This is a genomic window from Candidatus Cardinium sp. TP, from assembly GCF_025215055.1.
In the GTDB taxonomy this organism is placed as follows: Bacteria; Bacteroidota; Bacteroidia; order Cytophagales; family Amoebophilaceae; genus Cardinium.
The window spans coordinates 1-41,494 of the sequence record NZ_JANAVR010000005.1 but is presented as its reverse complement, the minus strand read 5'-3'; the positions used below and the strand labels follow the sequence as shown (position 1 = coordinate 41,494).

Genomic DNA, 41,494 nt, shown 5'->3' with positions numbered 1-41,494 from the left:
AAAAGCTAGTCCTTGAAAAAAATAATCAAATCGCGTACCTTAAAACAATACCTGACAAACTAAACTTAACTGACAACTTTAATACTTAAATTTTTACTGCCTGTCAGATTAAATCTTAACTAATACAACTAAGACAATGCTATAAATAAAAAATTTATTCTTAAATAAGTAATGCATATATTTCTTTGCCTTAAATTACTACATATTTCCACTAAAATAGTATATAATTTAGGACAATTATTTCGCCTTTATCTCTCTTAAAGCAGTCTCTGCTTTTTCCAGAATTTTCTGTGTTCTTGGGCTTAGTAGCTCGTTAATATTGACCATACTCATAATTTCTTGAATAGTTGCCACCGTTTTATTCATTAAATTCCTGGAAGTTCCATGAACTTTTGTTTCTTGTTGAACCAAAAATCTATTCCTTGCTAAGATAATCTCTGTAGCCACAATAATGCTATGGACAACCTTATCTAAAGGCCGTTTTTTATTTAAAATAGCAGAGGTAGAAAAGTTTTCTGGCTTGCACAACGCTGTATAGTTATAGTGCATATGGCAACGCTCGTCAATAAATAGTTGGTGGTGGGGTTAATTCATGTAATGGTAATTCAGCAATATCTGTTTGATCTAGTTCCCCGTGGCCACTTATCCAAATCAGACCTATACCAGAAGAAGATGATCCCCCAAATGAAATATTTTGATCTATTTTTCTGCTTTTTCTTAAAAATATCGTATGGATGATTAAATTAAAAAGTGCTTTTAACTCGGCACTTGATTCTCTTAGATGGAGATAGCCTAGCCTAAGTGCTTCTAGATGTTGTGCGTGTTCATCCGTTGGATAAGCCTCCCCAACCATAGACTGTTGATGTATATCATCTAATACATTATGATCACTTTCAGGATTTAATTTTTGCCATATGCCAATAGTATCGGCAATAAAAGACACAGATAAGGTACCTGGAATAGGTTGGGTTGGTTGATGCTTTTTTTAAAATTTAAGGTAAAATGGTTTTAATTCATCTGTATTAGATATATCCTTGCAATTCATAAATTTTTTGGACAAGATGTAAACATTTTTAATAGTCTCCTCTATCCCGAATATATTGAACATATGAAAGTATATTATTTTTTATAGCAAACAACCTAATACAGACAAACTATTTTACACAATCTTACGCAAAGCTTTTTTTAACATGCATCATATAATAAAGCAATAACATGGAATGCCTTAATATAATATATCTATTCATCCATGTGGCCACGTTACTCTAAAACAAGAAAAAAGATGCTTTATAAAAAGAGAAGGTGCCTTGGAACAAGCTGCTGAAAATAGCTGATTCCATCAGTACTTGATTTTTTACTTCTTTATCAAGAATAAAGTGTAATATAAATGATTTCTTTACCACTGTGTTGAATAGGTAAGACTCAATATTATTGCTTTTAGATAGAATCCTTATCACCTATACCAGTACACACCATGCTGCTTTATTCTGCAAAAGCAAGCATATTGAATTTAGTATCTTGATGTTCAGTTTCCATAATAAGTACTTGCTGCTCCGCTCTGGCAATATCGGATGGCTCTATAGTCCCGATTATATTTTTAATGTTCATAATAGATTCTGTTTTATTAATGGTTAAAACTAAGACTACTATGTTCTAGTATGACTATTAAGTCATAGCTATGAACTTAATAATTACTATATAAAACATTTTTTAGATTTGTGCAATAGTACTCATGTTCCACGAAAGACTAAAAATACCTTATGGCTTAAAGAAATTGATAATGGAATTATCCTGCAGGTGATGCCTGCAATGGCCTAAAAAAATCGGACAAAAATATTTTAATGTATTTTCTGTAGTGTTTGTTTATAACATGAGTTATGGATTTATTTATTTGGTTTACACTGATTTAATATCTATCCGTTGGTTAGTATTTGCGCCTATTTAAGAGGCATTTTTATCAATATTATATATATGTATATATATAATATACTGGTTATCATTATAATATAATTTTAAATTACCTGTTTAAGTGTATCTGTTCACGATACTGGTTAATAATGAACTTTATCCCACTTTTTTCTTGATAAAAAAGTGGACAAAAAATCAAGCCCTCGGTAAAAAGTCGCTGAAAGTGCCATCTTACAGATGGAAAAACAGAATCCACCCCCAAAGGGGGCTTGAAAGGAAACTGTTTTTCCTAATCATCTGTAAAATGCCACTTTCTAAACCGCGACTTTTTACAGGGGCGTTGTTCTTTTAACGCAAAAAACCACTGCGCTGAACACATACAAATGAATTTCCTAGACTAGGGGCAACTATTAAAAACCTATGAGTGTCTACCTTAGGTCTTAAAAAATGGGGGATAGTAAATGGGAAAACAAAGAAAACAAGTTTAAGGAAAATTTGTCTTAACACATCAACCCACTATAGTTGGCGGCATGGTTCGAATAGACACCTAAACCCTTTCAATAGAGGCACCTAAGGCATTGAGGCGTTGGTCAATGCATTCATATCCTCGATCAATTTGACGAATATTTTCAATCGTACTGGTACCTTCTGCCGCTAGTGCAGCAATTAATAAAGCGATGCCTGCTCGAATATCGCTTGAACTCATATGAATGCCATGCAGCTTATGGCTGTTGCCTAGGCCTACTATATGTACCCTATGTGGATCACATAATACCAGTCTTGCACCCATTTCAATCAAATGATCTACAAAAAAAAGCCTGCTTTCAAACATTTTTTGATGGATTAACACATGACCTTGTGCATGTACAGCAGCTACAACTGCAATACTCAGTAAATCGGCAGGTATGCCTGGCCACACTGCATCGTAAATCGTTACAAGATTCCCATCCATTTCCGGTTGAATATGGTAAACAGACTGGGCTGGAATATGTAAGGTGTCTTTCTTTTTTTCTAGAAGAATACCTAGTTTTTCAAAGCAATACCAAACGGGTGCAAAAAGTTTAATAGGCACATCTGTAATGGTTAGTGCAGATTGAGTTGCTGCAGCCAACCCAATAAAACTACCGATTTCCAACATGTCTGGTAAGATGGTGTGGGTAGTACCCTGGAGTGTGTGTACACCCTCTATGGTTAATAGATTAGAGCCAATACCTGTGATGCGTGCGCCCATAGCCACTAGCATATGGCAAAGCTGTTGTACATGTGGCTCACAAGCTGCGGGGTAAATAATGGTTTTGCCCTTGGCCATGCTGGCAGCCATAATCAGATTAGCTGTACCTGTGACAGATGCTTCTGGCATTAGTACATCGGCTCCTTTCAATGCATAGCATTGAGCAATCCAATTGGGTTTAGCAGCATGGAAAGCAATACCTAGCTGCATGAATCCTTCGAAATGCGCATGCAGCCCCCTGCGCCCAATCCGATCTCCCCCAGGTTGCGCTATAACTACTTCCCTGAAACGGATTAAAAGAGGGGCCAGTAACATAATAGAACCCCGTACTTTAGTGTATTCCTCTCGAAAGGCCGCGGTAAGCATGGCGTCTTTGGTAAGGTTCGCAGCACAGAACTGATAGGTGCCATGCCCTAATGGGGTAATTTGAACGCCTAAAAGCGCTAGCAGCTTCATTACACTTTGGACATCTGTAATATTGGGTACATTGTGTAGCGTTACAATGTCATCGGTTAATAAGGTGGCACAGATCACCTGTAGGGCTTCATTTTTTGAACCTTGTGGTTTGATGGTGCCAGACAACCGATGCCCTCCATGGACAATAAATTTATGCATGGTGCAATGGAGCTTGTTGATATAAGTCGGACTACTTTTTAGCTGTATTGGTTTTTAGGTATGGTCTGTTTCTAGGCTTTTGCCCATTTGCACCTTCATCTGGTAGGGTGCGTATAATGCCTACATCCAGCGTTGTACCCTCTGGCAGCATGCGCTTGATGTCTTGCATGATTCTTTCATTGTTGATGTAATCGTTGTTCCATGTATTGCTAAAACGACGCATGAGTTTGCCCACTGCCATCAACATTTGTTCTTGTTCTTTAAGTGTCGGTAGGGTAGTGATTTTTTTAAGGAGTGCCTCTATATGCCGTCCATAATACTTGTATCTAATCAGCTGCATACAGGGCATATGTGTATAATGCTGTTGGCTGCTTACCCTTTTTATAGGTTTAGGCGTAGGACTATCAATATCTAATTTGTAATCCGATAGTATAAAAAGATCATCCCATCGTTTTTGTGGCGATTCTGCATTGGGGTTGACCACTTCCATCAGTTTGACAATACCATGGGCTTGTTGTGTACGAACCGCTTTGTCCTCAATGGTGGCAAATTGCTCCATAAGCTTTTGTATATTTCTACCATATTCTTTAAGCATTAAAGGGGATCGAGTTGTATTATAGTCGTACATTGTGGGTTATTGGGTTATAATAAATAATATTTCATTAGGCCTTCTCTATTATAGGCAGTATGTCTAGCTTTGCATAATTTAACAAGAGGGTCTTTTCTCCAAATTTATGAAAAAGAATCACTGCTTTACGCATGCCTGCAGTTTCGACTACCTTCAAAATTTTTCCTGAACCAAAGTGGAGGTGATGTACCATATGTCCAACTTGTAGGGCCGTTGGCCCAATGCTAGACTGGGCGGGTGCAGCTCTCCCTATTTTGCGCATGGAGCCGCCTAGCTTGGACTTTTTAATGGACTGAGCGGTAGCTGTAGATTGCGCAGGCTTAGTGGCCCTTTGTGCCGTTGTATGCTCCGCTATCTCTTTTAAAAAACGACTGGGTTGCACATGGGTTAATTTACCAAATCGGTATCTGCTTAAAGCGTGCGATAGCGTTAACTTCAGTTGTGCACGGGTAACGGCTACGTAGAAAAGGCGTCTTTCTTCTTCTAAGTCTGCTTGGCTGCCCAACATCATAGCAGAGGGAAAAAGTTCTTCTTCCATGCCTACTAGGTATACGTATTTGAATTCTAGTCCTTTAGAAGCGTGAATAGTCATTAGGGTTACCGCGTCTTCATGGACATGGCTTTGATCTGCACTTGTCAGCAATGCAATTTCTTGTAAAAAACTACCTAGGCTTGGATCATTGTTTTCAGGTTGGTCTACAAACTGTTTGATGCTGTTCAGTAGTTCTTGGATATGCTCATAGCGGGTGCGTCCTTCTACGGTTTTATCTTCATGTAGTTCCTTGAGCAAGCCAGACGCTTTGGCTATATAGGCTGCTATAGTATATGCATTTTCGTTGGTCTGTTTTGCGGTATCAATAAGGGTTACAAAACGGGAGACAGCTGTTGCAGTGGCGCCACGTAAAAAATCATTTAAGTCATGCAGTACCGTCCAGAGCGGGCGTGCGCTTTCTGCTGCAATAGAAAATATTTTATCAATAGTAGTGGGCCCAATGCCTCGTCTAGGGAAATTAATAATCCTTCTAAAGGCTTCTGTATCATTTTGGTTTACTACAAAACGCAAATAGGCTAAAAGGTCTTTGACTTCTTTGCGCTGGTAAAAGGAGAGCCCACCTATGATTTGGTAAGGAATATTTTGTTTACGTAATGCTTCCTCAAAGTTTCTGGACTGATTATTGGTACGATATAAAATAACGAAGTCTCGATAGCGCAGTTGGTTATTTAACGTTTCTGTTAGCAGCTGATTTACTACCAGCTGGCTTTCTTCCATATCTGACCTGGCCCTTAGCACCTGAATGGGTGCTCCCACGGGATTGGCTGTCCAAACCTTTTTCTTTAGCTGTGCTGCATTGTGGCTAATGATGTGGTTTGCTATATCTACGATATGTCTTGTAGAGCGGTAATTTTGCTCCAGTTTGATCATTTTGTGGTTGGGGTAGTCATGGGAAAAATGCAAAATATTATGAATATCCGCCCCCCTAAAGGCATAAATACTTTGTGCATCATCGCCCACTACACAGATGTTTTGGTGATGTGCCGCCAGTGTTTTGGCAATACGATACTGCACCAAATTGGTATCTTGAAACTCATCAATCAATAGATAACGAAATTGTTGTTGATACTTTGTGGCTAATGTAGGGTGATCATGGAACAACTTATGTGTTTGTACCAGTAAATCATCAAAATCCATTGCGCCTGCTTGTAAGCAGTGGCCCGTATACCTTAAAAATATTTCACTGAACTTAGGCATACGCATATAGGCATCTTCCTTTTGATAGGTTGGGTCCGCAGCGTAAACCTCTGGCTGAATCAACCTGTTTTTAGCATGGGAAATGCGGCCCAATATAACGCTTGGCTTATATAGCTTATCATCCAGGTCTAGTGCCTTAGTGATTTGTTTGATGAGCGATTTGCTGTCGTCTGTGTCATAAATACTAAAATGAGCCGGATAGCCTAAGCTATTGGCTTCTCTGCGCAATAATTTCATAAAAACACTATGGAAGGTACCCAGCCATAGTGCTTGGGCGCCATTACCCACTACGTCAGTGATCCTTTGACGCATTTCAGCAGCCGCTTTGTTCGTAAACGTTAACGCAAGGATCTGATGCGGCGCCGCTTTTTTTTCTTTCAGGAGATGGGCTATTCTGGCAGTTAATACTTTGGTTTTCCCTGAGCCAGCCCCTGCTACCACAATCGATGGGCCGTCGGTATGGAGGACGGCTTGCTTTTGCATTTCATTCAGTCCAGAAAGATAGTCTGGTTGTATAGCTGGTTCCATTGTGATGACGCTTTTACTTTTCATATTTAGTGCACGCTACGCAAGCATATGTGTATACCAGCGATTGTACCTTGCGACTGGCTAAATAAAGTGAGTAGGGGAACAATTTAATAAATAGTTGGCTAAAGGGCAAACAAGGATGCGCGGGTAGCCTGCTGATGCGCTACATTTTTATAAAATAGATCAAAAGAACTATATTTGTCAGACTCAAGCAAGACTAAATATTTTTATTCTATCAATTATCTTTACAGGATTTTATCAGCATGCATCATACCATAGGTCTTCGTAGGGACCTGATTGCCATTTGTCGATCTGGTTGGATTTTTTACCTTGTGCTAGGTATAGCTTGTGAAGGTGGCCGCTGTACGAATTACCACCATGAAAGGAAACAACCATCTGCATCAGATCTACAAATGGCATCAATTCCACAAGTGTTATGCAAGCAACCTCATACGCCTCCACAATGCCATAAGCGGAAAAACATAGACATAGAAAACTTAAATGATGTAGATGATCTAGCGTCTCCTATAAAAAAAATTAAACGCATACCTAAAGTAGAAGAGGGGAAGCAAGTGATTGTATGCCTGCATGGTCTGACTAGGGTCTCCTCTGACTTTGATACGATGAAAGCAATTTTGCAACAAAAATTCCCCCATGTGCCTATCCTTGCATTAGAACGTCTGAACAAAGATTTTACGCATTCAGATAAATCCTGTAATCTCACTGTGAAATATTCCATCAAGGCGCAAGCTAGTGTAGCTTATGAAGAGATTAAAACAAAGGTCCCTCGTGGTAGTGAGATTATACTCGTAACCCATAGCCAAGGAGGATTACGGGGTTTTGCCCTGCTTAAAGAATATATGAACCGTTTGGAAAATGAGTGTGGGATCGTTGTCCATCAATTGATCACTATAGCTACACCCTGGAAAGGCGCTCCAGTATTTGGTCATATTAAAGATGTGAAGCACTTTAATCAAACATTTGATCGAATTGTACCAATCTTAGAGCGTATAAGGCAAGGTTATAGTGAGTTTGTAAGGGGATATTTTTTTAAAAAAGCACCGGGAATTGCAAAAAATCACCCTGCGGTATACCAACTACTAGCCCCATGGGCTAGTAAGTTTAAAAATGTAGAAGGTATGACAGATTTAGACCCAGCAAGTGATTTTATGCGTTGTTACGTTCCCTTAGGTCTTAAGGATATGGAGGTGCCTATTACTGCTATTGCTACTGTTTTAATTGATTTCTCGCAGTTGTTTGATTCATTTGAATCCCCTGTTAGGGCGCAAGAATTGGCTGAACTCAATGCTACTTATGCAGCGTTGATTGGAGGGGATCCAAAGTGTGAGCATGATATGTTGTTGCCTGTTGCTACACAGCATGCAGAAGGGTTGGTGACGAAAAATTTTAAACGCATCAAGGTATATGGTGCCTGTCATGGTAATAAAGTAGGTATTACGGTGAAGCGTGGGCTTTCTGCACTCAATAATGCCAAGGTGATACAAAAAGTAGCTGAATCTATAGAAGAAGTTTTTTATGAGCATAAAGAAGAAGCGAATATAGCACAAGCACCGTCTGAGGTGGCTACTCGTTAGCTGTCTACAAATATATTAAAACATAGAATTGTGGAAAGTGTAAAAAGTAAAGACGCTATGGTGCAGTTCGTAGTGCACCATCCCATTTTGCGTCAAATAGGGGAGATGGCAGATGCGTTGCAACTAGAAACGTATGTAGTAGGGGGATTTGTGCGTGATTTGTTTTTAGGACGTGCTTCTAAAGACATTGATATCGTTTGTGTAGGGGATGGTATGGCATTGGCAGAGGCAGTCGCAACCTACAGAGGTGTACCTGTTCGTCTATTTAAAAGTTTTGGTACAGCTATGTTGCAGTGGGATGGGTGGGTCATAGAGTTTGTAGGCGCTAGAAAGGAGTCTTACCTGTTGACTTCCCGGAATCCCAGTGTCTCAACTGGTACACTTGCTGATGACCAAATGCGGCGGGATTTTACCATTAATACCATGGCTATCTCCTTAAACAAAGCAACCTATGGGCGATGCATAGATCCATTTCATGGACAGCAAGACTTGATAGATGGGTGGCTAAGAACGCCTTGTGATCCTGTACAAACCTTTTCAGATGACCCATTGCGCATCATGCGTGCCATACGTTTGGCTGCTCAGTTGAATTTTAGGATCACACCAGAAACGTTGGTGGCTATGACCGCTGTTCGGGATCGCTTGGCTATTGTGGCGCAAGAACGCATTACGGAAGAGCTACATAAAATGATGGCCACGAATAGACCTGCTTATGGGTTTAAGCTTTTATTCGATACCAATCTATTATCGATTGTACTACCCGAATTGCAAAAGCTTTCAGGGAAAGAACAAATTGGATACCATTCCCATAAAGACAACTTTCTCCATACACTGGAGGTATTGGACAATCTGGTGCAGCATTCTGATAAACTATGGCTTCGTTGGGCGGCTGTCTTTCATGATATTGCCAAGCCATTAACTAAACAATTTGATCCGGTGCATGGTTTTTCTTTTCATGGTCATGAAGAACTAGGGGCCAGAATGTTGCCTAAACTATTTAAAAGGCTGCGTTTTCCTACTAGTCAGGAAGCCTTAGGATATGTACAAAAATTGGTTAGGTTGCATTTGCGTCCTATAGCCTTGGCCAAAGAGGTCACAGATACTGCAATACGGCGCCTTGTATATGAGGTAGGAGATGATTTAGAGGATTTATTTTTATTATGTAGAGCGGATATTACCTCTAAAAATGAAGTCAAAGTGCAGCAATATTTGGCTAACCTTGACAGCGTGCAAAAAAGGGTGGCGGAGGTAGAAGCACGTGATCAAATTAGAAACTTTCAACCAGTTATTACGGGTGTGGTTATTATGGAAACCTTTGGACTCAAGCCGTCCGCTCAGGTAGGTCGCATTAAGGAGGCCATTAAAGAGGCTATATTAGAGGGCAAGATTAAAAATGAATACCAAGAGGCGTTTGATTATATGTTGATGATTGGGGAATGTTATATGTGATACTTCAACAGAGGTGAGACATTTTTGTGTGATTCGTATAGGTTGTTAGAATAAAGGTGTAAGATTAAGTTTCGGTTTGTATTCATTTTAAATAATTTAATTATTTAATTCAATTTTTGAAATTTTTTATAAGATCAACAATCGTATCTATTTTTACACTTTGTTCTACGCTGGTTTTATTGTCTTTAGTCCTCATATTGATTGAGATGTGTATTTATGGATAACTTAATCAAGTTATCCATAAATACACATCATCACATATTAAATTATTAATTTAATATGTGATGATTAAGTAATGCAGAGGTAGAAATCCTGTCAAGTATACTGGACTGATTTATTCGGACCTTTTTTCCTTACTTTTATTTCCTATTTTTTCCCATTTCCTAGCCTACCATTTTTAAATGGTTCTCTCCATATCATCTACTATGTCTGCATACACATTATTTCCATCATGCGCTTTCTGTTTTTCTCCACATATTCTCTTCTTTATCCATGCTAAACCCCTTTTTGCTTTAGGTGTTTCTTTCTCAGTAGATTCCTTATGCTGGTTTGTATTTTGATCTTTACCACCCCTATGGCCTGTAGCGCTATCTTGTTGGATAGTAGTTGGCGTTGTTTGAGCATCTTGACTATTATCCGATGCCATAGTAGCATCTGTAGACTGCGTTTGACCTGTAGGTTTAATTTTAGATAGTGTACCATCTTTTATCCCCTGCTTATTTTTAGTCAAATCCTTTTTAACCGCTTCCTTTTTGAGACTAGCCCCTGGAGGAGATGACGACTTAGAAGCAGTTTTTTTGTTATGCTTAGTAATTTGTTGCTTGTGCACCTTTCTTTGGCTTGTTAGGCCACTTACTTCACCGCATTTGTTTGCTGTTAACAAAGGTATAAGTAATAAAAACATTAACTTTTTTGTATATATGTACATAATTACATAAGTTTAGGTCAGTGAAATTAACATAATGCATTATGCATTCAGTAATTCATTTCTTTGTTGCCGTCGGGTAGTATATTGGCACCCTGGCTAGGCTAAAAAAGTAGCCATAGTGGTTCCTATACGCAATCTACCCAGCTTACATAGAAAGAAATGGATGATTCAGCTGCTGGAATAGCCTTAAAGTAGCTAATGGGTCCTGCTTGCCCCATTGTTTTTATTTTGTAAAGTAACATAGGCGCTTTTGTTTTTTGTTTTGTAAATGTTTACTTTCTGCACGTACCATAGGTTGCCTACCTAAATGAACGGCTGGAGATCCCTTTGAGGTTATACATGCGGTTGCTTACACTTTTACTAACCTGGATGGGCATACTCCACGTCTAATGGTAATAAAAAAAAGATATTGTTGCAATGTTTTTGAGTTGTATTATGTCGGTTGGTTGTGGTTGCAAGCTGCATTTATGTGTAATAGGTTGTAGGATAAACCAAGGCTTTGTTTCGTTTAGTAAAGATTAGGCGTAAAATGCCACCTTATCACAATGGTTCGCTCTGTTGTTTTAGTGACTGGTGCAGAAGGTCAGTTAGGCACTGCGTTACGGGCTACCTTTAAGGCCCATGCCTTTCTTGTACCACGTTTTTACAGCAAAGCCATGCTGGATATTACAGATGCAGCTCAAATAGAGTCTTGTATCAAAGCAGATAGGGTCCAATACATTATAAACTGTGCTGCCTATACGCATGTGGCATTAGCAGAGCAAGCAGCCGCAAACTGTTTTAAAGTAAATAGCATAGGTGCGGGCTACCTGGCTGCATTAGCTGCAAAATATCGTATTGTGCTCTTGCATATTTCAACAGATTATGTCTTTGGCGCTACCAAAGGGCGTCCATTAAAGCCAAATGACTCTACGGATCCATGGAATCAATATGGTCGATCCAAACTAGCTGGAGAACAACTAATCGCCACACGTGCTCCCTCTTTTTATATCATTCGAACGGCATGGTTATATGGTGAAAAAGGGGATAACTTTTTTACAAAAATGGTTGCATTGGCTCAAAAAGAAAGTACTATTCACGTGGTTGATGACCAAATAGGCACCCCTACTTATGTCTATGACCTGGCTACTGCCATTTGGGAAATTATTGAAAATATGGCAAACAAGACGCACTATCCATCGGGTATCTATCATTATACCAATGAGGGGGTAGCCAGTTGGTATGATTTTGCCTATGCCATTCTAACTGCTTTGCCCCATCGTTGTTCCGTGGCACCCTGTGCTTCATCTTTAGCGCATCTGACAAGGCCTTACTACAGTGTATTGAGTAAGGCTTCTTTTCGAGAGGTGTTTCAAATGAAGATTCCCCACTGGCGCCATAGTCTTTCTATTTGCTTGAAAAGATGGCAGGATGCCTTGCCCTAGTCATCTCCCAAATGCATCTTTTGAGGGCGTACTTTGATCCATTACATTTTTGCTTTTGGCTATTATTTATTCTAATTTTAAAAAAAAATCTTTCTGGTGCGTACTAGTATGTATAAGCCACCTGTAAGGTGACCATGATGTGGGATGATCTACTAGAGGTACTAGGCTATTTTAGGTGCCATTCAAATTTCTTATTTTAACTTTATGGCAAATGTTGTGGCCCTTGTAGGTAGGTCTAATGTAGGTAAGTCCACCTTTTTTAATCGATTGATTGAATCAAGAAAAGCCATTATGGATGGTTCTGTCCATACAACTCGTGACCGGCATTATGGATATGCGCAGTGGGGCAATAGATCTTTTACGGTTATTGATACCGGAGGATATATGTGTGGTACGGGTCATACCTTTGAGCATGGGATTCGTGAACAGATTCAACTGGCACTTGATGAGGCCAACTTGGTCCTTTTTATGGTGGACTGTCTAGAGGGTCTAACCGATGCAGACAAGGATTTTGCGCATTTATTGCGCAAAATCAATAAACCTATTTTTTTAGTAGCCAATAAATCAGAAAGTGTCATGGCTGCGATGGTGGCACCTAGTTTTTATGCCCTAGGTCTGGGTACACCATTTCCTATAGCCGCTATAAATGGTTCGGGAACAGGTGATTTGCTCGATGCTTTATTGCCTTATCTAAAAGAAACCTCCGCAATTGATGCAGGACCAGATCAATTGCCTAGGTTCACCATTTTAGGCCGTCCCAACGTAGGCAAATCTTCTTTTTTAAATGTGTTATTGGATGAAAAAAGAAGCATGGTCAGTCCCATCTCTGGAACCACTAGGGATGCAATAGATACGGAATACAACCGGTATAATAAAAAGTTCATCCTTACTGATACAGCAGGTATACGAAAAAAGTCAAAAGTAAAGGATGCCATTGAGTTTTATTCTGTATTGCGTGCCGTCAAATCCATGCAAGACGCAGATATCTGTTTGATCATGATAGATGCCCAACATGGTATAGAAGCACAGGATATTTCACTGATTGCACTCGCACATCGGTATAAGAAGGGTATGGCCTTAGTGGTGAATAAATGGGACTTGATGGATAAAGAGGTGACAACCGCTGAGGCCTATAGAAAGCACCTATTGCGTAAGCTAGCCCCTTTAGACTATTTGCCTATTCTATTTGTTTCAACGGTAAAGAAACAAAGGGTTTACCAAACCATTGAAAAAGCCCTTTCAGTATATCAAAATAAGATAAAAAAAATTCCCACTTCTGAGTTAAACAAGGTCCTTTTACCTATTATTGAAAACAATCATCCACCTGCTGTAAAAGGAAAGTATATCCAAATTAAATATTGTACACAGGTGACGGCCCATGCGCCTACATTTGCTTTCTTTTGCAATCATCCAGCCTATATTCAGCCGAATTACAAAAGCTATTTAGTCAATCAACTTAGGGCTCATTTTAACTTTGAGGGGGTGCCTGTTCAAGTCGTATTTAAGAAAAAGTAGGGTGGTAGTATAGCTTTACTGTGGCCATGTGTCATTAAAAAGCATTGGTTAGCTGTAACTCATTTAGTTATTTTGTATAATTGTACATTAGACTTCTTACGAGGCGCACTTATATTTTTGTAGGGGAGGCGCTCTGCAAAGCCGCAATGCATGAGATGTAGGTGAGGAGATAAGCACCGGATCTATATCCACATAACCAGTAGTGTTTTGAAGTCAGTCTATATGTAATATGGTTTTGTATTTTATACCTTTACCTATTACTGAAACATACAAAAGATACCAATATGAAAATCAATAAGAACTATATGATAGGCCTATTAGCCTTCGCTTCCTTAGGTATTTTATATTATGGTTTTTTGTTCTTGAAAGGCCACAATATATTTTCTAAATATAATGATTACCAAATTATTTATCCTGTTAATAAGAACTTGTATGTTTCTGCTCCTGTCAAGCTAAAAGGTCATGTAGTAGGAATGGTTACAAAGGTAGAGATTAAGCCTAAGCAGAATTACAGCACACTGGTGACCATTGAGTTAGATAAACAATTTCCTTTAACTGATACCAGTAAGGTTATGTTGAATAATGCGGGTATGATGGAGGGCAATGCTTTGGAAATTGAGCTACACAAAGGCAACCCCATCGGTAAGCATGATATTATCATTGGCCAGTTGCATCCGGATTTTAATGAAATTGATCTTAAGGCTATGACGGCCCAGGTAGCAACGGTTACACAGAATCTCATCAAAACGACTGAGGGGGTGAATTCCATTTTAGTCAATCTTGAAAAAACAAGTGCTACCTTACATACTGCTATCGATGAGCTTGAACACAACATTACCACGATTGCAAAAAATATGATTGCGATTTCTTCGCCATTGGCAGACTCAAAAAGGGGTATACCTGCTATGTTGCCTATTTTGCATGGCCTGCTTCGAGAAATCCGCTCTATTCCCTTTAAAGATCTCTCTTTTAGGGTTACCAATATGTTGAAAGATGTAGAAACATTGATCCAGCATACCTCTAATGATGTGGGAAGTTTTGGTCTATTGATCCATGATCCAACGCTCTATCATAACCTGAACCATAGTGCAGAAAATTTGAATGCATTGCTTTTTGATCTCAAAAAGCGGCCATCGCGCTATGTACATTTTTCTCTATTTGGGTGTAGAAAAAGATAAGTAAAAAGTATTACGCAGCTGGTTGGTCAATGGCGTCAACATGGATGAATCACACTATTTTTTGTATTGGTAGCATGGGCGTATCTACTAGGTTCATGTGCACTGTTCTTTCAAACTAAGTTGTCTAATAGTTGTTGGGCGTACTATTACAAAAAAAAAATCAGGAACTAAAGGGTGATATCCGCTTAGCAACTGCCCATAATAAGGTAACCACTCAGAACTGGATAGCTGGAGAGTCTTTTCAAACTTTTCAAGAAGCTAGCCACACTTTTGTAGATGGGGTTGCTGTTTTTTTGAATATACTTTTTACGGTCATTGCTTTTACATGTGTATTTAGGCATACAGACCTCCCTAGCAGTTTGTTCTGCGCTGTTCCTTGTGCCCTATCGATGAGACTAGCAAAGCCCTTGATCCATAAACTATCCAATCAAATACAGTCGCAGAAACGTATGTGTTCAGCGCAGTGGTTTTTTGCGTTAAAAGAACAACGCCCCTGAAAAAAGTCTCGGTTTAGAAAGTGGCATTTTACAGATGATTAGGAAAAACAGTTTTCTTTGAAGTCCCCAAAGGGGGCGCTTCCTGTTTTTCCATCTGTAAGATGGCACTTTCAGCGACTTTTTATCGAGGGCTTTATTTTTTGTCCACTTCTTTATCAAGAAAAAAGTGGGATAAAATTCAGTATTAACCAGTATCGTGAACAGATACGCAGAAACTGGATGCTTTACATGCCGTTCATCGCATTTGGGATAATCTATTTTTTGGTAATCAACAATATGCCCAGGAAGCACAGCACATAGCTAAACAGCCGATAGAACTATCGCGCTGAACACATACAGCCATTTCTATCTCTGTGTTAGAATAGATGTCCCTTAAGTTGACGACATTGGCTGATCAGACACTATGTCTATTCAAGCGGATGGCGTCTGCAATTGGGGCAGGACATGTTTGTCTTGAGCCATTGCTTGATACAGTTTACATGAAAATAGTGACCACATGGTAAGCAATAGGCAGCGTTTTCAAGATATATGCTACAAGTATCTTCCTGCAATCCTATTGCGTTGTGTTGCGTTTCTATTTTCCTTGTCTGCATTTCCTCTAGGACCTGCTCTATTTGTGTGGTGCGTGTGGGCATCGATTGCCTTTTATTGAACCTAAACCAGATGACCAACCCTAGCATAGTAAAATAGCATAAGATAACGATGGGCCTGCTTTTAATTTTAAATACCATATATGTATCGTTACGACAATGTTAACGGTTGATGAAATAGGTACGCCGTGGCAATACTATATTAAATATAAAACATTATGCCATCATAGCTTCAGCAAATATAATTCTATCTATGCTACCTTAGGCATAATGGTTTAAGACTTGGTCCCGATGCGCTAAAATAGCATGTAGATAAGCATTGGTTACAAACCCAACTTCTTTCTCGGCAATTGCTACAGAAAAAATTTCTTTTAATGTGGATAGATTCGGCTTTGCTAGCGCTTTTTTTGTTTGCTCAGCGGAATATTTTGCACATGGCCAAGCCGTATAGCGGTCATCTTGCAGCCATTGCATTTTGATAAAGTACATAACGTAGCGATTTCCATTTTTTTATGCGCTCATAAAATGATGTTGAAAAGAGTGCGCCAAATTTTTCCTTTAATACTTTTGAGGGATGATCCTTGATCGCTATGGCTTCATTAAAAGGAAAAGGTTTGTCTCTATCATTGGTATGTAGCTGATGGCTATATGTGCTGCGTATAAAAGGCAGTGCGCCATATTATGCGTGTTGCATATACCTAATGGATTCATTGTCAATGGCTACAAGAGAAGTTTTTCCTTCATGTTTCGTAATCAATACATTACCAGGACAAACATCACAGTGGCCAAAAACGAAATAAAAAATCTGAAGATTGGCCAAGTCTTCAGGGTCAACTTCTTGCATGGCTTGGTTATAAGTTTCCGGGTCCAATGGGTCTATGGTTGTGTCGATAAACAGCTGTAGGGATCCCTTTCTATGTCCGATGGTCCGAATAATGGCAGGAGGGACATAGGGAAAACCTAATTAAAGAGAAGTTTGATAGGCGGCTACCTCTGCACAAGCGCTCCCGATCCAAATAGGTTTAAAAACAGCTTGTAAACCATTATCTAGTGTTACCAAGCACACTGGCGCTAGAAAAATATTTTTTCCCTTGACGGTCCAATACCCTATCCATCGGTTCCTTCTTGATGACTTTACCCGTCTCTAGTTCCAGAACTATTTTTTGATGTTGTTGCTGCGTATGGGTCACTCTTGCTTTATTTTGGGTAGCATAGATAGGAAATGCGACCATGGCGCAAATCATACCATGCAAGAGATGTTGCATATAGGACATAAATGTAAAGTTTAGTTGAGATGAAGCCATGATTAGGGTTACCTTTTTATTGGTAAAAGGTAAGTAAAAAATAAGTCTTAGGCAAAAAGTGGTCTATGGCCTATTCTGGAAGAAATCCATCTGCTTGCATCTGCCAGAGTTTTGCAAAGTGTCCTTTTTGCGCCAATAGGTCTGGTACGGTGCCATCTTCAATAATTTTCCCCTTGTCAAAAACCAAAATCCGATCCATATAATGTAAAGTAGATAAACGGTGTGCAATGACCAAAGTAGTGGAAGGTTGCATGACGCTTGTTAAATTACTTTGAATAAACTTTTCCGTAATAGAGTCTAACGCAGAAGTAGCCTCATCCATAATGAGTAGGGGCGCCTGTTTTAAAATGGCACGTGCAATAGCAATACGTTGCCGTTGTCCTCCAGACAGTTTGACGCCACGTTCCCCTACCATGGTTTGGAATCCCTTGTTGAACTGTTCTATAAAACCCATACAGTGCGCGAGTTGTGCTGCTTCCCGTACTTCTTCCGCTGTGGCATCTAAACGACCATATTGGATATTATCAAAGATCGTACGGTGGAAAAGCAGCGGATCCTGTGGAATCATCGCAATTTTCCTATGTAGAGAGACTTGTGTGACTTTTGAAATATCTTGGCCATCGATTAATATTTTTCCACTATCTAGGTTATACAACCGCAATAGGAGATGGACAAAGGTCGTTTTTCCTGAGCCAGAGTATCCCACTAAACCAACTTTTTCTCCTGCTTGAATCTGAATGGAAAGCTGGTTGAACACATTCGTTTTCGGTTTATAATGAAAGGTAATTTTATCCAAACAAATGGTCCCTTGTGGCACAAGCAACTCGGTTGCATGGGGGTGATCTTTGATCTCATGTGGCGTACTGAGTAGTGAAAGCGCTGCTTTAGAAACCCCCACTTCTTTGGCAATCTGGGTAATATGAAAAGCGCTGTGCCAAATCAATCCCATGAGATTAAAGAAAGTCATGGTGATAAGTGAGCAATCCCCTATGGTAATCCAGTGGGTATTCCATGCATAGACCAATGTGAATAGGGTAACCACAAGAAAGATTAAAGTCAGTAATCCTTTAAAAAAGTTATCTTTTTGAATCGCCCAAGAGGCTTTTTTAGACTTTTGTATCTCATCTGTTTGGTATCTATTCAGGTAACGTAGTTCGTAGGTAGTCCGTGCAAATAAACGTACGGCCAACATACAGCCTAGGCTATCCACTATTTGGCCATCTAATGTAGAAATCGATTCTGCATGGATTTTAGCTGTAGTATTGATATGTCTAATGTTCGCAATAGTTAACGCAACGAAAATGGCTACAAAAACAAGTAAGATGAGACAAAACATCTTGCTTACCTGAAGTACGAGCCCCAATGAAATGCAAAAAGTAAGCATTGTACAGAAAAAATTACCTATTATAATATCTAAGATATGCTCGCAAGCACGCGGTAATTCTGCAATTTTATTGGCGAGTCCACCTGTCAAATGTTCAGAAAAATAGCTATGCGATTGACCTTGTGTATAGGAAAGGATGCTTTCTCGAATAGCTTTACGAAAGTTAGGCCAAACATAAATAGATATAATGCTATTCGCCCGAACGGAAATTTCCATCAGCAACCAAGAGGTTAACAAACCGATGAGGGGAAAAGCCAGTGGTTGAAAAGGTGTAGCCATACCTGGTGTAAGGGCTACAAGCCTATTGATTAATATTTTGACAAAGTAAGGGCATAACGACTCATGTAAGGGCCACAATATGAGGGTAAAAAACATAAATCCGAAACCAACGCGCTGCCGCTTTACAAAATACAGGATAAAGTTGAAAAGGGTTCGGGGTAAAGCGTTTATTTCTTCAGGCATTGCAATAATTTTACGGTTTCCTAATAAACAAATGGGTTAGGGTGTGTGGGTCCCATGGGCTGAACAGCTTGCTGTCTGACCATGAGGATGGTGCATTCTATGATTGCATCGATGCCATACGCTTCATAAATATCGTTAAAAAGCACTATGGAAGCAAGGTGGAGGCGTTAAACCATCAATGATGTCAATTGAAAAGAAATATAGTATTGATTTTTAAGTAAAATACTATTTTTATAGCTGTTGGGCATGCCATGCACTTGCGACCGCTTACATAGGCATATGGCTCCCATTGTAGGTTGACCCTAGATCAGTAACCCTATGCTGCACCCCTTTGTTTTTTATGCATACATGCCTATTTTTTTACGATATATTATACAATTTTTGGGTATATGTATCCAATATGTATACATCTGTGCAAGTCATTAAGACAAAAAATATTTAACATGCGTGCTTTTAAAGAATAGAAAAAATGATTAAATTTAGGCTCTGTTTGCTAAGATGCCTGTTTTTAATACAACCATTCAAAAGTATCTTCCATTATGTCTCTACAAAGGATACTATATGTTGCCAGTGAAATAGCTCCTTTTTTGGAGACTTCTCTTGTATCAGATTGCGTACGTAAGTTACCTGAAGCCATGCAAAGCAGACAGATTGATGTACGGATTGTAGTACCTAAGTTTGGTACGATTAATGACCGTATGAATAGGCTCCATGAAGTGTTGCGTTTGTCAGGTTCTATTGTTTCGATCAATGATGTAGACCATTCTATTTCTGTAAAGGTCAGCACTATACCCAGTACGCGGTTACAGGTTTATTTTGTAGATAACGATGATCTATTTGGGCGTAGGCGATCAGTTTTTGAGGACCATCACAATAACTTTTTTGAGGATAATGACTTGCGTATGATTTTTTTCTGCACAGGTGTGATGGAAACGCTAAAAAAATTAGAGTGGGAAGCCGACATTGTGCATTGTCATGATTGGATAACAGGTCTGATACCTATTTTTTGGAAGAAGCTATATCAAGACCATCCGCTTTTTAGAAAAGCCAAGCTTGTTTTTACCGTTTATAACAATACTTTTTCGCATCATTTTCCTTGTTTAGCAGAAAAAATAGAAAAGGTAGGTATTGCTCAGGAGGATGCAGTATGGTTAACCCCGGGTGGTTTCCGCAATATTATTCAACTGGCGATGCATTATTCTGACCTAGTATTGCGTGGAGAAGCACTTGATGCTGTTGAATTTGAAGATTTGTTTAAAGACAAAGAACTCCCTTGGGTTCAAAATGATGAGCAATATAATGAGGAGTATTTTGAAGTGTACAAGCGTTTATTATCCCATGCATAATGCTATCAAGCAGCAAATTTTACCTATGTAACGGAGGATATAGGCCGATGAAACAATAAAAAGTATCTCTTGATCAAGCAAAAAGTTTGATATGTCGTCCTTCTTTATGCATTTGTTCCACTATTTAGGTTTATGGTTTCTTTTTTCTTTTTGTCCGCTTTTTGCCTATAGTAGTGATCGTCCGCTATCTGTGTGGCCCAATAGTCCATCGGTCAAATGGTTATGCACCATACGTGGGCAAAGTTTTATAGACAATACGGAGTATTTCAATAAAATCATCGAAGGAACAACCATTTTTGGGTTTAATTTTTTGCCGAATTTAACGCTTGTAATGGCTCAGGATATCAGTCTGAACTTGGGGTTCATTTGGGAGAAGCATTTTGGCCATGTGCAACCATGGCATGGCATTAGGCCTACCCTATCTATCTATTATCACCATCCACCAACTACTTGTATAGTAGGTATCTTTAGTCCTCAGACTACTCCCTTACTAGAACCGCTTTACCTACAGCGCAAGCCGTTTATCGAGGGATTGCATTTTAGGTTGGCAAAAAACAAAAATTATCTATCAGGGTGGCTCGATTGGCGTACTTTACTATCCAAAAAAGAGAACAAGCCAGAATCCTTTACCTTGCATTTAGAGGGCGCATGCTGCCAGGGCGATTCGAGTCGGACCGTTACGCTCCCCTTTCACCTGGCTGTTTACCATTTAGGTGGGCAGGGTATACAGGTTAAAGATTATAGTTTATGGTGTGGTGCAACTGGTTTTGCCTTGCGTTTTTCCAATTGTTTGGGTGGATCCATCTATGGGGCTAGTTATCTACTATTTAGTAGGTATATCAAAGCTATAGACCGTCCTTTTAAAGAAGGGTGGGGGCAATGGCATACGATTGATTGGCAGATGCCCTGGCTAGGCATATCGTTGAGTTATTGGTATGGCCATAATTTTTCTTCCGAAAATATGGGTCATCCACTCTATCAATCTATTCGTATAGAGGATCGGAGAGCGGTCTACTATGAGCGCATTAGAAGCCTTTTATTTTTATCCATATATAAACATTGGAGGCACCGTTCAGGTGTAACGATTCAAGCTGTTGTTAGACCCTATTACGATTGGAAGAATCGGTTGTTGGAGTATGGTTTTTCGTCTACATTAACCTATGCGCACGCTATTACCCTGCAAGAGGCAAACAATATAAAATAGCATACCAACCTTTTTATGGCTGAATTATTGATTTATCGTGCTTCTGCAGGTTCTGGTAAAACCCATGTATTGGTAACCCGTTACATTCAATGGGCCTTACGTTGTCCAGATGCTTTTAAGCATATCTTGGCGGTAACCTTTACCAATCGTGCGACCCAAGAAATGAAACAGCGGATTCTAGCCTATTTATATAGTTTATCTATTGGAGAAGAGGCTGTTGTACAAGAGATGTTGTGCCTAACAGGGTGGGGGCGTGCACAACTACAGCGGCGCGGAAAGGAAGTATTAGCTATGATGGTTTACCAATATGGTGATTTTTCAGTTACCACCATCGATAGCTTCTTTCATAAGCTTATTCAATCCTTTGCCCAATCGATGGGGTTGCCGCATCAGTTTGCCATTGAAATGGATGAGTCGTTGGCTTTACAAGAAACCATAGAGGCGTTATTTACCTTAGATGACCCTTTGCTGCAAGAATGGATGGTTGACTTTGCACTTACCAAGCTATTGGCTGGTAAAAGTTGGCATATTAAAAGCCACATTCAGGAGCTAGGTAAGGCACTTTTTAATGAATCATTTAAGCTACATGAACAAGCATTATTAACCGCTTTTGAGCAGAAAGAGAGATGGTTTCACTTTGTAACCACCACACAAGCATGTTGGCATGGTTTTGAAGAAAAGATGCAACAGCTTGGTCAAACTGCCCTCACCATATTGAAGCAAGAGGGACTTACACCAGCAGATTTTGCCTATGGTACTAAAGGGGTAATTGGCTATTTTTTAAAGTTAGCCAGCAAAAAAGAGCTACAGCCAACCAAACGAGCCCTTCTAGGAAGTGATGATCTAACCAGTTGGTATAAAAAAAAACATCCATCTGCTGCTATCGTTAGGGTAGTGGAGACGTTACTCCATCCTCTACTGATAGAGGCGATAACCTTGCATGCACAAGAGGGCTTAGCCTATAGAACCGCTATGGTTCGTGCCCGTTTTACCTATGCCTTTGGTATGATTGGTGCCCTATTGATAGGGTTAGAGCGGTATAGATCCCAAAACCATCTCTTGTTTATATCCGATGTGGCTGCCTTACTCTACCAAGCCATTCAAGGCAGTGATACCCCCTTCTTATATGAGCAGATAGGGAATCAATTCCATCATTTTCTTATAGATGAATTTCAAGATCTTTCTCTTTTTCAGTGGATGAATATCAAGCCATTGTTACGCAATGGGCTCGCACAAGGCCATAGTAGTTTAATAGTAGGAGATGTGAAACAATCTATTTACCGTTGGCGTGGCAGCAATTGGAAACTTTTGAACCATCAAGTAGCAGCAGAATTTAAGGAAAGCACCATCCATGGTTTAACTACCAATAGGCGCAGCAAAGAGGCGATCGTATTATTTAACAATTGTTTTTTTAAAAGGGCTGCTGGCCAATTGGTTGATTATCTCGAAGCCACTTTGCCCCCTATGGAGCCATTGGCGCATGAGTTGGCCCAAATGAGGCGCGCCTATGATGACCTCGCACAACAACCCGATGTGCAACCAGGTGGCTATGTAGAGCTTTTTTTACTTCGTTCTGAGCAAAAAGCAGATGATGCTATGGTTGTGCATACGCAACAAGCCTTTATAGCGTTACTAGAACGCTTGCAAAAAGAGGGCATTCCAGCAAAGGATATAGTGGTATTGGTGCGCAACCATCGTGAAGCCACTTTGCTAACCCAAACCACTGCTACCTATAAGGTCGTATCAGACCATGCCTATGCTTTAGGGAGTCATATCGCCATAAAAGTACTTATACATACATTGTATTATCTTCATAATGAATATGATTTGATTAATATAGCTGCTTGGATAGAGACCTATGCTAGTTGTACCTCATCCAGTATAGGGCACCATGATAGATTGTACAAAGCAAGCGATATAGACAAGCTCATTCCCCACTCTTTTTGGGTCCAAAAAGAGTTTTTAAAAAATACATCCGTTTATAGCTGTGTGCAGCTACTGATTGCCTGTTTGTTTCACCTCCCTCATGATTTTGGCGATGTATTGGCTTTTTTCCAGAGTATCGTTTTAAATGGTTTCCTTACCGGCACTACTTCTATAGAAGCCTTTTTAGTCTGGTGGGAGAAAAGAGGTCGCATGATCAAACTACCCATTAGCCATCAGGACCATGTGATCAAAGCAATGACCATTCACCAAGCCAAGGGGCTAGACTTTAAGGTAGTCATCATCCCTTTTTGTAGTTGGGTTTTGGACCATCCTTCCCAACATGGCCCCATCTTATGGAGCCTACACCATGCGCAACCTTCCTATTTTCCTATATGGCCGATAGGCTATGGTACAGCACTCAAAGAAACCCATTATGCGCAAGACTATTACTTAGAACAAATCCAAATCCATCTAGATAACCTCAATCTCCTCTATGTAGCGTTTACAAGAGCTGCTGCACAACTCTATGTGATTGCCCCACTGCCAGGTAAAATGGAAGGTATGGCTACCATTGCTGATGTAATCTACCAATCCTTGCAGCCAACAGCGCATTTATCTAGCGTAGACCTACCATGGGTAGCTGATGTAGAAGAAACCGTTGCAGGTACTAGGTTTTGTTTTAGCTAATCTTATTGAGCTGTGTGATGTAATCATCAATATATTTTTTTATCCGTCCTATTTACGTATGTGTTCAGCGCGATCGTTTTTGCGTCAAAAAAACGCCCCTGTAAAAAGGCGCGGTGTAGCAAGTTGGCATCATGCAGATGATTAGGAAAAACAGTTTCCTTTGAAGCCCCCTTTGGGGGCGCTTTCTGTTTTTCCATCTATAAGGTGACACTTTCAGCGGCTTTTTACCGAGGGCTTGATTTTTTATCCACTTTTTTATCAAAAAAAAAGTGGATAAAATTCATCATTAACCAGTAATGTGAACAGATACAAAACTGGAATAGAATTCATAAAGCGAAGAGATGCATCTCTAGTGCCCTTAGACATTAACGATCCATAGATGCATGGCAGTGCCTAACGGTACTTTGCTACCTGGTTCAGGGTGTTGTCGTATAACGGTACCAATCGTTGCTTGTTTGTCCTTTACACGGTGCAGCACCCCTATACGCATGCCCTGCTCGAGTAACATGAGCCGTGCTTCTTCTAAGGGCATTTCTAGTACATTAGGTACCTCAATCGTTTGATTGCCTAGTCCAGTACTAACGACTAAGTCGATGATAGATCCTTTATGAATCGGTTTGCCAGCAGGGATAGGATGACGATTGTGCCATTGTTCTAAAACAGTACATTCTGTAATATCAGAGACATACTTGATGTCACCTAGTTTGAGTCCCTTATTTTTTAGCAATAGTTTTGCCTGTTTAACAGAACCATCAATCAGGTTAGGCATAGATACAAGGGGAGGATGTTCTGCATTTAAGGTTAAATAGATTTTTCTATTTTCCTTCACCCAAGCACCTGCTGCAGGAAATTGTTGTAAAACGGTAAAAGGAGGTAGTTGTACGGAGTACCCACTGTTATCTGTGATCACGTAATGCAGATGATCTTTGCTTAACTTATCTTCCAATTCTTTTAAATGCACACCGGTTAGGTCAGGGACCTGAACAATTTTACCTTGATGTGTAAGATAAGGCAATGCTATATAGAAAAAGATATATAGTATAGCTATACTTAAGCAAACCATGTAAACAAGGTGTTTCAATAGCTTGATTAACTTTTCTTTGTTCATCTCTCTAAAGTTGGCGTAGAAGTAGCAAAATTTCTTTTGGTGGCCCCATATTGAATAATAGCATCTATAAAATCAAATGGAGTATAGCCATTTAGGGCACATTGGTGAAAAATACAGGTAGCTGGTGTCATGGCAGGTAGCGCATTGACTTCAATTACCCAAACTTCTACTTTTTGCGTGATTTTTACAAAAGCATCTATTCTGGCGTAGCCTTGTATATCTAAAGCTTGTGCAATGGTGGCCAGCTGATGCTTGACACTTCCTCGGATCATGGCAGCTACTTTGGCATCGCTGTGAAAGCGTGCAGGGGTAATATTATGCCCTTCCCCTGCTAAAAATTTTTCCTCTAATGAGAGTATGGCAGCTGCGGATACAGTTTCTGAGGGCTCAAAGATCTCATATAAGGTATTGCCATTGGGATCAATATGGGTTAGTAAGCCTGTTGTAGTTTCTAAACAACTAAGGCTTTCCTGGTCTTTTTGGATCAATTTTTCTAGTAAAAATCGTTCTTGCCTAGGCACATAGTCTGTCGTTTGTAGTCCTAGTATGTCCATCAGATCAGCCGCAATCAGTGGTTCGCTTCTAAAACTGGCAGCTGCATAAGCGACCAACATGGCGCGATTGGTGATGCGTAGCACCCCTGCACTACAACCATCATCGACTGGTTTGGCAATAATGGGATAGGTAAAGATCCTTTCTATCGCATGGATGGCGCTATCCTCCATCCCATCTTTTTTTGTAATGATCCGTTGTGGGGCAATATGGAATCCATTTTGGGCTAAAAATTGATTGGTGGCATACTTATCGATGGTTAACGCGGTAGTGGCAATACCAGAACCGTTATAAGGTATATCATAGTCCTCTAGTATCCTTTGCAAGGTGCCATCTTCTCCAGGTCTACCATGTAAGGCTATAAAGATAAAATCTATGTTTTTTTTTAAGTCAGAAAAGGTGACTTCTTGCGGTATAAAAATAGCCGCTTTTGCATAATGGCTGGTGAGGGCAGCAGCCTCCTTTCTAATAGGGGTCAGTAGTCTTTCTGATCTATTGAATTTAGTGGGATGTAAAAGTGCATCATGGATATCATCTGCATTATCTTTTAGCAAAAGGGCAGCAGGCAGTATAAAAATACGATAAGCTCCCTTATCGCCAGATAGAAAAAGCGGCAAGGCTTCATATTGGGTAGAGGCGACCAATTTACTATAGACGTTTCGCCCACTTTCTAATGATACATGTCGTTCGGGTGTAAACCCGCCCATTAATACGCCTATTTTTTGGTTCACCACTTACTATTCCTTATACTTCCTCTAGCTCAGGCATCTCTGGTTCATCTTCAGGTTGTGCTTCACTCGGTGCTACTTGAGTGGCAGATGTAGCTTCAGCAGGTATATCCTTCGTTTCTTGGCGTTTCCCTATTAAACGTTCTAAATCTGACTTCAGTATCGTTTCTCTTACCAGTAAAGCCTCCGCTAAAAGGGTTAATTTATCGATCTTTTCTTTGAGCAATGCCTTCACCCGTTCATATGCACCATCTATAATGGCTTTTACCTCTTCATCTATCGTATGGGCTGTTTTTTCTGAGTAAGGCTTTGTAAAGGTATAATCAGCTTGTTTGGAGTTGTGGAAAGAGAGGTGACCTATCTTAGGATTCATGCCATATATGGTAACGATGCTATAGGCCAATTTAGTAGTTCGTTCCAAGTCATTTAGGGCACCAGTAGAAATTTTTCCAAAAATAAGTTCTTCGGCCGCCCTGCCTCCCAGTGCCATAGCCAATTCATCCAACAATTGATTTTCTTGATAGACAAATTGCTCTTTGGGCAAATATTGCGCATAGCCCAATGCAGCTATACCCCGCGGTATAATACTTACCTTGATCAGTGGGTGTGCATGTTCTAAAAACCATCCAGCAATGGCATGACCTGCTTCGTGGTAAGCTACTATTTTTTTTTCTTCTGGAGAAATCAATTTGTTTTTTTTCTCTAATCCGCCAATAATTCGATCTATAGCTGCATGAAAGTCACTCATTGTGACAAACTTCCTGTTTTTTCTCGCCGCTATTAAAGCTGATTCATTACACATATTAGAGAGATCCGCTCCAGAGAATCCTGGTGTTTGTTCCGCCAGTTGTTTAATCCGTATGTGTCGTTCTAGCTTTAACCTTTTGCTGTGGCAACGTATAATGGCTTCTCTATCTACTACATCTGGATGATCTATCGTGACCTGTCTATCAAACCTTCCAGGACGGAGGAGTGCAGGATCCAATACTTCTGCTCTATTGGTAGCCCCTATTACAATCACACCCGAGTTGGTTGAAAATCCATCCATTTCCACCAAGAGCGAGTTCAAGGTATTTTCACGCTCGTCATTCACACCAGGCATATTGGCTTTGCCCCGTGTTCTACCTACTGCATCAATTTCATCGATAAAAATAATACAAGGTGCTTTTTCCTTTGCTTTCTTAAAAAGATCACGAACACGTGCCGCACCTATCCCTACAAACATTTCCACAAAGTCTGATCCAGAGAGGCAAATAACAGGCACACCTGCTTCTCCCGCTACCGCTTTGGCCAGTAATGTTTTCCCTGTTCCCGGCGGGCCTACGAGTAGCACACCCTTAGGAATTTTTCCACCAAGCAGCGTAAATTTTTCAGGTGTTTTCAAAAAGTCTACCACTTCTTTTACTTCTTCCTTAGCCTCTTTCATGCCGGCTACATCTTGGAATGTAACCTTTAGCTGATTGTCTTTATCAAAGATGGTTGCTTTTAAGGTATTCATATTAAAAAGCTGCGTACCAGGTCCGGCCATACCATTGCCTGGTTTGCGAATAAAAAACCAATAAATAAGAAACAGCGTCAGCAAAAAGGACCAATTGATGAAACTAGTAGGCTCTGAACGTTCTTCACACGTGTAGCCTATTCTTACTTCCGGTTCCATTTTAGCTTCTATAGCTGCAAACTTTTTATCAAAAATATCAAAATTGGGTATGCGCAAGGTGTAGACCACCCCACTGGTGCTTTTCCAGACCGCTCTTCTGGTGTGTTCCTTTTGGTACTCCTCTTTGCGCAATGCATCCGCTTTGAGGACTATTTCTACCAGGTGTTGATTGGTGATTAAAGTAACAGATTTCACCTCTTGGTTCAGCATCATTTTTTCAAAACGTTTCTCAGAAATAGCAATGGTACTTTTTTCCTTGCTGTAATAAAAAAGCAAGCCCAATATGACCAATATAGCTAGTATAAAAATGGACTGAGGAGCGTTGTGTTGTGCAAACTTTTTTTCTCTTTGTTTCATAATTTGGTTTAAATTGAACAGCTGTTTATTTTGCTAAATGAAGAGGCAAATTTATAAAAAAATATTGAAGAAGGTGATCAAAAGGTTTGCATAACGGCTTGAGGAATACCTTGCGCAAATTTGTGCCTATACCTTTGGGTGTTATTCGGCTTGGTACTGTACCACTTCCATGTATCTATTTTCTACCCCTTTCCAGTGAATGATGTTCCAAAAAGTATCTATATAGGCTACACGCCTATTTTGGTACAAAAGGTAATAGGCATGTTCCCATAGATCTAATCCTAAGATAGGCACGCCTTGTTCTTGAATGGGCGTGGTGTTCATAAGGGGATTATCTTGATTATTCGTTGTAGAGATAAACAAACTACTATCTTTCTTGGCTACAGATAACCAGGCCCATCCCGAACCAAAGTGTGCAGCAGCAGCTGCAGTAAACAGTTCTTTAAAGCTTTCAAAGCTTCCAAATGATTTTTCTAATGTACGCAATAGGTTTGTTCCAGGTAATTGCGGACCATTAGGTGTAAGGGTTTCCCAGAAAAATAGATGATTAAAGTGGCCACCTGCATGGTTGCGCACAGCAGTGCGGTAGGCACTTATATCTTTGAGCAGGTGGGTTAACACCGATATCTCAGTGCCTTCTGCCGTAGCTATTGCGGTACCCGCAATAGCCTGATTGAGTTTATCCACATAGGCTTGATGGTGTTTGGTATGGTGGATCTCCATAGTTTTGGCATCTATGTGGGGTGTAAGTGCGCTGTAACCATAAGGCAAAGCGGGAAGTGTAAAAATCATAACCATTTAAGTTTTCAATAAACATACAATAAGCTTGCTGCGCTACAATATAGCGTTTCTTAACTTTTTAAAAAAACAAATCAGTAATTGATTGCTTTCTTTTGCTAAAATAGCTGCTTGGACAGCTGTCCGTGGGTGCAGAGCAGTCTTAGCTAGGGCTTGGTACCCTCTTTTGGGGTCACTAGCACCGAAAACCAGTCGTTTGATTTGAGACCAGTAGAGTGCACCGCTACACATGATACAGGGCTCTAGGGTAACATATAGGGTGCAGTTCGGGAGGTATTTGCTATTGAAGTAATCAGCGGCAGCGGTTATGGCCAAGAGTTCTGCATGAGCGGTTGGGTCTTTGAGTCGCTCTACCTGGTTATGGCCGCGTACAATAATCTTATGATCTGCTACAACTACCGCGCCAATAGGCACTTCTCCAGCTTCAGCTGCGCGCGCTGCCTCTTTAAGTGCTGCTTGCATAAAGAAAACATCATCAGCAATAGGTTGTATAGGGTTCATGTAATGCAGTAAGCTTATGCAATAGGAGATAAAATCTTGTAACCGTTGTTAAAACAATAAAGGCAATGGCCAGACAAAAGCTATTGGAATGGGCAATCTATTTTAGTAAGCTTGCAGATCAGCTTCTTGGAAGTATGCTGTATAATTACGACAATAGCAGCTATATAGCACTGGAAAACCCATACACTAAGTGATCTAGTTACCATTTGTACATCCTATGTCCATTGGTATTGTCTCTTAATGCATGGGCCCATGTTAAACTAAACTATAATTGAAAACCAATTACAATAATAAGTATATACAAAAATAAATTAATACGCAAGGGTTTGGGCTTTTCAAAAGTAATCATTCCAGCAGTGGGGGCATTTTGTTAATTATGCAAAGTGGATGCAGTCAAGTATCTAGGCAGCTTGGAGTCCTTAATAAGGAACAGATTAATAAAGGAAATACCCATAAGTCTACAGGCCAATCAGATACTAGATCTTTCTCTGTATGGGGAAATGAAATAACTGTCGAACAGGGAAACGTAATTCTAGTAAACAATTCTAAAAACCATAATGATGAGGGAAACAATACGCCTAAAATAGTGCATAGCCTGGACGGCGATAAGAAGAAATTTAGGGTAAAGCAGACCAAGAATGGATTCTGGATCACGTCAAACAATTCGACGCAATCTAGTTGGAAGCAGAGGTGGCGTACCTTATTCAATTGCTTCAAGTCCGCTAATAAGAAGTAGCCTTTAGATAAGCAGAATGATTGTAGTACGCAATGTACTATAGCAATGCCATCCTATGCTTGTAGAAATGGATGGTTCATATTATTTGATTATCCATATGATATATTTCTTTTGCTTGATTAACGACTGATTTTCGGATCATATTTAAGCGCGTAATGCCCAATCTAAATTTATCTCTTCGGAAAGATTTACTATTTTTATCTGGTAAAGAGAAAGCATAATGCTATATAGATGAAAGCAAAACTGGTAACCAAGCCCCAACTATCGATATTACTGGCCAATGCCCTGATTCATTTTGATACCGCTTTATATGGCTATTTGGTGCCCATTATCGCCCCTCTTTTTTTTCCCAAAAAGGGGTTAGTGGTTCAGTTGATAGGGGGCTATAGCCCATTGATGATTTCCTTTGTAGCCAAACCATTGGGCCTGCTTTTTTTTAGCAAAATGGCGCAGGAGAGGAAAGCAAGCATTGCCTTGCGCTATACGCTTTTGGGTGTAGGCGTTAGTTTAGTAGTGATGAGTTGCTTGCCTATTGATGGAGCACTGTGGGGTATGATTGGGTTGCTAGCGGTCCGAACCTGTGCAGAATCATGTGCAGCGGGAGAACATCATATTGCCAAGATCTATCTACTGCAAGGGCTGGCTATGCAACAGGCTAAAAAGCTTGCCTCATTCTATGAAATTGCTACTATGGCAGGTATCTTATCTGCTGGGGCAGTGGGTACCTGTTTCGTATGGATCAAAAATCCCCTGCTATACTGGCGGTTGCCTTTTTTAATCGCAGCGTTATCTACGCTATTGAATGTGGTGCTTTTTAGGTTAAAGGCGAAAGAAGAGGAAGTAGATGGCCACCCTTACAAAACAACGTTACAACCAATCTACCGACCCATTATACGCATTGCTATAGTGGCTGGATTTGGTTACATAGCTTATACCACTCCTTTTCTTTTCATGAATAGTTTTGTACCCATGGTGACCACCTTTACCTATGTCGCTATGATGCAATACCTACCAATCTTTATGGTATTGGATATCATACTCATTGGTTGGGTCGCTAAAGTGGGGTATAAATATGACCACAACAACCTTATGGCGGTAGCCAGTGGGCTGGTTGCCTTATCTATTATTCCCCTTTTTGCAGGCTTACCAGCTGCTTCTATCTTTTATGTAACTGCAGTACGTTGTTGGTTGATTTTTTTGGGTGTAGTCTTTAGCTGTTTTTTAACCATTTGGGCGAAAGAACAAGTCGCTGTAGCCACATCCTATGTGACCATAGGCTTTGCTACCGTATTGGGTAGTAGTTTGTTTGGAAAATCTGCTACGGCTATTTGTTTCTATCTTTTTCATAGGTACAATAGCCCCATAGCCCCTGCTTGTTATATAGCACTTTTGGCTTTTGCAGCTACACTTGTTATGATGAACTCTGCATCAAAATAATCGCCTTTTTATAAGTCGAGATTTGGTGTGTAGCACTGCCCTATAGGCGGATAGAAAAGTATATAATAAACTTTGATTGCCAATATAATGAACTGTTCATTGATAAAAGTTTCGGGTTAGTCTTTATTTAGATTAATGCTTTGCTTTACAGATAAAGTTTTTGTAAAAGCAGGATAGCTAAAGTTACTAAAAGAATAGATACCCACACTTGTAGCTATTTATGATGATTTAGTCGCAAGTTAAAGCTCTGCTCAAATTTTGCCTATATGATAAATATCTGTTCATCCAATGGCGTCAACTTAAGTATTTTTTTATTGATTTTCAAATAAAAATATCTATTCATACCATTGATTAATAAGGCATTTTTATCCCACTTTTTTCTTGATAAAAAAGTGGACAAAAAACCAGTGACTGGAACGACAGATACCTACCATTTTAATGGGTGTTTGATTCCATTTCGTCCATTTAAAGCGTTCATGTCCGCCGACAAAAAAACTTGGCGGACATGGGCAACGACGTATACGCATTAGTCATTACTATCTCTGTGTTAGAATAGATCTCCCTTAAGTTGACGCCATTGATCATTCCTTATGGGGACACTTTTTTTGAAAATTTTATTTTTTTATCTAACTTTGGGGATCGGGTGCTTATTTTGTTTAGTAACTTTATTTATGGCCCTGTTTTATGGTGAATGTAGCTCAGCTGGTTAGAGCATTGGTTTGTGGTACCAAGGGTCGCGGGTTCGAATCCCGTCTTTCACCCCATTTTTCTATTTCAATTATTTTTTCAATTATTTTTTATTTCAGTTTATGCTCTATATAAGAAGTTTATTTAAAACAGTTGCTTTATTTTATTTATCAACAGTGTTGTCCCCAGGATGTGCGTCTCTTCCTAAACAAGGTGGGGAGCTTAAAGCATCTAGTAAGGAAAAAGCAAAAACTCTTCACAAGAAACCAGTACAAAGTGGTGATAAAAAAGCATCAAAAAATGAGATAAAGCCACCGCAGCAGCCGTTTATACCTTCCCATTCAAGACCATCCCTGCCTGTTGCTTTAACAAAAAATGAGATAAAGCCACCGCAGCAGCCGTTTATACCTTCCCATTCAAGACCATCCCTGCCTGTTGCTTCAACACCATCACAGGATGCTAATCAGGAAAAACGTAAAAAAGTGTTCGAAGGCTCTAGTCAAAAGTGTCGCATGATGTCTGTGAAAGAACTCCTACGTAAAAAATATAAGCTGCTCGATCAAATAATCAAAGATTATGGAAAAGATATTAAAGAATCTGTTCAAGATAACTTTTCTAAGGTAGACAAGAAATTTACTGCTCTGCCTTTTGACGAACAGAAACTTCTAATTGATTACTCCGTAAAGTGTGAACAAGCCAATGATGAGTATTGGAAGCAGTGCTATGAGACGTGCAGACAGGTCCAGAAGAAGTTTGGACAGTTGGCTAATCTTCTTCATAAAGGAGAGCACTACGAGATAGATGTAAGCAGCAATCCATCTGAGCCTATATTTCAGGATATTATTAAAGTGAGTCGAGAGTCAGCTGAGATTATTAAGATGAGTTCTTCTGACTTTATTTACTTTATTTCTACATGCATGAAAATGGAAAAAGCATTTCTAGAGTGTTCATCTCAAGAGCAGGCAACCTATTTGCCTCATTTGGAAGATATTAGATCTTTACTCATGCCTTTAAGTGAAAAACAACAAAAGGTCCCTATTCAAGTGGAAAAGCAGTTTCCTATATATAAACAAATACTAGAAAAGATACGTTCCATAATGGAACAGGACAAAAAAGTAAAAAATACCTACTCATATATTAGAACTATTTCAGCAGCATGCTGCACAATTATCTAAAAAAATAGTAGAAAAGCTAGATTCCATAATGGAACAGCACAAAGAAGTAATCGGATAAACTTCATAACTCAAGAGTCCGTGCTGGAGGCAGATAATGTAAAAAGTAAGAATAGGCTTTCTGATCACATCTTTTTCGAAGGAGCTTTTTTTAGTTTCTTGTAAGCAGTCTTACTATATGGACGCATTTGCTATTTATTAAGCTATTAGCGGTCAATCAGCCCTCTTTCTTTATCGGCGGCTGGTAGCAAGACTACAGTTGAAGTGTAATATATTTTCCTTAAAAACTATCTATCTTGCAATAGACCTCTTTCAAGACTCGATTTCTAATGGCAATCTTGTGGTCTATGCGCTCAAATACAGCTGGGTATCCTGCCGACTGCGCCGCTCCTAAAAATTGCTCATCCCAAATAGGGAGAGGTTTAATGTGCACGACACTGATATATTTGTCATTACGACTAAATTAGAAACAAGCTATGGAAAAAATTACCCCAAAAGTCAACCTAGCCTTCAAAAAAATCTTTAGTGTAGAAAAAAAACAAAGATCTACTGATTTCTTTTAATGATGCATAACTTTTGCCATTTACATTGCCATACAGAATATTCCCTATTGGACGGTGCCGCCAAGGTAGAGCGGCTTATAGCGGCCAATAAACAACTGGGTATGGATGCATTGGCCATTACAGACCATGGCAATATGTTTGGGGTGCCTCATTTTGTATCTGCAGCTGCTAAGGAAGGGGTAAAACCTATTATAGGATGTGAGTTTTATATCGCACCTGACCGGCATAATCATAAAGATAAAACCCGCTACCACCAGTTGTTGTTGGCCAAAAATGCCATAGGCTATCAAAACATTACCAAATTATCTTCCCTCGGTTTTTTAGAAGGCTATTATTATAAACCCCGCATTGATAAGGCTTTGCTCAAGCAGTATAAAGAAGGCTTAATCGCCACTACCTGTTGCTTGGGTGCAGAGATTCCTAAAACCATTATTCGTTATGGTGAAGCGGCTGCAGAAAAGTTGTTTGTAGAATGGTTGGAGTTATTTGGAGCAGATTACTATATAGAGCTACAACGGCATGGTATCCAAGAACAAGAAGTTTGTAATGTCGTATTGCTGCGCTGGGCAGAAAAGTATAATGTACCAGTCATTGCTACCAATGATGTCCATTACACTACGCAACAAGATAGTCTTGCGCAGGATGTATTGCTCTGTTTACAAACTGGAAAAGATTACAACGATCCCAATCGGATGCGTTTTAGCAACGATCAATTCTTTTTAAAGTCACCAGCAGAGATGGCGCTGCTTTTTGCAGATGTACCCGCGGCTATTACCAATACACTTGCTTTGGTAGAAAAAATAGAAACGCCCTCTTTGACGCGTGATGTGCTGCTGCCTATTTTTCAACTCCCTAGCGGCTTTTCAGATGCCAATCGCTATCTAAGCCATTTAGCTTTCTCCGGTGCCCGTGTGAAGTATGGGACCATTTCTACCGAAGTAGAAAGTAGACTGAATTATGAGTTGGCCATTATTGCTCAAACCGGTTTTGCAGGCTACTTTTTAATTGTACAAGACTTTATTGAAGCAGCGGTACAATTAGGGGTCATTGTAGGGCCAGGAAGAGGGTCCGTAGCAGGTTCCCTAGTAGCTTTTTGTATAGGGATTACTAAAATAGATCCCCTGCATTATAATCTACTTTTTGAACGCTTTCTGAATCCAGAACGGGTTTCTATGCCCGATATAGATGTAGACTTTGATGATGAAGGTCGTAGAAAGGTAATCGATTATGTTGTGCAAAAATATGGTCGCAACCAAGTTGCCTCTATTATTACTTTTGGTAGCATGGCCGCTAAATCGGCTATACGTGATGTAGCACGTGTCTTGGGCGTCCCTTTGGCACGCGCCAACTATTTAACCAAGTTGATACCAGATAGATTAGGCATTACTTTATCAGAAGCCTTTGAAGAGGTAGGGGAACTCGCTGAGATTAAACAAGCCATTGCCACGCCAGAAGGTAAAGTGCTGGACTTAGCTCAAACCCTAGAAGGCTTGGTGCGCCATACCGGTATCCATGCTGCAGGTATCATTATTGCACCTAATGATATTATAAATTATATCCCAATAAAAACAGATAAAAACGCTGACTTATTGGTAACTCAATATGATGGGTCGGTATTGGAAAAGGTGGGTATGCTGAAAATGGATTTCTTGGGGCTCAAGACGTTAAGTATTATTAAAGATGCCCTGCTATTGATCCAACAAAATAGAGCCATTACCATAGATATAGATCTGATTCCATTAGATGATCCACTTACTTTTCAATTGTACCAGTCCGGTAGTACCAAAGGTACCTTTCAATTTGAATCAGAAGGCATGCGCCAATGGTTGGTGAAACTGCAACCCACTACGATGGAGGAGCTGATTGCCATGAATGCACTCTATAGGCCCGGTCCTATGCAGTTTATTCCTAATTTTATTGCGCGTAAGCATGGCAAAGAAGCCATTGAATATCCACATCCACTTTTGGAAACCATTTTAAAGCCCACCTATGGCATTATGATTTACCAAGAGCAAATCATTCAAACGGCTCAAGCCATGGCAGGTTATACGCTAGCTGGTGCCGATTTATTGCGTAAGGCTATGGGTAAAAAAAATGCGACAGAAATGGCAAGGCAACGTGATATCTTTGTAACAGGAGCAGCACAAAAACATCAGATTCCTAAAGAAAAAGCATTGGCTATTTTTGAGATTATGGAAAAATTTGCGCAATATGGCTTTAATCGTTCACATGCAGCGGCTTATTCGCTTATTGCCTACCAGACTGCTTATTTAAAGGCCCATTACCCTACCGAATATATGGCTGCGGTATTAACCCATAACCAGGGCGATATCGATAAAATTACTTTCTTTATGGAAGAAAGCCGCCAGCAAGGACTTGCTGTCTTAGGTCCTGATATCAATGCAAGTCAAGTAAATTTTAGTGCTGGTTTTCATAAAGAAATACGGTTTGGACTGGGGGCGATTAAAGGAGCGGGCGAAGCAGCGGTTACCGCTATTATAGCAGCAAGAGCGCAAAAGGGCGCTTTTAAAGATATTTTTGATTTTGTAGAGGCGGTCCAACTCAAAACGGTCAACAAGAAAACCATGGAAGCCCTTGCCTTATCCGGTGCATTTGATACCTTTAAGGGCCTGCATAGAAGGCAGTATGTCTATGAGGCATCCGGTAGCAGTTTTATAGAAAAAGTCATACAATACCGCAACCGCATTCAAAAAGAGCGCACGGAGGCTCTTCAATCACTCTTTGCAGCGAGTGCGTATAGTCAAATTAAAAGGCCAGAACCAGTTGATTGTCCACCTTATGAGCCATTGGAACAATTGCGTATAGAGAAAGAACTGGTTGGTTTTTATATTTCTGGCCATCCATTAGATCCATTTAAAGTGGATATAGCTAGTTTTTGCAATGCCACCACTCAAAATATATTGGCTACTAGTCGCAAAGCAGTAACCATAGCGGGTATGCTTACCGCTTCTACCATTAAGCAAAATGGTAAAGGCAATGCCTATGCTTTACTTACATTAGATGATTATTATGGCTCGCTTAACTTTGCTCTTTTTGGAGAAGACTACTTAAAGTACAAACATCTATTAGCAGTCGGCACCCTACTCTTTTTGACAGGTAGTGTAGCCCCACGTTATGGAAGCCAAGCAATGCAAACCTTTAAGCCACAAGCCATGCACCTATTGGAAGAGATGCGAGAGCGCATGGCCAAAGGGGTCCATTTAACGCTGGAACAACACCATATCAACCCGCTATTGGTGCATGAATTGGAAGCTGGCATCAAACGTTATCCAGGTAAATATTTGATAAAGATATCCATTGTGGATCATGACGCGCAAATCACCATTCCCACCTTTTCTACCCAATACCGTGTGGCACTTACCAATGAACTATTGGATTGGCTCAACCAGTTGTCTATCAATTTTCACTTGTTTATGTAAGTATATACATAATATGTAGGGATCTTACGTTGGTTGCTATTGTATGTTTGATCTATAAAGCTTAAATTAAGTTATCTGTTCAGCGCAGTGGTTTTTTTTGTCAAAAAAAACGCCCCTGTAAAATGTCACTTTCAGCGACTTTTTGCCGAGGGCTTGATTTTTTGTCCACTTTTTTATCAAGAAAAAAGTGGGATAAAATGCATCATTAACCAGTATCGTGAACAGATGCTAAATTAATTCGGAGTAATCTGTTTTTTTCTATTTCATTCGGTTTGCACTGCTATTCAAGTAGGGGATCCAGATAAAGGTATATATATGGGTGCGGGTAATCATAGAACTTTTGTCTTGGCCTTATTAGGCAGCAGATGGTACAAAACGATTTTTTTTCATCTCATGCTCCTTGCAAATCTATGCAATGGGCAGTTAGATACAAATAGTGATATGCATACGAATACCGCTAAAGATTTTTCTTTTACCTTATTAGATGGCACTTTATTTAAGTTTTCTAATCAAGTTGTTTTGGTAGTCAATACGGCTTCACGCTGTGGCTTTGCCCGTCAGTTTGATGTATTACAGGAATTATATGATCGTTATCATGCCCAAGGCTTTACCGTGCTTGGGGTATCCTCTCAAAGCTTTCGTAAGCAAGAATTTGACCAACCTTGTGAGATAGCCGCTGCTATAAAGAATAAATATAATAGGGTGACTTTTCCTATTACGCAGCTAGTAGCTGTTCGGGGAAAATCCATTCATCCATTTTACGCATGGGCGGCTACCCAAGTTTCTTTATTCGGGTGCCCGAAGTGGAACTTTCATAAGTATTTGATAGGCAAAGATGGCAGGTGCATTACATGGTTTTCTTCTGTAACTGATCCTTTAGCCCCAAAGGTCATAGACGCAATAGAAGCGGCACTAGCCAAAGAATAGTGCTACGCTCAATAGCCTCAATTTAAGAACGATATATTATTGATTACTCAATCAACTAGCATTTTTTATCGTATCTGTTCCAGTCACTGTTTTTTTTGCGTTAAAAGAAAAGCGCCCCTGTAAAAAGGCGCGGTGTAGCAAGTGGCATCATACAGGTGATTAGGAAAAACAGTTTCCTTTGCCCCCCGAAGGGGGCGAATTCTGTTTCTCCATCTGTAAGATGTCACTTTCAGCGGCTTTTTGCCGAGGGCTTGATTTTTTTGTCCACTTTTTTATCAAGAAAAAAGTGGAATACCACATTCATTATTAACCAGTAACGTGAACGACAGATACTAAAAAAGTATAAAAATTTGGAATTTTAAATAAAAAGATATACGATTTAAGAACAACATTTATTTTGTTTTGAATCCGTAAAATCAAATATATGACCTATGATGATGCCGCTTCTTATAAAATCTATCTAGGCAATCATAAGCCCACTATTGCTTGCACCGGTTGCATCGCTTCTTTGGTTCAAAAACTGCTCTCTACTATTTTTTTCATTGCACTATGCCGCAGTTGTCTGTTATGCATGGTAGGCTTCAGCTGTAACTGCAACAATAGTGATGCAACCTCTGTGGCTGATAGCGCTCCATCAGGAGATCATGTAACCCAATCCAACTATTTAGGAACTGTAACTATGTTGGGCACAAATGACCCAATAGGCCATATTATGGAAGCGCGTCGCCTGCTTGGTCCAAAAAGTAAATGGAAGCAAGATCAGCTAAAAAGCACCTCCAAGGTATTATTCCATCTGCATGATAAGGAATCCATCGTGCTCCCTGATGGTGCAGTGCCCAATTGGCAAGCGTATGGGATAGCGCCCTTTATGTTTTATTAGATCAAAAATTTAGACGGCAAGCATATTTTTACTTTGGATTTTAAGGGCGCTACATTTCAAAATGGTGAACAATTGGGTTTTATATTCTTGAAAAATAACCGAACGCTAGTTGAAGTGATGCAGCATTTGATAGGGTGGCCTGATCAGTCCTATGCCTGTAGGCAGACCAAAGATGGTTGGATCCTCTCTGGCGTCGTCAGTGGAGATCTATTGCAATTTAGATCTATTTTCAATAGATCTTTAGATTTAAATAGCCATTCGAATGGCTACTGCTATATTAAGAGAGATGGTCACTACTGTTTTATTCTCTTAAAAAAATAGGCTTCCTGAAGTTAAAATAGCACATGCAGTAACCGGTGCATGCTATAACAGCATACCCCCAACAAATATACAGCCATCATTATTAGAAAATAGGATAGATGCGCCGCCTGTACGTCCTTTATTTTTAAAAAATGGTGCGTCATCAGCTGCCTTATCTATGGTTCATAAGGCAACTGTTACAGATAGGTCTATGCAAACGAATGATATAGGATCCGTTTCGCTCAACCTATTAGAAGGTGTAGGTGGCGGTCTGTATAGTGGTAAGGCAGAGCACAATAGTGGTCTATCCAAAGCCCTGTAAGCGGAAAAAATCATCCAGATGCAGCAAAAAGCCTTGAATAAGATAGTAAACAAGGTAGCAACCTATACCATCATCCACAAGGATGTTATAAAAGCCATACAAAAAATAAACCTAGACAGGATGGTATTAAATCATATAGTGGAAACCCACTTCAAACTAAATGTTGGCAGCACATTACAATTGGTGCTCAATCCAGTATTGCAAGCGATAAACCAATTGCAATCTGCATTGAATTTAGAAAAAAGTTGCCAGCTTGGCATAGAATATAATAGGCCCAAGAATCTTAGCGATTAATGCAGTGTCCTAATACAACAATTAAGAAATCTATAAGCAGCTTATATGTGAGGAATATTTCGAAATCTTATCTACAGAAGTCTTACTGAATCAAGTAATAGAATTTTTCGAAAGCATGTATGACCTACTCTTTTACATCAAGCGCTTATACGGCCTCAACCCAACAGATGGCATGCGGCAATGTGTCAAGCAATTGTACATTGAAGATGATAAGCGATGCAAAGCGGCGCAAGCGATCATAGAACAGCTAGAAAAACTAGAAGATGAGCAACTCAGTATGATCCGAGAGGTAAGAAAAACAGCCTCAAAAAAAGCAGACACATTAGTAGCCATATAAGATGACATCACCTCAATACGCAATCCATTGGAAAATGAAATACATACCAAATGAAATACATACCATAGGCACATTAGATTTAAGACTCAAGCTTAGGCTAAACTCAAACATTATAGCAGGGAAGGTGAAAAACCTCAAGCGCATCAAAGGGATTATAGCAGATTTAGACTTAGCCAAGGAGTACATATGCGCCATACAAGTGCGTCTACATCATCCCACTTTAAAGACCCTAAAAGCAGCCATAGCAGCACAGATACAAACAGCTGCAAATCAGGCATTAAAAGTAGCAAACAAACTTAAAACAAATTTGCGATCAAAAACAAACAGTATGGTCGATCAGGAAAAAGTACTCAAAACACTCTTCCAACGATAGATACCTGTGATGATGCTGAGTATGAACCAGCATAAAATGTACTAGTTAGGATTTAATCTGACAATTATTAACTTTGTACGGATATAAATTACAACTATTATGAACTTACATCAAAAAATCATTAAACCGAAATTAGGGCTATTGGAACTAGCCAAAACGTTAGGTAATATCTCTTC

At 39.7% G+C, this 41,494-nt stretch carries 37 protein-coding genes, 1 tRNA gene and 1 pseudogene; 21 read left to right on the top strand and 18 right to left on the bottom strand.

Annotated elements, in window-relative coordinates:
- Positions 1-237: 237 nt before the first annotated feature.
- The 6 genes from NLX65_RS01530 to NLX65_RS01505 form a co-directional block, all read right to left on the bottom strand.
- The gene (locus NLX65_RS01530) at positions 238-549 is read right to left on the bottom strand and encodes a hypothetical protein (protein WP_260536437.1); all 312 of its coding nucleotides are present in this window, start codon (positions 547-549) and stop codon (positions 238-240) included.
- A 13-nt stretch (positions 550-562) separates the two neighbouring features.
- Positions 563-943, bottom strand: a complete 381-nt coding sequence (locus NLX65_RS01525; RefSeq protein ID WP_260536434.1) for a hypothetical protein — start codon at positions 941-943, stop codon at positions 563-565.
- A 539-nt stretch (positions 944-1,482) separates the two neighbouring features.
- Positions 1,483-1,608 (bottom strand): hypothetical protein, encoded by a 126-nt coding sequence (locus NLX65_RS01520; protein WP_260536431.1) that lies wholly within the window; start codon positions 1,606-1,608, stop codon positions 1,483-1,485.
- Between the two features lie 847 nt (positions 1,609-2,455).
- Positions 2,456-3,754, bottom strand: a complete 1,299-nt coding sequence (gene murA / locus NLX65_RS01515) for a UDP-N-acetylglucosamine 1-carboxyvinyltransferase (protein ID WP_260536429.1) — start codon at positions 3,752-3,754, stop codon at positions 2,456-2,458.
- Between the two features lie 31 nt (positions 3,755-3,785).
- Complete coding sequence (locus NLX65_RS01510) at positions 3,786-4,382, bottom strand: DUF4290 domain-containing protein (protein WP_260536426.1); 597 nt, start codon at positions 4,380-4,382, stop codon at positions 3,786-3,788.
- A 34-nt stretch (positions 4,383-4,416) separates the two neighbouring features.
- Positions 4,417-6,684 (bottom strand): ATP-dependent helicase, encoded by a 2,268-nt coding sequence (locus NLX65_RS01505; RefSeq protein ID WP_260536424.1) that lies wholly within the window; start codon positions 6,682-6,684, stop codon positions 4,417-4,419.
- 239 nt (positions 6,685-6,923) lie between these two features.
- Between NLX65_RS01505 and NLX65_RS01500 the strand changes: the two genes are divergently transcribed.
- The gene (locus NLX65_RS01500; RefSeq protein ID WP_260536421.1) at positions 6,924-8,255 is read left to right on the top strand and encodes a putative lipase; all 1,332 of its coding nucleotides are present in this window, start codon (positions 6,924-6,926) and stop codon (positions 8,253-8,255) included.
- A gap of 57 nt (positions 8,256-8,312) precedes the next feature.
- Positions 8,313-9,704, top strand: a complete 1,392-nt coding sequence (locus NLX65_RS01495; RefSeq protein WP_260536418.1) for a CCA tRNA nucleotidyltransferase — start codon at positions 8,313-8,315, stop codon at positions 9,702-9,704.
- 397 nt (positions 9,705-10,101) lie between these two features.
- Here NLX65_RS01495 and NLX65_RS01490 read toward each other — a convergent pair whose 3' ends face one another.
- Positions 10,102-10,632: a hypothetical protein gene (locus NLX65_RS01490; protein WP_260536415.1), complete on the bottom strand. Its 531-nt coding sequence runs from the start codon at positions 10,630-10,632 to the stop codon at positions 10,102-10,104.
- A 545-nt stretch (positions 10,633-11,177) separates the two neighbouring features.
- Between NLX65_RS01490 and rfbD the strand changes: the two genes are divergently transcribed.
- The 4 genes from rfbD to NLX65_RS01470 all read left to right on the top strand — a co-directional run bounded on the left by rfbD (position 11,178) and on the right by NLX65_RS01470 (position 15,246).
- On the top strand, positions 11,178-12,056 hold the full coding sequence (gene rfbD / locus NLX65_RS01485) for a dTDP-4-dehydrorhamnose reductase (protein WP_260536412.1): 879 nt from the start codon (positions 11,178-11,180) through the stop codon (positions 12,054-12,056).
- Between the two features lie 204 nt (positions 12,057-12,260).
- Positions 12,261-13,571: a ribosome biogenesis GTPase Der gene (gene der, locus NLX65_RS01480; protein ID WP_260536409.1), complete on the top strand. Its 1,311-nt coding sequence runs from the start codon at positions 12,261-12,263 to the stop codon at positions 13,569-13,571.
- A 284-nt stretch (positions 13,572-13,855) separates the two neighbouring features.
- Positions 13,856-14,749: an MlaD family protein gene (locus tag NLX65_RS01475; RefSeq protein WP_260536406.1), complete on the top strand. Its 894-nt coding sequence runs from the start codon at positions 13,856-13,858 to the stop codon at positions 14,747-14,749.
- Between the two features lie 131 nt (positions 14,750-14,880).
- Positions 14,881-15,246 carry a hypothetical protein gene (locus NLX65_RS01470; RefSeq protein ID WP_260536404.1) on the top strand — a complete coding sequence of 122 codons (366 nt, stop codon included), beginning with the start codon at positions 14,881-14,883 and terminating at the stop codon, positions 15,244-15,246.
- A 407-nt stretch (positions 15,247-15,653) separates the two neighbouring features.
- Here NLX65_RS01470 and NLX65_RS01465 read toward each other — a convergent pair whose 3' ends face one another.
- The 5 genes from NLX65_RS01465 to NLX65_RS01445 all read right to left on the bottom strand — a co-directional run bounded on the left by NLX65_RS01465 (position 15,654) and on the right by NLX65_RS01445 (position 18,899).
- On the bottom strand, positions 15,654-15,977 hold the full coding sequence (locus NLX65_RS01465; RefSeq protein WP_260536401.1) for an RING finger domain-containing protein: 324 nt from the start codon (positions 15,975-15,977) through the stop codon (positions 15,654-15,656).
- A gap of 120 nt (positions 15,978-16,097) precedes the next feature.
- The gene (locus NLX65_RS01460; protein WP_260536399.1) at positions 16,098-16,325 is read right to left on the bottom strand and encodes a hypothetical protein; all 228 of its coding nucleotides are present in this window, start codon (positions 16,323-16,325) and stop codon (positions 16,098-16,100) included.
- Between the two features lie 190 nt (positions 16,326-16,515).
- On the bottom strand, positions 16,516-16,707 hold the full coding sequence (locus NLX65_RS01455; protein ID WP_260536396.1) for a hypothetical protein: 192 nt from the start codon (positions 16,705-16,707) through the stop codon (positions 16,516-16,518).
- Between the two features lie 172 nt (positions 16,708-16,879).
- Complete coding sequence (locus tag NLX65_RS01450; protein ID WP_260536393.1) at positions 16,880-17,140, bottom strand: hypothetical protein; 261 nt, start codon at positions 17,138-17,140, stop codon at positions 16,880-16,882.
- Positions 17,141-17,210: 70 nt separating this feature from the next.
- Entirely contained in the window at positions 17,211-18,899 is a 1,689-nt protein-coding gene (locus NLX65_RS01445) for an ABC transporter ATP-binding protein (RefSeq protein ID WP_260536390.1), read from the bottom strand.
- A gap of 626 nt (positions 18,900-19,525) precedes the next feature.
- Here NLX65_RS01445 and NLX65_RS01440 point away from each other — a divergent pair.
- From NLX65_RS01440 to NLX65_RS01430, 3 genes are all read left to right on the top strand, one after another.
- Complete coding sequence (locus tag NLX65_RS01440; RefSeq protein WP_260536387.1) at positions 19,526-20,332, top strand: glycogen/starch synthase; 807 nt, start codon at positions 19,526-19,528, stop codon at positions 20,330-20,332.
- A gap of 91 nt (positions 20,333-20,423) precedes the next feature.
- The gene (locus tag NLX65_RS01435; RefSeq protein ID WP_260536384.1) at positions 20,424-21,536 is read left to right on the top strand and encodes a hypothetical protein; all 1,113 of its coding nucleotides are present in this window, start codon (positions 20,424-20,426) and stop codon (positions 21,534-21,536) included.
- Positions 21,537-21,551: 15 nt separating this feature from the next.
- The gene (locus tag NLX65_RS01430; protein WP_260536382.1) at positions 21,552-24,149 is read left to right on the top strand and encodes a UvrD-helicase domain-containing protein; all 2,598 of its coding nucleotides are present in this window, start codon (positions 21,552-21,554) and stop codon (positions 24,147-24,149) included.
- 358 nt (positions 24,150-24,507) lie between these two features.
- Here NLX65_RS01430 and NLX65_RS01425 read toward each other — a convergent pair whose 3' ends face one another.
- The 5 genes from NLX65_RS01425 to NLX65_RS01405 all read right to left on the bottom strand — a co-directional run bounded on the left by NLX65_RS01425 (position 24,508) and on the right by NLX65_RS01405 (position 29,850).
- Positions 24,508-25,257: a PASTA domain-containing protein gene (locus NLX65_RS01425; RefSeq protein ID WP_260536380.1), complete on the bottom strand. Its 750-nt coding sequence runs from the start codon at positions 25,255-25,257 to the stop codon at positions 24,508-24,510.
- Positions 25,254-26,540 (bottom strand): D-alanine--D-alanine ligase family protein, encoded by a 1,287-nt coding sequence (locus NLX65_RS01420; RefSeq protein ID WP_260536378.1) that lies wholly within the window; start codon positions 26,538-26,540, stop codon positions 25,254-25,256. Before NLX65_RS01420 ends, NLX65_RS01425 begins: the two co-directional genes overlap by 4 nt.
- A 13-nt stretch (positions 26,541-26,553) precedes the next feature.
- Positions 26,554-28,551, bottom strand: coding sequence for an ATP-dependent zinc metalloprotease FtsH (ftsH, locus tag NLX65_RS01415; RefSeq protein ID WP_260536377.1), 1,998 nt, complete (start codon positions 28,549-28,551; stop codon positions 26,554-26,556).
- 141 nt (positions 28,552-28,692) lie between these two features.
- Entirely contained in the window at positions 28,693-29,343 is a 651-nt protein-coding gene (locus NLX65_RS01410) for a superoxide dismutase (RefSeq protein ID WP_260536376.1), read from the bottom strand.
- A 42-nt stretch (positions 29,344-29,385) separates the two neighbouring features.
- On the bottom strand, positions 29,386-29,850 hold the full coding sequence (locus tag NLX65_RS01405; protein ID WP_260536374.1) for a nucleoside deaminase: 465 nt from the start codon (positions 29,848-29,850) through the stop codon (positions 29,386-29,388).
- Between the two features lie 967 nt (positions 29,851-30,817).
- Between NLX65_RS01405 and NLX65_RS01400 the strand changes: the two genes are divergently transcribed.
- From NLX65_RS01400 to NLX65_RS01390, 3 genes are all read left to right on the top strand, one after another.
- Entirely contained in the window at positions 30,818-32,023 is a 1,206-nt protein-coding gene (locus NLX65_RS01400; protein ID WP_260536371.1) for a hypothetical protein, read from the top strand.
- A 687-nt stretch (positions 32,024-32,710) separates the two neighbouring features.
- Positions 32,711-32,787: transfer RNA gene (locus NLX65_RS01395), tRNA-His, on the top strand.
- Between the two features lie 45 nt (positions 32,788-32,832).
- Positions 32,833-33,885 (top strand): hypothetical protein, encoded by a 1,053-nt coding sequence (locus tag NLX65_RS01390; RefSeq protein WP_260536369.1) that lies wholly within the window; start codon positions 32,833-32,835, stop codon positions 33,883-33,885.
- Between the two features lie 277 nt (positions 33,886-34,162).
- Here NLX65_RS01390 and NLX65_RS01385 read toward each other — a convergent pair whose 3' ends face one another.
- Positions 34,163-34,315 (bottom strand): hypothetical protein, encoded by a 153-nt coding sequence (locus NLX65_RS01385; RefSeq protein ID WP_260536367.1) that lies wholly within the window; start codon positions 34,313-34,315, stop codon positions 34,163-34,165.
- Positions 34,316-34,358: 43 nt separating this feature from the next.
- Between NLX65_RS01385 and NLX65_RS04075 the strand changes: the two are divergent.
- The 9 genes and pseudogenes from NLX65_RS04075 to NLX65_RS01345 all read left to right on the top strand — a co-directional run.
- Positions 34,359-34,452 (top strand): annotated as a pseudogene (locus tag NLX65_RS04075) (Rpn family recombination-promoting nuclease/putative transposase); the annotation flags it as partial.
- Positions 34,448-37,885, top strand: coding sequence for a DNA polymerase III subunit alpha (gene dnaE, locus NLX65_RS01380; RefSeq protein ID WP_445083369.1), 3,438 nt, complete (start codon positions 34,448-34,450; stop codon positions 37,883-37,885). The pseudogene NLX65_RS04075 and the gene dnaE, both read left to right, overlap by 5 nt.
- 315 nt (positions 37,886-38,200) lie before the next feature.
- Positions 38,201-38,812: a glutathione peroxidase gene (locus tag NLX65_RS01375; RefSeq protein ID WP_260536363.1), complete on the top strand. Its 612-nt coding sequence runs from the start codon at positions 38,201-38,203 to the stop codon at positions 38,810-38,812.
- A 424-nt stretch (positions 38,813-39,236) separates the two neighbouring features.
- Positions 39,237-39,692: a hypothetical protein gene (locus tag NLX65_RS01370; RefSeq protein WP_260536360.1), complete on the top strand. Its 456-nt coding sequence runs from the start codon at positions 39,237-39,239 to the stop codon at positions 39,690-39,692.
- Positions 39,693-39,725: 33 nt separating this feature from the next.
- Positions 39,726-40,013, top strand: a complete 288-nt coding sequence (locus NLX65_RS01365) for a hypothetical protein (protein ID WP_260536358.1) — start codon at positions 39,726-39,728, stop codon at positions 40,011-40,013.
- 157 nt (positions 40,014-40,170) lie between these two features.
- Entirely contained in the window at positions 40,171-40,314 is a 144-nt protein-coding gene (locus NLX65_RS01360; RefSeq protein ID WP_260536355.1) for a hypothetical protein, read from the top strand.
- A 33-nt stretch (positions 40,315-40,347) separates the two neighbouring features.
- The gene (locus tag NLX65_RS01355) at positions 40,348-40,608 is read left to right on the top strand and encodes a hypothetical protein (RefSeq protein ID WP_260536352.1); all 261 of its coding nucleotides are present in this window, start codon (positions 40,348-40,350) and stop codon (positions 40,606-40,608) included.
- 115 nt (positions 40,609-40,723) lie between these two features.
- Positions 40,724-40,945, top strand: coding sequence for a hypothetical protein (locus NLX65_RS01350; RefSeq protein ID WP_260536349.1), 222 nt, complete (start codon positions 40,724-40,726; stop codon positions 40,943-40,945).
- Positions 40,946-40,979: 34 nt separating this feature from the next.
- Positions 40,980-41,318 (top strand): hypothetical protein, encoded by a 339-nt coding sequence (locus NLX65_RS01345; protein ID WP_260536346.1) that lies wholly within the window; start codon positions 40,980-40,982, stop codon positions 41,316-41,318.
- Positions 41,319-41,494: the final 176 nt, after the last annotated feature.

What these genes read in the sequence shown, in the direction of transcription:
- NLX65_RS01425 (WP_260536380.1), bottom strand. Translation starts at nt 25,257, where the DNA reads ATGAACAAAGAAAAGTTAATCAAGCTATTGAAACACCTTGTTTACATG.
- NLX65_RS01440 (WP_260536387.1), top strand. Translation starts at nt 19,526, where the DNA reads ATGTCTCTACAAAGGATACTATATGTTGCCAGTGAAATAGCTCCTTTT.
- NLX65_RS01360 (WP_260536355.1), top strand. Translation starts at nt 40,171, where the DNA reads ATGGTTCATAAGGCAACTGTTACAGATAGGTCTATGCAAACGAATGAT.
- NLX65_RS01505 (WP_260536424.1), bottom strand. Translation starts at nt 6,684, where the DNA reads ATGAAAAGTAAAAGCGTCATCACAATGGAACCAGCTATACAACCAGAC.
- dnaE (WP_445083369.1), top strand. Translation starts at nt 34,448, where the DNA reads ATGCATAACTTTTGCCATTTACATTGCCATACAGAATATTCCCTATTG.
- NLX65_RS01390 (WP_260536369.1), top strand. Translation starts at nt 32,833, where the DNA reads ATGCTCTATATAAGAAGTTTATTTAAAACAGTTGCTTTATTTTATTTA.
- NLX65_RS01445 (WP_260536390.1), bottom strand. Translation starts at nt 18,899, where the DNA reads ATGTTTTTTACCCTCATATTGTGGCCCTTACATGAGTCGTTATGCCCT.
- NLX65_RS01520 (WP_260536431.1), bottom strand. Translation starts at nt 1,608, where the DNA reads ATGAACATTAAAAATATAATCGGGACTATAGAGCCATCCGATATTGCC.
- murA (WP_260536429.1), bottom strand. Translation starts at nt 3,754, where the DNA reads ATGCATAAATTTATTGTCCATGGAGGGCATCGGTTGTCTGGCACCATC.
- NLX65_RS01510 (WP_260536426.1), bottom strand. Translation starts at nt 4,382, where the DNA reads ATGTACGACTATAATACAACTCGATCCCCTTTAATGCTTAAAGAATAT.
- NLX65_RS01410 (WP_260536376.1), bottom strand. Translation starts at nt 29,343, where the DNA reads ATGATTTTTACACTTCCCGCTTTGCCTTATGGTTACAGCGCACTTACA.
- NLX65_RS01500 (WP_260536421.1), top strand. Translation starts at nt 6,924, where the DNA reads ATGCATCATACCATAGGTCTTCGTAGGGACCTGATTGCCATTTGTCGA.
- NLX65_RS01530 (WP_260536437.1), bottom strand. Translation starts at nt 549, where the DNA reads ATGCACTATAACTATACAGCGTTGTGCAAGCCAGAAAACTTTTCTACC.
- NLX65_RS01460 (WP_260536399.1), bottom strand. Translation starts at nt 16,325, where the DNA reads ATGTACTTTATCAAAATGCAATGGCTGCAAGATGACCGCTATACGGCT.
- NLX65_RS01430 (WP_260536382.1), top strand. Translation starts at nt 21,552, where the DNA reads ATGGCTGAATTATTGATTTATCGTGCTTCTGCAGGTTCTGGTAAAACC.
- NLX65_RS01495 (WP_260536418.1), top strand. Translation starts at nt 8,313, where the DNA reads ATGGTGCAGTTCGTAGTGCACCATCCCATTTTGCGTCAAATAGGGGAG.
- NLX65_RS01400 (WP_260536371.1), top strand. Translation starts at nt 30,818, where the DNA reads ATGAAAGCAAAACTGGTAACCAAGCCCCAACTATCGATATTACTGGCC.
- NLX65_RS01450 (WP_260536393.1), bottom strand. Translation starts at nt 17,140, where the DNA reads ATGGCTTCATCTCAACTAAACTTTACATTTATGTCCTATATGCAACAT.
- rfbD (WP_260536412.1), top strand. Translation starts at nt 11,178, where the DNA reads ATGGTTCGCTCTGTTGTTTTAGTGACTGGTGCAGAAGGTCAGTTAGGC.
- NLX65_RS01405 (WP_260536374.1), bottom strand. Translation starts at nt 29,850, where the DNA reads ATGAACCCTATACAACCTATTGCTGATGATGTTTTCTTTATGCAAGCA.
- NLX65_RS01435 (WP_260536384.1), top strand. Translation starts at nt 20,424, where the DNA reads ATGTCGTCCTTCTTTATGCATTTGTTCCACTATTTAGGTTTATGGTTT.
- ftsH (WP_260536377.1), bottom strand. Translation starts at nt 28,551, where the DNA reads ATGAAACAAAGAGAAAAAAAGTTTGCACAACACAACGCTCCTCAGTCC.
- NLX65_RS01370 (WP_260536360.1), top strand. Translation starts at nt 39,237, where the DNA reads ATGACCTATGATGATGCCGCTTCTTATAAAATCTATCTAGGCAATCAT.
- NLX65_RS01475 (WP_260536406.1), top strand. Translation starts at nt 13,856, where the DNA reads ATGAAAATCAATAAGAACTATATGATAGGCCTATTAGCCTTCGCTTCC.
- NLX65_RS01490 (WP_260536415.1), bottom strand. Translation starts at nt 10,632, where the DNA reads ATGTACATATATACAAAAAAGTTAATGTTTTTATTACTTATACCTTTG.
- NLX65_RS01375 (WP_260536363.1), top strand. Translation starts at nt 38,201, where the DNA reads ATGGGTGCGGGTAATCATAGAACTTTTGTCTTGGCCTTATTAGGCAGC.
- der (WP_260536409.1), top strand. Translation starts at nt 12,261, where the DNA reads ATGGCAAATGTTGTGGCCCTTGTAGGTAGGTCTAATGTAGGTAAGTCC.
- NLX65_RS01350 (WP_260536349.1), top strand. Translation starts at nt 40,724, where the DNA reads ATGTATGACCTACTCTTTTACATCAAGCGCTTATACGGCCTCAACCCA.
- NLX65_RS01345 (WP_260536346.1), top strand. Translation starts at nt 40,980, where the DNA reads ATGAAATACATACCAAATGAAATACATACCATAGGCACATTAGATTTA.
- NLX65_RS01465 (WP_260536401.1), bottom strand. Translation starts at nt 15,977, where the DNA reads ATGGTATTTAAAATTAAAAGCAGGCCCATCGTTATCTTATGCTATTTT.